Origin of the sequence: Pseudomonas sp. dw_358, assembly GCF_018449655.1 — a bacterium.
GTDB lineage: Bacteria > Pseudomonadota > Gammaproteobacteria > Pseudomonadales > Pseudomonadaceae > Aquipseudomonas.
Genome location: NZ_JAAVUX010000001.1, coordinates 567,338 through 625,008, shown reverse-complemented (window position 1 = coordinate 625,008; position 57,671 = coordinate 567,338). Strand labels below are relative to the sequence as shown.

44 protein-coding genes and 1 riboswitch (2 of these 45 running past the window's edge) are annotated in these 57,671 nt (G+C 62.9%); of the genes, 29 read left to right on the top strand and 15 right to left on the bottom strand.

Annotated elements, in window-relative coordinates; genetic code table 11:
* A protein-coding gene (gene aceF / locus HB675_RS02910; protein ID WP_213875577.1) for a dihydrolipoyllysine-residue acetyltransferase crosses the window boundary here: on the bottom strand, nucleotides 1-1,008 show its 5' portion. Its footprint begins 948 nt before the window's first position; 1,008 of the gene's 1,956 nt are visible here — the first part of the coding sequence; it begins with the start codon at nucleotides 1,006-1,008; the stop codon falls past the left edge of the window.
* An 11-nt stretch (nucleotides 1,009-1,019) separates the two neighbouring features.
* On the bottom strand, nucleotides 1,020-3,665 hold the full coding sequence (gene aceE, locus HB675_RS02905; RefSeq protein ID WP_213875576.1) for a pyruvate dehydrogenase (acetyl-transferring), homodimeric type: 2,646 nt from the start codon (nucleotides 3,663-3,665) through the stop codon (nucleotides 1,020-1,022).
* Nucleotides 3,666-4,061: 396 nt separating this feature from the next.
* On the opposite strand from aceE, the gene glnE reads away from it, so the two are divergent.
* The 7 genes from glnE (at nucleotide 4,062) to HB675_RS02870 (ending at nucleotide 13,407) form a co-directional block, all read left to right on the top strand.
* Nucleotides 4,062-6,983 carry a bifunctional [glutamate--ammonia ligase]-adenylyl-L-tyrosine phosphorylase/[glutamate--ammonia-ligase] adenylyltransferase gene (gene glnE / locus HB675_RS02900; protein WP_213875575.1) on the top strand — a complete coding sequence of 974 codons (2,922 nt, stop codon included), beginning with the start codon at nucleotides 4,062-4,064 and terminating at the stop codon, nucleotides 6,981-6,983.
* A gap of 148 nt (nucleotides 6,984-7,131) precedes the next feature.
* On the top strand, nucleotides 7,132-8,181 hold the full coding sequence (gene waaF / locus HB675_RS02895) for a lipopolysaccharide heptosyltransferase II (protein WP_213875574.1): 1,050 nt from the start codon (nucleotides 7,132-7,134) through the stop codon (nucleotides 8,179-8,181).
* Nucleotide 8,182: 1 nt separating this feature from the next.
* A complete protein-coding gene (gene waaC / locus HB675_RS02890; protein WP_213875573.1) occupies nucleotides 8,183-9,253 on the top strand; it encodes a lipopolysaccharide heptosyltransferase I in 1,071 nt (356 codons plus the stop codon).
* 16 nt (nucleotides 9,254-9,269) lie between these two features.
* Nucleotides 9,270-10,394: a glycosyltransferase family 4 protein gene (locus HB675_RS02885; RefSeq protein ID WP_213875572.1), complete on the top strand. Its 1,125-nt coding sequence runs from the start codon at nucleotides 9,270-9,272 to the stop codon at nucleotides 10,392-10,394.
* Nucleotides 10,391-11,197 carry a lipopolysaccharide core heptose(I) kinase RfaP gene (gene rfaP / locus HB675_RS02880; protein ID WP_213875571.1) on the top strand — a complete coding sequence of 269 codons (807 nt, stop codon included), beginning with the start codon at nucleotides 10,391-10,393 and terminating at the stop codon, nucleotides 11,195-11,197. The genes HB675_RS02885 and rfaP overlap by 4 nt, the downstream gene beginning before the upstream one ends.
* A gap of 21 nt (nucleotides 11,198-11,218) precedes the next feature.
* On the top strand, nucleotides 11,219-11,971 hold the full coding sequence (locus tag HB675_RS02875; RefSeq protein WP_213875570.1) for a lipopolysaccharide kinase InaA family protein: 753 nt from the start codon (nucleotides 11,219-11,221) through the stop codon (nucleotides 11,969-11,971).
* On the top strand, nucleotides 11,971-13,407 hold the full coding sequence (locus HB675_RS02870; RefSeq protein ID WP_213875569.1) for a lipopolysaccharide kinase InaA family protein: 1,437 nt from the start codon (nucleotides 11,971-11,973) through the stop codon (nucleotides 13,405-13,407). Before HB675_RS02875 ends, HB675_RS02870 begins: the two co-directional genes overlap by 1 nt.
* A gap of 166 nt (nucleotides 13,408-13,573) precedes the next feature.
* Here the strand turns inward: HB675_RS02870 and HB675_RS02865 are convergent, their stop codons facing one another.
* Nucleotides 13,574-16,600 carry a DUF6543 domain-containing protein gene (locus HB675_RS02865; RefSeq protein WP_213875568.1) on the bottom strand — a complete coding sequence of 1,009 codons (3,027 nt, stop codon included), beginning with the start codon at nucleotides 16,598-16,600 and terminating at the stop codon, nucleotides 13,574-13,576.
* A 200-nt stretch (nucleotides 16,601-16,800) separates the two neighbouring features.
* On the opposite strand from HB675_RS02865, the gene HB675_RS02860 reads away from it, so the two are divergent.
* The 5 genes from HB675_RS02860 to HB675_RS02840 are packed head-to-tail and all read left to right on the top strand — an operon-like array spanning nucleotide 16,801 to nucleotide 22,960.
* A complete protein-coding gene (locus HB675_RS02860; protein WP_213875567.1) occupies nucleotides 16,801-18,558 on the top strand; it encodes a carbamoyltransferase in 1,758 nt (585 codons plus the stop codon).
* Nucleotides 18,542-19,672 (top strand): glycosyltransferase, encoded by a 1,131-nt coding sequence (locus tag HB675_RS02855; protein ID WP_213875566.1) that lies wholly within the window; start codon nucleotides 18,542-18,544, stop codon nucleotides 19,670-19,672. The genes HB675_RS02860 and HB675_RS02855 overlap by 17 nt, the downstream gene beginning before the upstream one ends.
* Nucleotides 19,672-20,568 (top strand): GNAT family N-acetyltransferase, encoded by an 897-nt coding sequence (locus HB675_RS02850; RefSeq protein ID WP_213875565.1) that lies wholly within the window; start codon nucleotides 19,672-19,674, stop codon nucleotides 20,566-20,568. The genes HB675_RS02855 and HB675_RS02850 overlap by 1 nt, the downstream gene beginning before the upstream one ends.
* On the top strand, nucleotides 20,565-22,004 hold the full coding sequence (locus tag HB675_RS02845; RefSeq protein WP_213875564.1) for a PIG-L family deacetylase: 1,440 nt from the start codon (nucleotides 20,565-20,567) through the stop codon (nucleotides 22,002-22,004). The genes HB675_RS02850 and HB675_RS02845 overlap by 4 nt, the downstream gene beginning before the upstream one ends.
* Nucleotides 22,004-22,960: a glycosyltransferase gene (locus HB675_RS02840; protein ID WP_213875563.1), complete on the top strand. Its 957-nt coding sequence runs from the start codon at nucleotides 22,004-22,006 to the stop codon at nucleotides 22,958-22,960. Before HB675_RS02845 ends, HB675_RS02840 begins: the two co-directional genes overlap by 1 nt.
* 19 nt (nucleotides 22,961-22,979) lie before the next feature.
* On the opposite strand, the gene HB675_RS02835 is transcribed toward HB675_RS02840, so the two are convergent.
* Nucleotides 22,980-23,642, bottom strand: coding sequence for a toluene tolerance protein (locus HB675_RS02835; protein ID WP_213875562.1), 663 nt, complete (start codon nucleotides 23,640-23,642; stop codon nucleotides 22,980-22,982).
* Between the two features lie 96 nt (nucleotides 23,643-23,738).
* Here HB675_RS02835 and msbA point away from each other — a divergent pair, with 96 nt between their 5' ends.
* Both msbA and hldE read left to right on the top strand, forming a co-directional pair.
* Nucleotides 23,739-25,547, top strand: a complete 1,809-nt coding sequence (gene msbA, locus HB675_RS02830) for a lipid A export permease/ATP-binding protein MsbA (RefSeq protein ID WP_213875561.1) — start codon at nucleotides 23,739-23,741, stop codon at nucleotides 25,545-25,547.
* Nucleotides 25,548-25,604: 57 nt separating this feature from the next.
* The gene (gene hldE, locus HB675_RS02825) at nucleotides 25,605-27,026 is read left to right on the top strand and encodes a bifunctional D-glycero-beta-D-manno-heptose-7-phosphate kinase/D-glycero-beta-D-manno-heptose 1-phosphate adenylyltransferase HldE (RefSeq protein WP_213875560.1); all 1,422 of its coding nucleotides are present in this window, start codon (nucleotides 25,605-25,607) and stop codon (nucleotides 27,024-27,026) included.
* A gap of 119 nt (nucleotides 27,027-27,145) precedes the next feature.
* Here the strand turns inward: hldE and HB675_RS02820 are convergent, their stop codons facing one another.
* From HB675_RS02820 to HB675_RS02805, 4 genes are read right to left on the bottom strand one after another with little or no spacing between them, the layout of a single operon-like run.
* Nucleotides 27,146-28,102: a metal ABC transporter ATPase gene (locus HB675_RS02820; RefSeq protein ID WP_213875559.1), complete on the bottom strand. Its 957-nt coding sequence runs from the start codon at nucleotides 28,100-28,102 to the stop codon at nucleotides 27,146-27,148.
* 26 nt (nucleotides 28,103-28,128) lie between these two features.
* Nucleotides 28,129-28,941, bottom strand: coding sequence for an aldo/keto reductase (locus HB675_RS02815; protein ID WP_213875558.1), 813 nt, complete (start codon nucleotides 28,939-28,941; stop codon nucleotides 28,129-28,131).
* Complete coding sequence (locus tag HB675_RS02810) at nucleotides 28,938-30,116, bottom strand: FAD-dependent oxidoreductase (RefSeq protein WP_213875557.1); 1,179 nt, start codon at nucleotides 30,114-30,116, stop codon at nucleotides 28,938-28,940. Before HB675_RS02810 ends, HB675_RS02815 begins: the two co-directional genes overlap by 4 nt.
* A gap of 42 nt (nucleotides 30,117-30,158) precedes the next feature.
* Nucleotides 30,159-30,491 carry an SMR family transporter gene (locus HB675_RS02805; protein WP_213875556.1) on the bottom strand — a complete coding sequence of 111 codons (333 nt, stop codon included), beginning with the start codon at nucleotides 30,489-30,491 and terminating at the stop codon, nucleotides 30,159-30,161.
* A 103-nt stretch (nucleotides 30,492-30,594) separates the two neighbouring features.
* Here HB675_RS02805 and HB675_RS02800 point away from each other — a divergent pair, with 103 nt between their 5' ends.
* Entirely contained in the window at nucleotides 30,595-31,485 is an 891-nt protein-coding gene (locus HB675_RS02800) for a LysR family transcriptional regulator (RefSeq protein ID WP_213875555.1), read from the top strand.
* Nucleotides 31,486-31,503: 18 nt separating this feature from the next.
* Nucleotides 31,504-32,778, top strand: a complete 1,275-nt coding sequence (waaA, locus tag HB675_RS02795) for a lipid IV(A) 3-deoxy-D-manno-octulosonic acid transferase (protein ID WP_213875554.1) — start codon at nucleotides 31,504-31,506, stop codon at nucleotides 32,776-32,778.
* Between the two features lie 36 nt (nucleotides 32,779-32,814).
* Here the strand turns inward: waaA and HB675_RS02790 are convergent, their stop codons facing one another.
* Nucleotides 32,815-34,269: a TolC family outer membrane protein gene (locus HB675_RS02790; protein ID WP_213875553.1), complete on the bottom strand. Its 1,455-nt coding sequence runs from the start codon at nucleotides 34,267-34,269 to the stop codon at nucleotides 32,815-32,817.
* A gap of 165 nt (nucleotides 34,270-34,434) precedes the next feature.
* A riboswitch (TPP riboswitch) is annotated at nucleotides 34,435-34,539 on the top strand.
* Between the two features lie 151 nt (nucleotides 34,540-34,690).
* Between HB675_RS02790 and thiC the strand changes: the two genes are divergently transcribed.
* Together thiC and cytX are read left to right on the top strand one after the other, a co-directional pair.
* Nucleotides 34,691-36,580, top strand: a complete 1,890-nt coding sequence (gene thiC / locus HB675_RS02785; protein WP_213875552.1) for a phosphomethylpyrimidine synthase ThiC — start codon at nucleotides 34,691-34,693, stop codon at nucleotides 36,578-36,580.
* Between the two features lie 105 nt (nucleotides 36,581-36,685).
* A complete protein-coding gene (gene cytX, locus HB675_RS02780) occupies nucleotides 36,686-37,975 on the top strand; it encodes a putative hydroxymethylpyrimidine transporter CytX (protein WP_213875551.1) in 1,290 nt (429 codons plus the stop codon).
* On the opposite strand, the gene HB675_RS02775 is transcribed toward cytX, so the two are convergent.
* Nucleotides 37,944-38,690 (bottom strand): RsiV family protein, encoded by a 747-nt coding sequence (locus HB675_RS02775; RefSeq protein ID WP_213875550.1) that lies wholly within the window; start codon nucleotides 38,688-38,690, stop codon nucleotides 37,944-37,946. The two genes, cytX and HB675_RS02775, sit on opposite strands and share 32 nt — an antisense overlap.
* Nucleotides 38,691-38,902: 212 nt before the next feature.
* On the opposite strand from HB675_RS02775, the gene HB675_RS02770 reads away from it, so the two are divergent.
* The 8 genes from HB675_RS02770 to HB675_RS02735 all read left to right on the top strand — a co-directional run bounded on the left by HB675_RS02770 (nucleotide 38,903) and on the right by HB675_RS02735 (nucleotide 47,685).
* Nucleotides 38,903-39,520 carry an NUDIX domain-containing protein gene (locus HB675_RS02770; protein ID WP_213875549.1) on the top strand — a complete coding sequence of 206 codons (618 nt, stop codon included), beginning with the start codon at nucleotides 38,903-38,905 and terminating at the stop codon, nucleotides 39,518-39,520.
* A complete protein-coding gene (locus tag HB675_RS02765; protein WP_213875548.1) occupies nucleotides 39,511-39,963 on the top strand; it encodes a DUF1249 domain-containing protein in 453 nt (150 codons plus the stop codon). The genes HB675_RS02770 and HB675_RS02765 overlap by 10 nt, the downstream gene beginning before the upstream one ends.
* Before the next feature lie 89 nt (nucleotides 39,964-40,052).
* On the top strand, nucleotides 40,053-40,868 hold the full coding sequence (cpdA, locus tag HB675_RS02760; protein WP_256737446.1) for a 3',5'-cyclic-AMP phosphodiesterase: 816 nt from the start codon (nucleotides 40,053-40,055) through the stop codon (nucleotides 40,866-40,868).
* Nucleotides 40,869-40,962: 94 nt separating this feature from the next.
* Nucleotides 40,963-41,571 (top strand): YqiA/YcfP family alpha/beta fold hydrolase, encoded by a 609-nt coding sequence (locus HB675_RS02755; protein WP_213875546.1) that lies wholly within the window; start codon nucleotides 40,963-40,965, stop codon nucleotides 41,569-41,571.
* Nucleotides 41,572-41,611: 40 nt separating this feature from the next.
* Complete coding sequence (gene parE, locus HB675_RS02750) at nucleotides 41,612-43,516, top strand: DNA topoisomerase IV subunit B (protein WP_213875545.1); 1,905 nt, start codon at nucleotides 41,612-41,614, stop codon at nucleotides 43,514-43,516.
* Complete coding sequence (locus tag HB675_RS02745) at nucleotides 43,516-44,517, top strand: esterase-like activity of phytase family protein (RefSeq protein WP_213875544.1); 1,002 nt, start codon at nucleotides 43,516-43,518, stop codon at nucleotides 44,515-44,517. Before parE ends, HB675_RS02745 begins: the two co-directional genes overlap by 1 nt.
* 43 nt (nucleotides 44,518-44,560) lie before the next feature.
* Nucleotides 44,561-46,828, top strand: coding sequence for a DNA topoisomerase IV subunit A (gene parC / locus HB675_RS02740; protein ID WP_213875543.1), 2,268 nt, complete (start codon nucleotides 44,561-44,563; stop codon nucleotides 46,826-46,828).
* Between the two features lie 158 nt (nucleotides 46,829-46,986).
* The gene (locus tag HB675_RS02735) at nucleotides 46,987-47,685 is read left to right on the top strand and encodes an ABC-type transport auxiliary lipoprotein family protein (RefSeq protein WP_213875542.1); all 699 of its coding nucleotides are present in this window, start codon (nucleotides 46,987-46,989) and stop codon (nucleotides 47,683-47,685) included.
* Nucleotides 47,686-47,784: 99 nt separating this feature from the next.
* On the opposite strand, the gene HB675_RS02730 is transcribed toward HB675_RS02735, so the two are convergent.
* The gene (locus tag HB675_RS02730; RefSeq protein ID WP_213875541.1) at nucleotides 47,785-49,317 is read right to left on the bottom strand and encodes an AhpA/YtjB family protein; all 1,533 of its coding nucleotides are present in this window, start codon (nucleotides 49,315-49,317) and stop codon (nucleotides 47,785-47,787) included.
* Nucleotides 49,318-49,465: 148 nt separating this feature from the next.
* Between HB675_RS02730 and serB the strand changes: the two genes are divergently transcribed.
* Nucleotides 49,466-50,665: a phosphoserine phosphatase SerB gene (gene serB / locus HB675_RS02725; protein ID WP_213875540.1), complete on the top strand. Its 1,200-nt coding sequence runs from the start codon at nucleotides 49,466-49,468 to the stop codon at nucleotides 50,663-50,665.
* Nucleotides 50,666-50,716: 51 nt separating this feature from the next.
* Here serB and HB675_RS02720 read toward each other — a convergent pair whose 3' ends face one another.
* The 4 genes from HB675_RS02720 to HB675_RS02705 form a co-directional block, all read right to left on the bottom strand.
* The gene (locus HB675_RS02720) at nucleotides 50,717-52,501 is read right to left on the bottom strand and encodes a molecular chaperone (protein WP_213875539.1); all 1,785 of its coding nucleotides are present in this window, start codon (nucleotides 52,499-52,501) and stop codon (nucleotides 50,717-50,719) included.
* A 162-nt stretch (nucleotides 52,502-52,663) separates the two neighbouring features.
* On the bottom strand, nucleotides 52,664-53,527 hold the full coding sequence (gene asd, locus HB675_RS02715; RefSeq protein WP_213875538.1) for an archaetidylserine decarboxylase: 864 nt from the start codon (nucleotides 53,525-53,527) through the stop codon (nucleotides 52,664-52,666).
* Nucleotides 53,528-53,536: 9 nt separating this feature from the next.
* Entirely contained in the window at nucleotides 53,537-54,370 is an 834-nt protein-coding gene (gene rhdA / locus HB675_RS02710) for a rhodanese-like domain-containing protein (protein ID WP_213875537.1), read from the bottom strand.
* A gap of 50 nt (nucleotides 54,371-54,420) precedes the next feature.
* The gene (locus HB675_RS02705) at nucleotides 54,421-55,941 is read right to left on the bottom strand and encodes an HDOD domain-containing protein (protein WP_345945743.1); all 1,521 of its coding nucleotides are present in this window, start codon (nucleotides 55,939-55,941) and stop codon (nucleotides 54,421-54,423) included.
* Nucleotides 55,942-56,089: 148 nt separating this feature from the next.
* Between HB675_RS02705 and motA the strand changes: the two genes are divergently transcribed.
* Both motA and motB read left to right on the top strand, forming a co-directional pair.
* Nucleotides 56,090-56,941 carry a flagellar motor stator protein MotA gene (gene motA / locus HB675_RS02700; RefSeq protein ID WP_213875536.1) on the top strand — a complete coding sequence of 284 codons (852 nt, stop codon included), beginning with the start codon at nucleotides 56,090-56,092 and terminating at the stop codon, nucleotides 56,939-56,941.
* A 3-nt stretch (nucleotides 56,942-56,944) separates the two neighbouring features.
* Nucleotides 56,945-57,671, top strand: the 5' portion of a protein-coding gene (gene motB, locus HB675_RS02695; protein ID WP_213875535.1) for a flagellar motor protein MotB. The gene runs 377 nt beyond the window's last position; only the first 727 of its 1,104 coding nucleotides appear in the window; the start codon lies at nucleotides 56,945-56,947; the stop codon falls past the right edge of the window.

The window sequence follows — 57,671 nt, the reverse complement described above, 5'->3', positions numbered from 1 at the left end:
AGGTGCCGCTGCTTCAGCCTTGGCCGGAGCAGGCGCGGCCGCCGCCTGGGCCGGTGCAGCCGCAGCCGAGACTGGCGCCGCAGCCGGTGCCGGTGCCGCGCCCTTGACCTTCAACTTGAGGATCAGGTCGCCGGTGCCGACTTCATCGTCCAGCTTGATGCTGACGCTTTCCACCACGCCGGCCGCAGGAGACGGAATCTCCATGCTGGCCTTGTCCGATTCCAGGGTAATCAGCGACTGGTCAGCGGCCACGGTGTCGCCGGCCTTGACCAGTACCTCGATGATCTTGGCCTTGCCGGCCGAACCGATGTCCGGGACATGAATGTCCTGAACACTGTCGGCGGCTGGCGCTGCAGGCGCAGCAGCCGGTGCCGGAGCCGCAGCAGCCTGAGCCTGAGCCGGTGCAGTGGCAGGTGCTGCCGCCGGGGCTGCGCCTTGCACCTTGAGCTTGAGGATCAGGTCGCCGGTACCGACTTCGTCGTTGAGCTTGACGCTGATGCTCTCGACCACGCCGGCCGCTGGCGATGGAATCTCCATGCTGGCCTTGTCCGATTCCAGGGTGATCAGCGACTGGTCAGCTTCGACGGTATCGCCGACCTTGACCGAAATCTCGATGATCTGTGCCTTGCCCGACGAGCCGATGTCCGGAACATGGATATCCTGGCTCGACGCCGCGGCGGCTGGAGCAGGAGCTGCCGGTGCCGCCGGAGCGACTGGGGCTGCTTCGGCTTTCGGCGCAGCAGCAGGGGCGGCCGCCTTGGGCGCCTCGGCGGCGCCCTCGACTTCCAGCTCCAGCAGTTCGTCGCCTTCTTTCAGGCGGTCGCCCAGCTTGACCTTGATGCTCTTGATCACGCCAGCCTTGGGGGCCGGCACTTCCATGCTGGCCTTGTCCGACTCGAGGGTGAGCAGGCTCTGCTCGGCCTCGATGCGGTCGCCGACCTTGACCAGCAATTCAATGACTTCACCTTCACCGCTGCCGATGTCAGGTACGCGAATGAGTTCGCTCACGAAAGTTCTCCTCAGCAGTCCAGTGGGTTGCGTTTCTCGGGGTCGATACCGAACTTGGCAATGGCTTCAGCCACGACCTTGGGTTCGATGTCGCCACGATCAGCAAGGGCTTCCAGGGCTGCCAGCACAACGAAGTGGCGATCGACTTCAAAGAAGTGACGCAGCTTCTTGCGGCTGTCGCTACGGCCGAAACCGTCGGTGCCCAGCACCTTGAATTCCTTGGAAGGAACCCACTGGCGGATCTGCTCGGCGAAGATCTTCATGTAGTCGGTGGACGCAATGACCGGACCTTTACGGCCAGTCAGTGCCTGCTCGACATAGGTGGTCTGAGGCTTCTGGCCCGGGTGCAGGCGGTTGAAGCGCTCGACGGCCAGGCCATCGCGGCGCAATTCGTTGAAGCTGGTCACGCTCCACACGTCAGCGCCGATGTTGAACTGTTCACGCAGGATGATCGCCGCTTCGCGGACTTCACGCAGGATGGTGCCCGAGCCCAGCAACTGGACGTGGTGCGCCGCTTCCTTCTTGTCTTCCTCGAGCAGGTACATGCCCTTGATGATGCCTTCCTCGGCGCCGGCCGGCAGGGCAGGCTGCGTGTAGGCTTCGTTCATCACGGTGATGTAGTAGAAAATGTCCTGTTGCTCTTCGGTCATTTTCTTCATGCCGTCCTGGATGATCACCGCCAGCTCGTAGCCGTAGGTCGGATCATAGGTGCGGCAGTTCGGGATGGTTCCGGCCAGGATGTGGCTGTGACCGTCTTCGTGTTGCAGGCCTTCACCGTTAAGGGTAGTCCGGCCGGCGGTGCCGCCGATCAGGAAGCCACGGGTGCGGCTGTCGCCAGCGGCCCAGGCCAGGTCGCCGATGCGCTGGAAGCCGAACATCGAGTAAAAGATGTAGAACGGCAGCATCGGCTGGTTGTGGTTGCTGTACGAGGTACCGGCCGCGATGAACGACGACATGGCGCCGGCTTCGTTGATGCCTTCTTCGAGGATCTGGCCCTTCTTGTCCTCGCGATAGAACATCACCTGGTCTTTATCGACAGGCTCGTAGAGCTGGCCGACGGACGAGTAGATGCCCAACTGGCGGAACATTCCTTCCATGCCGAAGGTACGGGCTTCGTCGGGAATGATCGGAACGATGCGGTGGCCGATTTCCTTGTCCTTGACCAGCTGCGACAGGATGCGCACGAAGGCCATGGTGGTGGAAATTTCGCGGTCGCCCGAGCCATCGAGGATGGCCTTGAGGGTGTCCAGCGGTGGCGTCGGCACACTGAAGCTCTTGGTCCGGCGCTGGGGCACGAAGCCGCCCAGTGCGGCACGACGTTCGGCCAGATAGCGAGCCTCGGCGCTGCCTTCCTCGGGTTTGAAGAATGGCAGGTTCTCGAGGTCCGCATCCTTGACCGGGATGTCGAAGCGATCGCGGAATTTGCGCAGGCTGTCGACGTCGACCTTCTTGGTGTTGTGCGCCGTGTTCTTCGCTTCGCCGGCACCGGTCCCGTAGCCCTTGATGGTCTTGGCCAGGATGACGGTGGGCTGGTTCTTGTGGTTCACGGCCTGGTGGTAAGCCGCGTAGACCTTGTACGGGTCGTGGCCGCCACGGTTGAGCTTCCAGATCTCGTCGTCGGTCAGGTCGGCGACCATGGCCTTGAGTTCCGGCGAGTTGAAGAAGTGCTCACGGACGAACGCGCCGTCCTTGGCCTTGTAGTTCTGGTATTCGCCGTCGATGACTTCGTCCATGCGGCGTTGCAGGATGCCGTCGACGTCCTTGGCCAGCAGTGGGTCCCAGAAACGGCCCCAGACCACCTTGTTGACGTTCCAGCCACCGCCACGGAACACGCCTTCGAGTTCCTGGATGATTTTCGCGTTGCCGCGAACCGGGCCGTCGAGGCGCTGCAGGTTGCAGTTGATGACGAAGATCAGGTTGTCCAGCTTCTCGCGGCCTGCCAGCGAGATTGCGCCCAGGGATTCCGGCTCGTCGCACTCACCGTCGCCCATGAAGCACCAGATCTTCTGCTTGCCAGCCGGGATGTAGCCACGGGCTTCCAGGTACTTCATGAAGCGTGCCTGGTAGATCGCCTGGATCGGCCCCAGACCCATGGAAACGGTCGGGAACTGCCAGAAATCAGGCATCAGCCAAGGGTGCGGGTAGGACGAAAGGCCCTTGCCATCGACTTCCTGGCGGAAGTTGTTCATCTGGTCTTCGCTGATGCGGCCTTCCATGAAGGCGCGGGCGTAGACGCCAGGCGAAGCGTGGCCCTGGAAGTAGATCAGGTCGCCGCCATGCTCGTCGGTTGGCGCCTGGAAAAAGTAGTTGAAGCCGATGTCATACAGCGTCGCACTGGAGGCGAAGCTGGAGATGTGACCGCCCAGATCCGAATCTTTCAGATTGGTACGCATCACCATGGCCAAGGCGTTCCAGCGCACCAGCGAGCGGATGCGGCGTTCCATGAACAGGTCGCCGGGCATGCGTGCTTCGTGGGTGACGGGGATCGTGTTGCGGTATGGCGTGGTGATGGCATATGGCAGCTGGGAACCGCTGCGGGTTGCCAGTTCGCCCATACGGGTCATCAGATAATGAGCGCGGTCTTCGCCTTCTTTGTCGAGAACCGACTCCAGGGCGTCCAGCCATTCCTGGGTTTCGACGGGATCGAGGTCTTGCATGGCTTGCTCCAGGGCGGAAAGGCTTCCAGAATCGAAGCCTGAGTTTGCGACTGGCCTTGTGGGCAGACGATATTGAATTCTTGGATTGCCGGGTGTGGCTCGGGTCGAGCCGTTCTGACGGCGTGTAGTTTTACTACAAATCGAGGATCAATTCATATTCCTGCTGAATGGCCTCAGTAGCAAAACTACAGGGTAGCGATACCCGGAACCCTGTCAGCTTGTGAGAAAAACCGATACTGCGGGTTAAAAATAAATCTTTGCGGGCTGACTTGCGATGCTTTCTGCCAAATTTCATAAAACTACAGCTATTTATTACCTTTGTACGACAGTCTGGCCATTATGCCCTCTGCCTGTCGGCTCGGTGACTACCTTTAACACGCCGATCAAGGATAGACCATGAACCTGCCTGAGCTGGTCGATCTGCCCCCGTTGGTGCAAGCACTGACCCAACCTCGTCGCGAAGGCTTCATGGCCGCCGCGCAGACTGACATTCCCTGGCCTGAAGACTTCTGGTCCCAGTTCGACCGGGTCTGCACAGCCAGTGATTTCGTCTATCAGCAGGTTCAACAAGACCCGGCGCTGCTGCTTGAGCTGCACGCCAGTGGCCAGTTGCAGCGGGCTTTCCAGGCTGGCGAGTTGTGCGCCCAGATCACCGCTGCAGTGAGCGTTGCCGAGTCCGAGGACCAGTTGGGACGCCTGTTGCGTCGTCAGCGCACGCGCCAGCAGGTGCGCATCATCTGGCGTGACTTGACCCGCCAGGCGGACCTGGTGCACACCTGTCGCGACCTGTCCGACCTTGCCGATGCCTGCATCGATCAGGCCTACCACTGGCTGTACCCGCGACATTGCCAGCAGTTCGGCACGCCGAAGGGGCGGCGCACCGGTGAAGCGCAGCACTTGGTGGTTCTGGGCATGGGCAAGCTGGGCGCCGTGGAGCTCAATCTGTCATCGGACATCGATCTGATCTTCGGCTACCCGGAAGGCGGCGAAACCGAAGGCACCAAACGCCCGCTGGATAATCAGGAATTCTTCATTCGCCTGGGCCAGCGGTTGATCAAGGCGCTGGACCCAGTGACGGTCGACGGGTTCGTCTTTCGTGTCGACATGCGCCTGCGTCCTTATGGCTCGTCAGGCGCGCTGGTGCTGAGTTTCAATGCGCTGGAGCAGTATTACCAGGATCAAGGGCGCGACTGGGAGCGTTACGCCATGATCAAGGCCCGTGTAGTGGCCGGAGACAAAGTGGCTGGCGCACGTTTGCTGGAGATGCTGCGGCCCTTCGTGTACCGGCGCTACCTGGACTTTTCCGCCATCGAGGCACTGCGCACCATGAAGCAGCTGATCCAGCAGGAGGTCCGACGCAAGGGCATGGTCGACAACATCAAGCTGGGGGCTGGCGGCATTCGTGAAGTGGAATTCATTGCCCAGGCGTTCCAGCTGATCCATGGTGGCCGCGATCTGAGCCTGCAACAGCGCCCCTTGCTCAGGGTGCTGGCGACACTGGAAGGCCAGGGTTATCTGCCAGCGGCCGTGGTCAATGAACTGCGTGACGGCTACGCGTTCATGCGCTACACCGAGCACGCGATTCAGGCCATTGCTGACCGCCAGACCCAGATGCTGCCCGACGGCGCGCTGGATCAGGCGCGCATCGCCCTGATGATGGGCTTTGCGAACTGGGCGTCATTTCATCAACAGCTGATGCACTGGCGTGGCCGTATCGACTGGCACTTCCGGCAGGTGATCGCGGATCCAGATGAGGAAGAAGGCGCCACGGGCGACCTCTCTGTGGGTGGCGAATGGCTGCCGTTGTGGGAGGAAGATCAGCACGAGGAGGCGGCACGTCGGCAACTGGAAGAGGCCGGCTTCCATGACGCCGCCCGGGCGCTCAAGCGCCTCGCCGACTTGCGCGTCAGCCCGCAACTGCGCGCCATGCAGCGGGTCGGTCGCGAGCGCCTCGATGCGTTCATCCCGCGCTTGCTGGCTCAGGCGGTGGAGCACGCCGACCCGGACCTGGTCCTCGAACGGGTGCTGCCGTTAGTGGAGGCTGTGGCGCGGCGCTCCGCCTATCTGGTCCTGCTCACCGAAAACCCGGATGCTCTGCGCCGCTTGCTCACACTGTGTGCCGCCAGCCCGTGGATCGCCGAGCAGATCACCCGCTTTCCATTGTTGCTCGACGAGTTGCTCAATGAGGACCGGCTGTTCAGCCCGCCCTTCGCGCCGGAGCTTGCCGCCGAACTGCGCGAGCGCCTCACGCGCATTCCCGAGGACGACCTTGAGCAACAGATGGAGGCGCTGCGGCACTTCAAGCTGGCCCACAACCTGCGGGTGGCTGCATCGGAAATCGCCGGCAACCTGCCGTTGATGAAGGTCAGCGACTACCTGACCTGGCTGGCAGAGGCGATCCTGGAGCAGGTGCTGGCCCTGGCCTGGCGGCAGACCGTCGCGCGCCACGGTTCGCCGCTGCGCACGGATGGCAGCCCTTGTGATCCGGGCTTCGTGATTGTCGGCTATGGCAAGGTCGGCGGGATCGAGCTGGGCCATGGCTCGGACCTCGACCTGGTGTTCATCCATGACGCCGACGCCAATGCCGAAACCGACGGGGCCAAGCCGATCGACAGCGCCCAGTTTTTTACCCGCCTGGGGCAGCGGATCATTCACATGCTGACCGCGCACACCAACTCCGGGCAACTGTATGAGGTCGACATGCGCCTGCGGCCTTCCGGTGCGGCGGGGCTGCTGGTCAGCTCCATCAGTGCGTTCGAGCGCTATCAGGAGAAAGAGGCATGGACCTGGGAGCATCAGGCGCTGGTGCGTGCTCGGGTGCTGGTGGGGTGCCCGCGGGTGGCCAGTGCATTCGAGCAGGTGCGGGCCAGGGTCTTGAGCCAGTCTCGGGACTTGCCGGCCCTGCGCGTGGAGGTCAGCGAGATGCGCGCGAAGATGCGCGACAACCTCGGCAGCCGGGTCACTGCTGCGGGCACCGGCACCAACGCTTTCGACGCCAACGCTCCGCTGGACCTCAAGCAGGACGCCGGTGGTATCGTCGATATTGAATTTATGGTGCAATACGCGGCCTTGGCGTGGTCGGGCCAGCATCCGGGCCTGTTGCAGTACACCGATAACATCCGCATCCTCGAAGGCCTTGAGCAGGCGGGCTTGCTGCCTGGCGCCGATGCCAGCCTGTTGCGCGAGGCCTACAAGGCCTATCGTTCGGCGGCACACCGGCAGGCCTTGCAGAAGCAGGCGGGCGTGGTCAGCGGCAATCAGTTCATCAATGAACGGCGCGAGGTTCGGCGTATCTGGGGTGAGTTGGGGTTGACCTGAGGGCCCCCGTATCCGCAGGGGTCGGAGCCGGGCGCTGTGGGAGCAGGGCTTGTCCGCGATGCAGGCGCTGCGGACCATCAGCGCTATCGCGTTGAGCCCATCGCGGGCAAGCCCTGCTCCCGCAAGCCTTCGTTTAATCTGGAAAACTATGAGAATTCTGATCATTGGACCCAGCTGGGTCGGTGACATGGTGATGGCGCAGACCCTGTTCCAGAGCCTTGAACAGCAGCATCCGGGCTGCCAGATCGACGTGCTGGCACCCGAATGGAGCCGCCCGTTGCTCGAGCGCATGCCCGAAGTGCGCGCGGCCTTGAGCTTTCCGCTCGGTCACGGCGCCCTCGCGCTGGCGACTCGCCGGCGTATCGGCAAGGCGCTCAAGGGGCAGTACGACCAGGCCATCCTGTTGCCCAACTCGCTGAAGTCGGCGCTGGTGCCTTTCTTTGCCGGCATCCCCAAGCGCACCGGCTGGCGCGGCGAGTTCCGCTATGGCCTGCTCAACGACGTGCGCACCCTCGACAAGGCCCGTTATCCGCTGATGATCGAACGCTTCATGGCCTTGGCCCATGAGCCGGGCGCGTTGCTGCAGCAGCCGTACCCACGGCCGCGCCTGCAGATCGAGGCGGCCAGTCGCGATCAGGCGCTGGCCAAGTTCGGTCTGATGCTGGATCGCCCGGTGCTGGCCCTGTGTCCCGGCGCCGAGTTCGGTGAGTCCAAGCGTTGGCCCTCGGAGCATTACGCGAAGGTCGCCGAAGCACGCATTCGCGAAGGCTGGCAAGTCTGGCTGTTCGGCTCGAAAAAGGATCATCCGGTGGGCGAGGACATTCGCCAGCGGCTGATCCCCGGCCTGCGCGAGGAGGCCGTCAACCTCAGTGGCGAGACGTCCCTGGCCGAAGCCATCGACCTGATGTCGTGCAGCGACGCAGTGGTGTCCAATGATTCGGGCTTGATGCACGTCGCGGCGGCGCTGGATCGGCCGTTGGTGGCGGTGTACGGCTCGACCTCCCCAGGTTTTACGCCGCCCTTGGCCGATCAGGTCGAAGTGGTGCGCCTGGGCCTGGAATGCAGCCCGTGCTTCGACCGCACCTGCCGTTTCGGTCACTATAATTGCTTGCGCCTGCTGGAGCCTCGGCAGGTCAACGAAGCCTTGCTGCGACTGGACGGGCCGCCGCCGGTCGATGTAATGAGCGAGGTCAACTGAATTGCGTGTGCTGGTCATCAAGACATCGTCCCTGGGCGACATCATCCATACTCTGCCAGCTCTGACCGATGCGGCCCGAGCCATTCCCGGCATCCGTTTCGACTGGGTCGTGGAAGAGGGCTTTGCCGAAATCCCTTCCTGGCACCCGGCAGTGGACAAGGTCATCAAGGTGGCCATGAGGCGTTGGCGCGGCGCCCCATGGCAAGCGGTCAAAAGCGGCGAGTGGGGCGGGTTCAAGAAGCAGCTGCGCGAGCAGAAATATGACCTGGTGATCGAAGCTCAGGGGCTGTTCAAGAGCGCCTGGCTGACCCGCTATGTCAAGAACACCCCGGTGGCCGGGATGGACCGTCGCTCCGTGCGCGAACCCCTGGCCAGCCATTTCTATGATCGGCGCCTGGCAGTGGGGCATCGCAGCATCCAGCACGCGGTCGAGCGTCTGCGTCGGCTGTTCGCGCTGGCACTGGGTTACGATTTGCCGGACGTCATGGGCGATTACGGCCTGAATCCCCTGCGGCCCGTCGGTGGCCGGCGGCTGGCGCCTTACGTGGTGTTTCTGCACGGCACCACCTGGGACACCAAGTTCTGGCCGGAGGCCTACTGGCGCGACCTGGCCGTGCGCCTGGCCAGTGCCAGGATCGAAGTGCGCCTGCCGTGGGGCAACGACGCCGAGTTTGCCCGGGCCCAGCGCCTGGCGGCGGGGCTCGACAGCGTCAAGGTACTGCCACGGCTGAACCTGGCCGGGGTTGCCGCAGTGCTGGCCGAGGCCAGTGCCTGCGTGGCGGTGGACACCGGCCTGGGTCACCTGGCAGCGGCGCTGGACGTGCCGACGCTGTCGCTGTTCGGCCCTACCAACCCGGTCCTGACCGGCGCCTATGGGCGCAGCCAGGTCCACATCGCCAGCGATTGGCCCTGCGCACCTTGCCTGAAGAAAAAATGCACCTACCAGCCGACGCCCGAGGATCAGGCCCGGTTCGACCTTAAACGCGAGTGGCCGCTGTGCTTCACTCGCCTGAACTCCGAGCGAGTGGCGGCCCGCCTCAGTGCCCTGCTGCTGGCCGAGGAGTTACGTTGATGCAGGATCCAAGCTGATGCAACTGGCCTTTGTGCTCTATAAATACTTTCCGTTCGGCGGCCTGCAGCGCGATTTCATGCGCATTGCCCTTGAGTGCCAGCAGCGCGGTCACGAAATTCGTGTCTATACCCTGATCTGGGAAGGCGATGTGCCCCCTGGCTTCGAGGTGTTGGTGGTGCCGGTCAAGGCGCTGTCCAACCATAGTCGCAATGAAAAGATGCTCAAGTGGATGAACGCCGACCTGGCCAAGCGTCCGGTGGACCGTCTGATCGGCTTCAACAAGATGGCCGGGTTGGACGTGTATTACGCCGCCGACGGTTGCTACGAAGACAAGGCGCAGAACCTGCGCCACGCGTTCTATCGCTATTGGAGCCGCTACAAGCACTTCGCCGAGTACGAGCGCGCGGTGTTCGCCGCCGACGCCACGACGCAGATCCTGATGATTTCCGAAGTGCAGCAGCCGCTGTTCATCAAGCATTACCACACCCCGCTCGAACGCTTCCACCTGTTGCCGCCAGGGATCTCCCTGGACCGTCGCGCCCCGGCCAATGCCGCCGAGATTCGTGCCGAGTTCCGCGGTGAGTTCATGCTTGAAGATGATGAACTGCTGCTGGTGCAGATCGGCTCCGGTTTCAAGACCAAGGGCGTCGACCGCACCCTCAGGGCCATCGCCGCGTTGCCGGGCGAGCTGAAAAAACGTGTGCGGCTGATGGTTATTGGCCAGGACGACCCCAAGGTGTTCCAGGTGCAAAGTGCGGCTCTGGGGCTGGGGGATCGGGTGCAGTTTCTCAAGGGGCGCAGCGATATCCCGCGTTTCCTGCTGGGGGCTGACGTGCTGATTCATCCCGCCTACAACGAAAACACGGGTACCGTGCTGCTGGAAGCACTGGTAGCCGGTCTGCCAGTGCTGGTCTCGGCGGTCTGCGGCTATGCCCATTATATCGCTGAAGCGGATGGCGGCCTGGTGCTGGATGAGCCGTTTGATCAGATTCAGCTCAATCAGCATCTGGTACGTATGCTTGAGGACGACGAGGCCCGTGCGCGCTGGGGCGCAAACGGCCTGGTGTTTGCCGATACCGCCGACATCTACAGCATGCCGCAGCATGCCGCCGATGTGATTCTTGCCCGGGGGGCCGCATGAAGCTGCTGTTGCTCGAGCCCTTCGAGAGTCTGTGGGCCGGCGGTGATCCGTTCGTCGAGGTCGAGCAGCTGCAAGGCGAGGTCTACCGCGAACTGGAAAACCGCCGCACGCTGCGTACGGAAGTAGCCGGGCGCGGCTACTTCGTCAAGATCCACCGAGGTATCGGCTGGGGCGAGATCGCCAAGAACCTGTTGAGCGCCAAGCTGCCGGTACTGGGTGCCGGGCAAGAGCTGCGGGCCATCGAGCGGCTGACCGAAGCGGGTGTGCCGACCATGACGGCCGTTGCCTATGGCGAGCGCGGCAATGATCCGTCGGCGCAGCATTCCTTCATCATTACCGAAGAGCTGGCGCCGACCATCAGCCTGGAAGATTTCTGCATGCCCTGGCCCACTCAGCCCCCGCAGCCACGGCTCAAGCGGGCGCTGGTCACCGAGGTGGCGCGGATGACCGGTACCATGCACCGCGCCGGGGTCAATCACCGGGATTGCTACCTGGCGCACTTTTTATTGCACACCGACCAGGCCATCACCCCCGACCATTTCAGGTTGTCGTTGATCGACCTGCACCGCGCCCAGGTGCGCGGGCAGATCACCCGTCGCTGGCGCGACAAGGACCTGGCCGCGTTGTACTTTTCTGCGTTGGACATCGGCCTGACTCGCCGTGACAAACTGCGCTTTCTGCGCGGTTACTTTCAGCGGCCGTTGCGCGACATTCTGCGCGAGGAGGCTCGCCTGCTGGCCTGGCTCGAACCCAAGGCGCAGAAACTGTACGACCGCAAACTTCGTTACGGAGACGCGCTTTGAGGTTTTTTTCGAGAGTTGCCCATGAGTGATTTCATTGCCGAGGCTGACCGCGCCTTGCTGCACCCAAAAGGGCTGGATCAGTTCGACACGCTGTGGGCCTTGCCCCTGGAGGCAGTCGATGAGCCCAACACCGGGCGTGGGGGCTGGAGCAGTGTCTTTCGCCTGGATGTCGATGGCCAGGGTTATTACCTCAAGCGGCAGAGCAACTACCTGACCCGCAGCCTGGCCCGCCCCCTGGGCGAGCCGACCTTCGCCCGTGAGTTTCGCAACATCGATCGCTATCGCAAGCTGGCCATCCCTGCGTTGCAGGCCGCCTATTATGGCCAGCGTCAGGTGGATGGCGAACTGCGTGCCATGCTGATGACCCGCGCTCTGGATGGTTGGACCGATCTGGACACTTTGCTGGGGCAGTGGTCATTGCTTGGCGAAGTGCGCCGGCATGCGGTATTGCGCGCTTGCGGCGAGCTGGCGCGTACCCTGCACGATGCCGGGCAGGTGCATGGCTGCTTCTATCCCAAGCATATTTTCCTGCGGGCCAGCGGCGAGCAGTATCTGGCTCAACTGATCGATCTGGAAAAGACTCGAGCCTTGCTGTTCGGCCAACAGGACCGGGTGCGCGATCTCGAGCCCTTGCTGCGCCGTGCGACGGCCTGGAGCGTCGCCGACACGAGGGTGTTCCTCGCGACCTACTTGCACTGCGCTTTGGACAGCCCGCAGCTGGACGCCTGGGGCAGCCGATTGGGTCGTCGTCGCAGCCGAAAAGAGGCCCGTTGATGCGTTTGTCCGAACTTCAGCAGGCCGGTCGCACGCCGGCCCTGCCCCTGAATGTGTCACTGGCCGATGCTGCCGGCAGCGCCGAACTGCAATTGTTGAGCCTGCTGCGCTCCCTGCCGGGTCAGCGCTATGTCGGTGCTGGTGTCTGGCGCGGCCGGCCGGTGTTGGCCAAATTGCTGGTGGGGCAGAAAGCCCCGCGGCACTTTCAGCGTGAACTGGCCGGTGTGCGGCTGCTGGCCGAACAGGGGCTGGTCACGCCGCAGTTGTTGGCGGACGGCTTGCAGGAAGGTGAGGGCGGCTGGTTGCTGTTCGAGTTGCTGGAGGGCGCACCAAGCCTGGCCCAGGCCTGGGCCGAAGTGGAGTCGTTGCCCGTGCTGGCTGACGAACAACAACTTGTCCTGGCGCAAGCGCTGACGGCCATCGCACAGATGCACGCACGGGGCTTGTGGCAAGAGGACCTGCATCTGGACAACCTGATGCGCCATGACGGCCGGTTGTACCTGATCGATGGCGCCGGCGTGCGCGCCCAACAGGCGGGTACGCCGTTGTCCCGCCAGCAGGTTTTGCAGAACCTTGGGGTGTTCTTCGCTCAGTTGCCCAAAGCCTTCGAGCCCTTCACCGAAGAGCTGCTGGTGCACTATCTGCTGGCCAACGGCGAGCACGCACTGCCCCTCGAGGCGCTGCAGAAGCAGATCGACAAGGTGCGTGCCTGGCGTCTGAAGGACTTTCTCGGCAAGGTCGGCCGCGAGTGCAGTCTGTTCGCCGTGCGCAGCGGCGCTTTTGTCTTGCGGGCGATTCGCCGTGAAGAAGAACCTGCCATGTTGCCGGTGCTGGAGCAGGCCGATCAGTTGCTGGACCAAGGCCATTTGTACAAGACCGGCGGCGCCGCCAGCGTCGGCCGTGTGCAGAGCCAGGGCCGCGAGCTGGTGATCAAACGCTACAACATCAAGAGCTTCGCCCATTGGCTCAAGCGCTTTTGGCGGCCGAGCCGCGCCTGGCATTCGTGGGAGTACGGCAATCGCCTGGCCTTCCTTGGCATGGCTACGCCCAAACCCTTGGCGCTGCTGGAAAAGCGCTTCCTGTGGTTGCGCCGTCGCGCCTACCTGGTGACCGAATACCTTCCCGGCGAAGACCTGATCCAGCGCTTCGCTCCCCACGTCGATAGCGGTGAGGTCCCCGAGCCCGAGTTGCTGGCGCTGGCCCAGCTGTTCGCCGAACTGATCCGCGAGCGCATCAGCCATGGGGATCTCAAAGGCCATAACCTGATCTGGGACAAGGGCAGATGGTCGATGATCGATCTGGATGCCATGTGTCAGCACGGCAGTGATTCGAGTTTCGCCCCGGCGTTTGCCCGGGATCGGGCGCGGTTGTTGCGTAATTGGCCGGTGCAGAGTGGGTTGTATCAGGTGCTGGATGGGCGATTGCCGAGGTTATAGCCCTTCGAAGTCTATCCCGAGAACAACGTTGTGGCCGATAGGGTTTTACACAAGCGGGGCAAGAGCCGAATCTGGTCGCGATGCAGGCGCCGCGATGCATCCGTCCCGCCGTAACGGCCTTCGCGAGCAAGCTCGGCTCTTTGCGCGCGCGGTGATGCTATCGCGCTCAAGCAAGCGCCGCGAACTCAAGCCATTCGCTCGCCAGCCCGGTCTGCCTGACCTTGATCTCCCAGCCATCGTCGCTCAGGTTGCGTCTGACCAGGATTGTGGCGTCCTTCGATTTTTCGCCGGCGGGCATCAGGCGATAGCGGTTGTCTCGCAAGCTGCGTTGAATCCTGAAGGTGTGAGCACCCCAACGCAGGTACAGGAGACCATTCTGGCGAATAATACCGTGCCCGTCGGGGCTGGCGCCGGGCGTTTGTTCGGAGTCCATTCGTACCTGTGCCACCAGCTCGGCCAAGTCAGGAACGGCCCCGTCCCACCGTACATCCTGGGGGAGAACCCATTCGCCCGCAGCGTTTCTGCGCACCAGCGACTTGAAGTAGGCGTTTGGGTTACGGGCGTCTACCACCAGCCATGCCTGTCCGTCGAAGTCCACCTCGTAGCGGCGTCCTGCTTTATCTTCAATGAAGTATCGAGATTGGCCCCCCTCGGCCGGTACATGCTCATAGACGCCTTCCTTGTAGATGCTGTCGATGCGATAGCGCAGGTTACGCGATGGCGACGTGGCGGCCAGGTTGGGATTGAGTGGGGCCGGTTGCTTGATGGGCAGGTGGCGGAAAGTTCGGCTGAAAAACGAGCAAGCCGCGATCCCCGCTCCCGCATCGCCCAGATAGGTCAGCATCAGCAACAAGTGGCGTAGGCCTTCGATGCGATCGGCAGCTTGCAGGCTTTCCTTGGCGTCCCACAGCGAGATCATGGCGCGGCCCAATGCCAGTGGCACCAAGAGCCGTCCTGGCAGGATCAGCGTGATCATGTCCAGCACACTGAGCGCGGTGTGCCAGAGGGTTTCCAGGTTGATCTCGGAGGTGGTGGTGGACAGTGCGTCGCTGTCCGTCATGACCCGGTCGACTTCGGCGAGGTAGCACTGCTCGATAAAATCACCCTCGATCACGCCAAGCTTGACCGACGTGGCAGCGTGCCCGCTCTCCAGCAACCTGCGCGCGGCATCGCGGGAGGCGATATTGATGCGTTCCAGGGCATAGGCGCTCAGGGCAGCCTGCCCCGTGAACGCCGCCAATAGTGCTGCCCGGTCCCTGAAATAGCGCCACGGCCGCCGATCCGGCGCATCCGGCGTATAGAGCACCAGGCTCGCCACACTGTCGGGGGACCTCACAGAGAGCACCAGCACGCCCGTTATCCGCGCGCCGGCCAGTTCCAGGGTCTGGACTTCCAGGCTGTGCCCATACACGGTCGGCCGGCTGGTGCGGGACGGATGACGGAGCAACGTGTCGATCCAGAAATAGGCTCGCTCTTCACGATCACTGCCCAGATGGCCGGCGTGACGCGCCTTCAAGGCCTCTGCGCGCAGTCTGGTCAGGGTGAGCCGATAGTGACTGTCACGCCGCCACTGCGCTTCGGGAGCGTCGATCAGGCGATGCTTGATATGGCTTGCGTAGCGGCTGCCGATATTCAAACGCCGCATCAGTTGTTTGACCGCTGTCGGTGTCACGCCTGGCACAGGCTGATTCTGTTGATCGAATACTCTGGCGGTGAGCCAATAGTCGAAGTCCAGGGCGCCGATGTTTTCCAAAGCCAGCTCGGTGAGCGAGCGCTTGCGACTCTGCAAGTTGACGATCTCGCCGGTATGGGCGCGCAACCAGCCGGGAATGATGTGACCCGGGTTGGTCGCCGGGGTCAGCGGCCCCGTCTGATAAGCGGTGGTGGTCACGATGAAGAGGTGGTCCGGGTTCAATTCCTGGCCCGACAGTGCATGCAAAGGGCGCCGTAACTGCGCCTTGGCGTAAGCCAGCAAGCTGCTGCGCGCACCAAAGGTGCGAACGCTCGGCAACCCGGGTGTCGCGGCCTTGGCGGTCGCCAAGGCGAGTGCCTGCATGGCCTGGACGATCTCCACTTTGGCCTCTTGCGAGGCGCTTTTCAGCCAGGCAGGCATGTAGTTCTCCAGCAGCGCGCCATAGCGGGTGCGCAACCGTCCGTGACGGTCGATCAATGGCAGTAGCGCGGCCGCCCGAGTGAGGGCGCGCTCGTAACGCGATAGGGTGCGCTGGGCAGCCGGATGCTGAACACCGCGCCAAGCCTCGAAGACGGCCTGGCGCTGGCCGCGTAACAGCTGTTCCACGCCCAAGGTGAAGGCGTCTTGATGCATTTCGGTAATCAGCAATTCATCTGGGTTTTGCACGGCGCGACGCTCTTGCCCGGTCAAGCCGCTCAACAGTAGGGCGCCTTGACGCTGGTCATCCAGCCGCTCTGCCAATTCCTGATGCAGGGCGCCGAGTGAGTCGAACGCTTCCAGTCCGACGCCCCGGCTGTACAGCAACACCACGCCGCTATCGCTGGCTGGCGCGACCGTTTGAGGCGGGCCGATGAGCGGTACGGCAAAGGCCCCGTGCGGGTCGTGGTAGCCCCGGGCATTGCGTTGGGTCAGCACGAAACTGCCATTCAAGATGATTTCGTCAGCGTCGGTTCGTAGAGACAGTCGGTAGACACCTGGGCGGCGCAGAGGGGGCAGGGCTTCTCGGCTGAGGGCGTCGGGGTGCTTGAACAGTAGGGTCAGTAGTTGCCCAGCATTCGCCGGCAAGGTGCCGTCCTGCAAGCGCAGCGCCACTTCAGCACGCAGTTGCTGAATTTGAATGGAGCGCAACTCAGCTTTTCGGGACAGCCAGAAGCGTTTCAGGGCATCTGTGTAGAGGGTCAAGGTTTCGCTGCCCAGTAAACGGATCCAGCGGATCAGCAGCGGCGTGTACGTACGCGGCAGTGGGTGGCGTTCATGGTTGGCCAGGTAATAGCAGTCAGCTTGGGGGTCGGGAAGCCCTTGGTCCTGCCAGAACCGTTCCAGGCTATGGGCCAATGTGTGCTCGCCGACCCATAGTTGCTCAGGTCCGAGATCGTGTGGCAGGCGTGGCAACTGGGCGTGCAAACGTTCCCGGGCAATGCCGGTCAAGGTCGGGGTCGGCTCCAGCAATGATTGCAGGCGGATGTCCAGGGTTTCTAACTGTTCGATGGCGGCGGGCATCAGGGCGCTCCAGGCAAAGGGAGCGAGGGTAGGACGGGGGCAGGGGCAGGGGGCGGTATAAAAATCTCATCTGGCTGGATCGGCCAGGGCGCGCTGCCGCCGTTACTGCCTTGGGCTGTATTACGTTATAATCCCGCGCTTTAGCTGCCCGCCGCCCGTCGGCCGCCAGCCTGACTATCCAGTTTAAAGAGGCTAGACCCTTGGCATTGACGATTCTCGGCCTGTCCGGCGCCCTGAGCCATGATCCCTCCGCGGCCCTTTATATCGACGGCAAATTGATCGCCGCCGCCGAAGAAGAACGGTTCGTTCGTGACAAGCACGCAAAGAACCGCATGCCCTACGAGTCGGCGAAGTTCTGCCTGGAGCAGGCGGGCATCAAGCCTTCCGACGTCGACGTCGTGGCCATTCCGTTTGCGCCTATCAGCCTGTTCGGCGAGGCGCGCTGGAAGTTTGCCAAGCGCTACTGGTATGCCCCGGACCGCGCGTTCGATGCGATCCTGATGGGCAACCGTCGCTACAAGCGCTATCGCAACAAGATCGTCTGGTGCCTGCAGCAGTTGGGCTTCGACCCGAAGAAGATCAAGATCGAGCCGGTCGAGCATCACTTGGCCCACGCCTCCAGCGCTTACCATTGCTCGGGCTTCCAGGAGAAGACCGCAATCCTCGGCATTGACGGCAAGGGCGAGTACGCCACCACTTTCTTCGGCTATGGCGAGAACGGCAAGATCCACAAGATCAAGGAGTTCTACGATCCGGACTCCCTCGGCGGCCTGTACGGCGCGATCACCGAGTTCCTTGGCTTCGAGATGCTCGACGGCGAGTTCAAGGTCATGGGCATGGCGCCGTACGGCGACGCCAGCAAGTATGACTTCTCGCGCCTGGCCACTTTTGAAAACGGCGAGCTGGTGATCAACACCGACTACGCCAACGTGGTCGGCATCCGCCGCTACAAGGAGAAGGGCAAGGGCTTCTACTTCTCGCCCAAGCTCATCGAATGGCTGGGGCCCAAGCGTGAAGGCGACATCGCCGACGAGCCGTACATTCACTATGCGGCCAGCATGCAGGCGCTGTTCGAGAAGCTGTCTTTGCAGATGATCGACCACTACCTGGGCGACATCCTCAAGGAAACCGGCAAGCTGGCGTTCGCCGGCGGCTGCGCCCTGAACGTCAAGCTGAACCAGAAGATCATCGCGCGCAACGATGTCAAGGAGCTGTTCGTGCAGCCGGCTTCCGGCGATGCAGGGACGGCAGTCGGCGCGGCGGCCTATGTGTCCCATGCCCGTGGCGTGCCGGTGGAGAAGATGGAACACGTCTACCTCGGCCCGTCCTACAGCAACGAAGATGTGATCGCTGCGTGCGCCCGGCACCCGAGCGCGCCCACTTGGCGCAAGCTGGACGACATGCCTCGGCAGATTGCCAGGATCATGGTCGATGGCAACCCGGTGGCCTGGTTCCAGGGCCGCATGGAGTTCGGCCCGCGCGCCCTGGGCGGCCGGTCGATCATTGGTTGCCCGAGCGTTGCCGGCGTGGCCGATCGCATCAACCACCAGATCAAGTTCCGCGAACGCTGGAGGCCTTTCTGCCCGTCGATGCTCGACACCGTGGCGCCGCAGATGATCAAGGTCGACCACCCGGCCCCCTTCATGACTTTCACCTTTGAAGTGGCAGAAGAGTGGAAGACCCGCGTGCCGGAAGTCGTGCACGAGGACGGGACGTCCCGCGCCCAGGTGCTCAAGCGCGAATATAACCCGCGCTATTACGACATGATGAAGGCCCTCGAAGACCTGACCGGCAACGGCGTGTCGCTCAACACCTCGCTCAACCGTCGTGGCGAGCCCATGATCTGCTCGCCCACCGACGCCTTGAACATGTTCTTCGGCTCCGACCTGCAGTACCTGATCATGGAAGACATCCTCGTGGTCAAAGAGGGCGCTGACGCTTATGACACGCTCGGCTGAGCGTCATGTGCTGCAGTTCTGCCACGGCTATGACGGGCCTTTCCTCGATTGCGCCCGTCAGTACGCGAGCCTGTTTGCCGGTAGCGGCTATCGGGTGACCACGGTGTTTCTCACCGGGGTGGCAGACCCTGAGGTGGCGGCGGGTTGCGCCAGCGACGAAGTCCTGTTCATGGAGTACAGCTCCAAGGCTATCCGTGGCCTCAAGCTGGCCGCTATCCGGGATCTGCGCCGAATTGCCGCGTCCCGGGATTTCAGCTTCTGCATCGCCCATCGCTTCAAGCCCATTTACATCGCGCTGCTGGGGACGCGCTTGCCGGTCATGGGCGTGCATCACGCCTTCGGTGACTACCAGCGGCCGGGGCGGCGTCTGTTTGCCAACCTGTTTCGTCGTCGCCTGAGCCTGATCGGTGTATCCGACGCTGTGCGCGACGACATGCGTCAGTGCCTGCCGAAATGGCCCACCGGGCGTATTCGCACGCTATACAACCGTATTGATATCGAGGGGCTGCAGGCGCAGCAACTGTCCGAAGGGCCGGCCCGGGATGCCTTGGGGCTGCCCCAGGACGCCTGGATTGTCGGCAACGTCGGCCGTCTGCATCCGGACAAGGACCAGGCCACGCTGCTGCGCGGCTTCGCTCAGGCTCTGCCGTCCCTGCCGCAACACGCCCAATTGGTGATCATGGGCAAGGGCCGGCTGGAGCAGGACCTGATTGAGCTGGCCCGTGAGCTGGGTATCGAGAGCCAGGTGCGCTTTCTCGGTCAGGTGGCTGACGCGCGTCGCTATTTCGCAGCCTTCGATGTGTTTGCCCTGAGCTCTGATCACGAGCCGTTCGGCATGGTACTGCTCGAAGCCATGGCCGCCGGAGTGCCGGTGATAGCCACTGCTGCAGGGGGCGCCCGGGAAGTGGTAGATGGCGTTGGCCTGCTGTTCCCGCTGGGCGATGCGACGCGACTGGCCGAAGGGCTGGTGCACTTGCAGGGGCTGGATGCCGGGCAGCGCCAGGCCTGTGCCGAGTCGATGCGGGTGCGGCTGCACGAACGCTTTTCCGATGAAGCCGTGCGCGAAAGTTTCTGGCGCTTGCCCGCCGTTGCCGCGCTGACAGCGGAGGCCTGATGCTCAATCGACTGCAAAGCTGGCGCGAGCGCGGCTGGGCGACCATCGACGCCGACGCTTACGCGGTCACCTGGCAGCGCTTCGGTGGCAGCGTGGCGACCCATCCGCGGGTGATCGAGCAGCTGGCGGACCTGGCTGGCATTCCGGTGCGCTATCTGGGCTGGGAGCAGGACGGCGAGCTCAAGGCCGCCATTGCTACCTGGGGCCGTGATCTGGCCCTGTCCAAGGACGTGCTCAAGCGTCGGGGCAAGAAAGGCTTGTTCGACCTGGGTAACGCCGAGCTGATTCTGCCCGCTGCCGACAACGCCCAAGTGCCCTTGCGCCACCGCGCCCGCTACCTCTCCGAGCTCAATACCGGGCGCGTCGGGGGCCTGCAGGTACAGGCCGAGGCCTTGGCCATGGCCCGTGCCCCGGAGGACTTGTCGAAGAAGTTTCGCTACAACCAGCGCCGCGAGTTGCGTTTGCTGGAAGAGGCGGGCGGTATCGTCCAGCCGGTAGCAGAAATTTCCAGCGGCGACCTGGCGGCGATCTACTGCGATCTGTTCCAGCGCCGCTGGGGTTTTCCCGCCACCGGTGCCGCGCTCATGACCGAGGTGCTTGAGCGTCTGCGGGACTTGTTGATGGGGTCGGTGATCTTCCTCAATGGCGCGCCGATCGCCGTACAGCTGATCTATCGGGTGCAGGCGCCGCAGTGGGTCAGTGTCGAATACGTCAATGGCGGAGTCGATCCCGAAATGCGCGACTTCAGTCCAGGCAGCGTGCTGAGCTTTCTCAACACCCAGGCGGCCTGGGAGCAGGCCCGGGCCGATGGCAAGGCGCTGCGCTTTTCCTTCGGCCGTGCCGACCGCGAGTACAAGGAGCGCTGGTGCAGCCCGGTGCCGGTGTTCCAGTCATGAGTGCCGGTAGCCGTAAGCAGCAGTTGCTCAAGCGCCATCGTCGCCACAAGCGGGTGGCGCTGCTGATCGCTTTCTGGGTGCTGATCGTGGCGGGCGTGCTGGTCGCTTGGTGGTTGCCCTTGGTGCTGGCTGTGGTCGGGTGGGTTGCCCATGAAGCCTGGTTCGCTGACCATCTGTTCTATTCGCCAAAAGACGATTACCACTATCGGCTGCCCGAAGCCAATGAACTGCCAGTCGGCTTCGACGGCGGCCGCTTGAGCCTGGCACAGGGGGCGTGCGTGGCGGTGGATGCAACGCTGATCGTTGAAGTGCGTCTGAAAAGCCGATGGCTTGGCCGTTTTCTCGACCCCGTGATCCGTGTCGTAGGAGGCGCGCTGGACGATGCCCAGGCCTTCGAGCGCGGTGTCCAGGGCCTGCGTTATCTGAATATCACCGGCGAAAGCCAGGCCCTGCAGGCCGGGCGACTGGCGCTGCTTGGCCAGCATTGCCGCGTCGTCGGAGCGCCGCGACTCTGGGCATTCAATCATTCCGATCTGCGCCCCAAGCGTGTGATGGTCATCGCGCCCCATGCCGATGACGCCGAGCTGGCGGCCTTCGGGCTGTACAGTCAGGCGGCTGAAGCCTGGATCGTCACCCTCACCGCCGGCGAGATCGAGGCTGAGTTCTACCAGGACATGGGCATGTCTGGCGCCGAAGCGGCGCAAACCAAAGGCCGCCTGCGGGCCTGGGACAGTATTGCCGTGCCGCTGTGGGGTGGCGTCCCGGCGGAGCATTGTGTGCAGTTGGGGTATTTTTGTCTGCAGTTGCCGGCGATGCAGGCTGCTCCGGATCAGCCGATTGCCTCCCGTGAAGCGCAGCTCTCGGATACCCGGTTGTTCCGCCAATACAACCGGCTGGCGTTGCCGGGTGATGATGGTGTGCCCAGCTGGAACAACCTGCTGGCCGATCTGCGCGCGCTGCTATTGCTGGCCCGTCCCGAAGTCATCGTAATGCCCCATGCCAGCATCGATCCGCACCCGGACCACATCTGCGCCCAGGCCGCGGTGCACGAAGCGTTGCTGGGCCTGGCCTGGCAGCCCGAAACCCTGCTGGGTTACGCCAACCACCTGCACGACAACGACCGCTGGCCCATGGGTGATGCGCACATGGGCGTTAGCCTGCCACCCGTGTTCGCGGCCGATCCGAGCCTGATCCCCTGCAGCCTGTCACTGCCGGCGCCGCTGCGTCGGGACAAGGCCATGGCGCTGGGCATGATGCACGACCTGCAGCCTCCGATGCCGTTCAAGCGCCGTCTGCGCCGCTGGTTGCAGCAGCGCCTGGCCGCTCGGCGCTGGCCGGCTGAAGGTGAAAACGAATTTTTCCGCAAGGCCGTGCGCCGCCATGAGTTGTTCTGGCGCCGTGACGTGGGCCGCGATGACGATCAGCCGGGTTCCTGATGAAAGTCCTACTTCTGGTGCAGAAAGAGCAGCGTGTCATTCTCGACCGTCTGTATGAAGGCATAGCCGCCCACTGCGAATGCGACCTGCGTTGGCTCACCTCGGCCGACCAGCGTGACCTGCGCGGCTACTTTCGCCGTGAGGTGGACGTTTCACGCTACGACCGCATCGTCTTCTTCCTGCGATTCAAGCAGGAGATTCGTCAAGCCGGCTTTATCCGCACCGTGCCCAACCTGGTGATCCTCGAACACGACGCCTACCAGAACTATATCGCCTGCAAATACACCGGCAAGTTCAGCGCCCACTACCGCAAGATGCCTTGGGTGCGGGTGTTGATCTCGGGCTTTGTGGTCAGCGAACGGCTGCGCAGCGAAGGCTTCGATGCGCTGTTCGTGCCCAAGGGCTACGACCAGCGTCTATTGAGCGATCTGGGGCTGGCGCGGGACATCGAACTGGGCTTCGTCGGCAGCGTCAACAGTGTGGCCTACAGTGGGCGCAAGGCCTTGCTCGATGAACTCGGGCAGGTCGAGGATCTACTGGTCACCCGTACCAAGTCGGGGGATGAATACCTGCAGACGCTGAACCGGATTCGCTTCTTTGCCAGTGCCGACGTGGGCATGGGTGAATACATGATCAAGAATTTCGAGGCCATGGCCTGCGGTTGCGTGCTGCTGGCTTACGATCAAGGCGAAGCCGAAAACCGCGCCCTGGGTCTGCGGGACATGCACAACGTGGTGTTCTACACCAGCATCAGCCAGTTGCAGGAAAAGCTGGCTATCTTGCGAGCCGATCCGTCATTGGCGCAGAGCATTGCGCAAAATGGGCGGGATCTGGCCGTGGCGCAGTTTTCCTTTGCGGCGATTGGTCAGCGCATCGTTGAAGACTTGCGAGCGCCACTGCGCCCGCAAGCGCCGATCAATGCCTGGCAGCGGTTGCGCCGGGCGCTGGGGGTTTAAGCCCACCCCCTGGGGTCAATCATCCCTGCGCGGCGCTGCGCAACCCCTCGGCCAGATTCGCCCCGTTCCACTCATGCCCGCTGTGCTTTACATAACTCTCGAAAAACACCCGGCCATCCTGCTGTAACAACCACGCCACATCCCGCTTGTAACGACGCATGTGCTGGAAATTGCGCAGGCACATGTTCTTCGGCAGGGTATGGCGGAAGGTGCGCAGGTCGGCGATGTCGATCAGGCCGATCTGGTTGTCCGGGGTGATGACCACATTGCCCAGGTGCACCGAGCGGAAGTAGATGCCCTTGCTGTGCAGCAGGGCGACGAACTCGCCAAAGCGCTCCAGCAGGGTCAGGTCGTTGAAGTGCTCGGGCTGGCCGATCAGCTGGCGCAGGGTCTTGCCGGGCAGGGGCTCGTAATGCACCAGATCACGCTTGATCTCCGGCACGCGCCAGGTATGCAGCACGTGGGGCGCCGGTATGCCGCGCCGACGCAGCTGGCTGGCGTTCTCGGCAAAGCGTTTGGCGTAGGGAAACAGCACGGCCGAGGAAATCAGGCGCTTGCGCCTGAACAGCTTGATGAAATTTCCATCAGGCAGCAGCAGGACCTTGTCCCCGGAGGCATCCGCCTCGATCACCTCGGCGCCGCTGCGCAAAGCTTCGTAGTCTGTATAAGCGAGTGCGCGCATGCGGGCCTCCCAAATCGGCACATGATACCGCAGCCGGGGCGCTTGGGGTCATTGGGCTGGTGCTGTGCTAGAATTCGGCCTCATTTTTTCATACCGATGACCATGAGCCAGCCAGAAACTTCCAGCATGAAAATCTACATGCGCCTGCTCACCTATGTTGTGCCGTACGTGAGTGTGTTCGCATTGAGCATCTTGGGCTTTGTGATCTTTGCCTCGACCCAACCCATGCTGGCCGGGATCCTCAAGTACTTCGTCGACGGGCTGACCAATCCGCAAGCGGCGCTGTTCCCGAAGATTCCCTACCTGCGCGACCTGCAATTGCTGCAGGCGGTGCCGCTGCTGCTGGTGTTGATCGCTGCCTGGCAAGGCCTGGGGTCGTTTCTGGGTAACTTTTATTTGGCCAAGGTCACCCTGGGTCTGGTCCACGACCTGCGGGTCGAGTTGTTCAACAAGCTGCTGGTGCTCCCCAATCGTTATTTCGACACCCATAACTCTGGCCACCTGATTTCCCGCATCACCTTCAACGTGACCATGGTCACCGGTGCCGCCACCGATGCGATCAAGACCGTGATCCGTGAAGGCCTGACCGTGGTGTTCCTGTTTGGCTATCTACTGTGGATGAACTGGAAACTGACCTTGGTCATGTTGGCGATCCTGCCGATCATTGCCCTGATGGTCGGCAGTGCCAGCCGCAAATTCCGCAAGCAGAGCAAGAAAATCCAGGTGGCGATGGGCGACGTCACCCACGTCGCCTCGGAAACCATCCAGGGCTATCGCGTGGTGCGCAGCTTCGGTGGCGAGCCCTACGAGCGCGAGCGGTTTGCCAAGGCCAGCCAGAGCAACACCGACAAGCAGCTGACCATGAACAAGACCAGCGCGGTGTACACGCCGATGTTGCAGGTAGTGATCTACACCGCCATGGCCGCATTGATGTTCCTCGTCCTGCTGCTGCGCGGCGATGCCAGCCCGGGTGATCTGATTGCCTATATCACGGCGGCGGGCCTGTTGCCTAAACCGATCCGCCAGTTGTCGGAGGTCAGTTCGACGATCCAGAAGGGCGTGGCCGGTGCCGAGAGCATCTTCGAGCAATTGGATGAAGTGTCCGAAGTGGATGCGGGCACCGTCGAGCGCGACCGAGTGGCTGGCGAGCTGCAGGTGCGCAACCTGAGCTTCACCTACCCCGGCACCGATCGTCAGGTGCTGCGGGATATCAATTTCACCGCGTCCCCAGGGCAGATGATCGCGCTGGTGGGCCGTTCGGGCAGCGGCAAGTCGACCTTGGCCAATCTGATACCGCGGTTCTATCAGCACAGCGAAGGGCAAGTACTGCTGGATGGCGTGGAGATCGACCAGTACCGGCTCGGCAACCTGCGTCGGCACATTGCCCAGGTCAACCAGAACGTCACCCTGTTCAACGACACGGTGCACGCCAATATCGCCTACGGTGACCTGGCCGCCGCGCCGCGCGAGGCGGTGGAAACGGCAGCGGCCGATGCTTACGCCAAGGACTTCATCGATCAGTTGCCCCATGGCTTCGACACCGAGGTCGGGGAAAATGGCGTGATGCTGTCCGGTGGCCAGCGCCAGCGCCTGGCGATTGCCCGTGCGCTGCTCAAGAACGCTCCGGTGCTGATCCTCGACGAAGCCACCTCGGCCCTCGACACCGAGTCGGAACGGCACATCCAGGCAGCGCTGGATCAGGTCATGAAGGGCCGAACCACGCTGGTGATCGCTCACCGGCTGACCACCATCGAGAAGGCCGACCTGATTCTGGTCATGGACCAGGGCCAGATCGTCGAGCGTGGCACTCACGCCCAGTTGCTGGCCCAGAACGGCTACTACGCGCGCCTGCATGCCATGGGCCTGGACGAGCCGGAAATGGCCAAGGCTGTGGACATCACCTGACGCTGGGCAGGGCTGTGTTAATATCGCCGCCCTGTTCATTTTGTATGTGGGTTGCCCATGAAGTTGTCCATGCCGCGATTCGATCTGGCGCCTGTATTGGTAGTCGGCGATGTCATGCTCGACCGCTACTGGCACGGCGGTACCTCGCGAATTTCACCTGAAGCGCCGGTGCCGGTGGTCAAGGTCGAGCAGATCGAGGACCGTCCCGGTGGTGCGGCCAACGTTGCCCTGAACATCGCTGCACTGGGTGCCCCGGCCTCTCTGGTCGGCGTGACCGGCGAGGACGAAGCAGCTGACAGCCTTGGCAACAGTCTCCAGGCGGCAGGCGTGCGCGCGGTGTTCCAACGCATCGCCCATCAGCCCACCATCGTCAAGTTGCGGGTGATGAGCCGTCATCAACAGTTGTTGCGCATCGACTTCGAAGAGCCCTTCGCCACCGACGCAGCGGCGTTGGCCGTGGATGTCGAAACCCTGCTCGAAGGCGTCAAGGTGCTGGTGCTCTCCGACTACGGCAAGGGTGCGTTGCAAAACCATCAAAGCCTGATTCAGGCCGCGCGCCAGCGGGGCATTCCCGTGCTGGCCGACCCCAAAGGCAAGGATTTCAGCATTTACCGGGGCGCCACCGTGCTGACCCCGAATCTCAGCGAGTTCGAGGCCATCGTCGGCCGCTGCCTCGACGAGGCCGAGTTGGTGGCCAAAGGCGCCGACTTGATGAGTGATCTGGACCTGGGCGCCCTGTTGGTCACGCGTGGTGAACACGGCATGACCCTGTTGCGTGCCGATCACCCAGCCCTGCATTTGCCCGCTCGGGCGAGGGAAGTGTTCGACGTGACCGGCGCTGGCGACACCGTGATTTCCACCTTGGCAGCCGCCCTGGCCGCGGGCGAGGAACTGCCTCATGCGGTGGCGCTGGCCAACCTTGCCGCCGGTATCGTGGTGGGCAAACTCGGCACGGCAGCCATCAGCGCGCCGGAGCTGCGCCGCGCGATTCAGCGGGAGGAAGGTTCCGAGCGTGGTGTGCTCACCCTTGATCAGCTATTGCTGGCCATCGATGACGCGCGCGCGCACAACGAGCGTATTGTCTTCACCAATGGCTGCTTCGACATTCTACATGCCGGCCACGTGACCTACCTGGAACAGGCGCGGGCCCAGGGCGACCGTCTGATCGTGGCGGTCAACGACGACGCTTCCGTCGGCCGCCTCAAGGGGCCAGGCCGTCCGATCAACGCGGTCGACCGACGCATGGCGGTGCTGGCCGGTCTCGGCGCGGTGGATTGGGTCATCAGCTTCGCGGAAGGCACGCCGGAAAACCTGCTGAGCCATGTGCGCCCGGATGTGCTGGTCAAGGGCGGTGATTACTCGGTGGACCAGGTGGTGGGCGCCGATATCGTCAAGGGCTACGGTGGCACGGTGAAAGTGCTGGGGCTGGTGGAAAACAGCTCGACCACGGCGATTGTGGAGAAGATCAGGAGTCGGTGATCTGCAACAGATTGCCCGGGCCGCTGCGTGACCCATCGCGACCCAGTTCGGCGCCTACGCCATCGGAGTGATCCGCAGGTGCCGACCTTGCTCGCGATGCGGGCGATGCATTTTCTCGGTCACTTATGCAACACCAGCTTCACCAGCCTGCGCGCTTTCACGGTCAAGCGTTTGAGCCCCGACCTGGGCTTGGCCTTGGGCGCCAGCCCTTGCTGCTTGAGCCAATCCTTCCAGCGAATGCGCTCGTCGTGCACCAGCCAACCTTGCTGCGGCGCGAAGCTTTCTGCGAGGTACAAACCCCGGGTGCTGGCCGGGTGCAACTCATCGCTCTTCAGGGTGAACAACTCCGCCGTCGGCTGGCCGTCTGTCAAGGGTATCAGGTAAAGATCCGGCCGTTTACGATCCAGCCTGGCCACCAGTTGTTCCTTTTCCAGGCGCTCGTCGACGTGAAACAGGCTCAGCCCGTGGGTGTCCTTGGGCAGTTCCAGGCGCAGGTCATAGACCAACTGCAACGACGCTGTGGGCGTATGCACATAGGCCCGCGGCCGCTCGATCAGATTCAAGCTGGCGCAGCGTACGGGCCGTGCGGCACCGGATCGCGGGGTCAGGCGAAACACGGCTGACTCTCGGTACATCAGGGTCTGGGCGTACGGGGTGGGCAGCCAGGTATCGTTGAAGCGTCCGCCCAGCCAGCCTTCACTGGTCTCCAGCAGGCACTCCTCGGCGACTTCTTGCAGTGCGGTGAGCAGCGGCAGATTGAGTTCGTGGGCCGGGACATAGCCCGAGATCAGCTTGAGCACCACGTCGCCGCGATCGGCGCGGCGCTGGCGCACCAGCACCCAGTAATCACGCCCCTCCCAGCTCAAGGTCAGGCGGACTGACACGCCGAGGTTGGCCAGTTCCAGCGTAAAACGTTCGTGGTCGTCCACCGAGACGGGTTGGCGGCGCTTGAGGGTCTGCGCGAAGTTCATCGGCATGCCCACACTTTGATAACTCAGCGAATCAGGGGTGGCGCTGACGGAGAGTGGAAGGGTTTTGAAATTGCTCGGGTTTTTTCTTATGAGCGTCCGCGGCATGGCGTTTCCTTTGGTCGGTGGGCTCCCTACCTGGCGCGCAACACGGCCGCGGCGATGGCTACGTTGTGGGCAAGGTGCAGCGGATTGATCGTTCCGACAATAGCACTGACCACACCCGGGTGGTCAAACAGCAGGTCGAAACTGGCCCGCACCGGGTCCACGCCGGGAGTCAGGCAAGCATGACCGCTGGCCAGGGCTTTCTTGACCAGGATGGCTTTGCCGTGGGCGGCGGCGTAATCCAGCACGGGTTTCTCGCCCTGGTCGCGCAGGTTGTAGGTCACCATGGCGCAGTCGCCGGTTTCGAGGGCCTTGATGCCGCCCTCGACGGTCTTGCCGGACAAGCCAAAGGCGCGGATCTTGCCTTCCTGTTTGAGCGCCGCCAGGGTCTGGTAGACCTCCGTCTGCTGCAGGATATGCAAGTCGTTGCCGTCGGAATGCACCAGCACCAGATCAATGAAGTCGGTTTCCAGACGCTGCAGGCTGCGTTCCACCGAGAGGCGGGTATGGGCTGCGCTGAAGTCGAAGCGTGACTGGCCGTTGTCGAACTCTTCACCGACCTTGCTGACGATTACCCAGTCCTGTCGTTGCCCGCGCAGCAGTGGCCCGAGGCGCGCTTCGCTGGTGCCGTAGGCGGGCGCGGTGTCGATCAGATTGATGCCCAGGCCCTTGGCCTGATTCAGCAACATGGCGGCTTCCTGGTCATCGGGAATGCGAAAGCCGCTGGGGTATTTGACGCCCTGGTCGCGCCCCAGCTTGACCGTGCCCAGGCCCAGGGGCGAGACATTCAGGCCAGTGCTGCACAGTGGGCGATGCAGGTGATGCAGGGTGGGCAGGCTCATGGCAGCAGTTGGTCCCAGACGGGCACGCCAAGGGCCGGGCGCGGCAAGGTCGGCAGCGGGCTGTGCACGCCGGGTTTGACCGCATCCCGCTCAAGGCAGGCCAGCACGCGGTCGGCGAAATCCGGTGCCAGCGCCAGTTTGGTCGGCCAGCCGACCAGCAAACCTTGCTGGTCGGCTAGGAAGGAATTGTCTGGGCGCGCCAGGCCCGATTGCGCCGGCTCGGCGCGGTCCACTCGCAGGGTTGCCCATTGGACCTGGCTCAGGTCGACCCATGGTAATAACTGGCCCAGTTCCTTTTGCGCCACGGCGATCTGCTCGGCCGGTTGACGCGCCACGCCCTCGCTTTCGGCGATGTCGCCGCCGATGTACCAGACCCATTGGCCATCCGCCGCCGGGTGGGTAGTCACGGTCAGGCGCGGTTTCGGCCCACCGCCCAGGCAATGTGCATAGAGCGGCTTGAGGCTGGCACCCTTGGCGACAATCATGTGCAGCGGTCGACGCTGCATGGCCGGTTGCTGCAAGCCCAGGTCCGCCAGCAGCGTCTCGGTGCCAGCACCCGCGCTGAGCACCACGCGTTGAGCACGAATGGCACGGCCGTCTACGCGCAGGCCGAGCAGGTGGCCTTCATCATCGCGCCAGGGCTCGATCTGTTCGCCCGCCAGCAGGCCTTCGCCGGCCTGTTCAGCCAGTTGCTGGATCAGGCTGGGCACATCCACCACCAGCTCGGCCAGGCGATACACCTTGCCCTTGAAGCCGCGGTCTTGCAGGGCAGGGGGCAGCTGATCGCCCTTGACCTGGTCGACCCGGCCGCGCACGGCCTTGCTGGCGAAGAAACTGGTGAGGTTGCCCGCCAGAGTGCCGGGGGACCACAGATAATGGGCCTCGGACAACAGGCGCACGCCACGCAGGTCCAGCTCGCCGCTGCCTTGCAGGGCTTCGCGCCAGCGCCGGGGCATGTCGGCGATCGCCTCCGAGGCACCGGTCAGGGCGCCATGCAGGGCGTATTTGGCGCCGCCATGAATGATCCCCTGGGACTTGATGCTTTGCCCGCCGCCCAAGGTGGCGCGCTCCACCAATACGGTGGCGTAGCCAAGGCGGCGCAGCCGTGCGTTGAGCCAGAGGCCGGCGACACCGGCGCCGACGATCAGCACGTCAGTGGACAATTCGGATGACATGCAGCGACCTCATCGACAGGGACAGCGGGCAAGTATACAGGGTCAGTGGCCAGCGGTTTTCGAGAACAGCTGGATCACCACCACGCCCAGCAGGATCAGCGCCATGCCGATCAGTGCCGGAGTGTCGAGCTTCTGTCCGTAGACGAAGTACGCCGCCACGCTCACCAGCACGATGCCCATTCCCGACCAGATGGCGTAGGTCACGCCAATCGGGATGACCCGCACCACGAGGATCAGCATCCAGAAAGCCATGGCATAGCCGGCGATGACCAGCACCAGAGGCAGCGGGGTGCTCAACCCCTTGACGGCCTTCATCGAGGCGGTGGCGATCACTTCACAGCAGATGGCCAGGGCCAGGTAGTAGTAGGCGGGCATGGGATGTTCCTCTGATAAGGGGTGTTTCTGTTTTCATGGTCGCCATACTAACCGCTAGGCAGATGGGGTAAAGTCATTACCTATCTCCTCTGAAGATAGGTTGATGAGCCCACTCTGGAATCTCGAGCAAATTCGCCTGTTTGTGCAGGTCGCCGAGCAGCGTTCCTTTTCGGCCGTGGCGCGGATGCAGCACAAGGCCCAGTCGGCGGTGAGTCAAGCCATTGCCCTGCTGGAAACCGACCTGGGCGTCGAACTGTTCGAGCGCAGCAGCGGTCGCCAGCCGCGCTTGACCGAAGCCGGCGGTGCCCTGCTGGAAGAGGCGCGGGAGCTGTTGCGTCAGTGCGAGCGCCTGGACGGTCGCGCGTTGGCACTGGTGCGCGGCCAGGAGGCGCGCTTGCGGGTAGCCCAGGATGAAGCCATGCCCTACCAGCCGGTGCTGGATAGCCTGGAGGCGCTGTCCGAGCGTTATCCGGCGCTGGAGGTGCAGTTGGCGACGGGCGCCCAAGGCGAAGTGGCGCGCAAGCTGCTGGATCGCCGAGCGGACCTGGGCTTGATGCTGCACCAGACGCAGATGCCGGCGGCGCTGGAGCGTCAGGCACTGGGCAGCGTCGAGATGGTGACCGTGTGCGCGACCGGCCACCCCTTGGTGACGGGGGCGCGGGTCACGCGTCAGCAGCTCGCCCGCCACCGCCAACTGCTGGTGGCTTCGGACGACAGTGGCTACCCCGGTGACGGCCCGGTCAGCCCGCAGGTCTGGCGCGTCGACAGCGTCTACATGCTGGCCGAGCTGCTGACCCGGGGGATCGGCTGGGCTTGGTTGCCCCGGCATGTGGTGCAGTACCCCACCTATCACGGCCTGATCGTGGAACTGGACAGCGACTGGAAGCCGCCCGCCCTGGTAGTCGAGCTTGTCTGGCGGCGCGATGAGCCGCTGGGGCCTGCGGCGCGCTGGCTGGGCGAGCGCTTTGCCCGGCATTTGCGTGCCCATGGTTAAACGGTAGACTCTCGCGCCATGAATCGAAATCTCTATACCCTCCTGTTCCATCTCGGCCTGCCGTTGGTTGCGCTGCGCCTGTGGTTGCGTTCGCGCAAGGCGCCTGCCTACGCGCAACGCATCGGCGAGCGGTTTGCCATCGGCCTGCCACCCTTGCAGCCCGGCGGCATCTGGGTGCATGCGGTGTCGGTCGGAGAAAGCATTGCCGCCGCGCCCATGGTTCGCGCGCTGCTTGAGCGGTATCCGCAGTTGCCGGTGACCATCACCTGCATGACCCCGACCGGCAGCGAGCGGATTCGCGCATTGTTTGCCCATGAGCCGCGCGTCCAGCACTGCTACCTGCCTTACGATCTGCCCTGGGCTGCTGCACGTTTTCTTGATCGCGCACGGCCCCGGCTAGCGGTGATCATGGAAACCGAGCTGTGGCCCAACCATATCCACCAGTGTTTCAAGCGCAAGATTCCGGTGGCACTCGCCAACGCCCGGTTGTCCCAGCGCTCGGCCCGTGGTTATGGGCGCTTCGCCCGCCTGACCCGGCCAATGCTCGAAGAAATGAGTTTCATTGCCGTGCAGACCGAGGCCGAAGCCGAGCGCTTTCGCAGCCTGGGGGCAAGGCCTGAGACGGTGCAGGTGACCGGCTCCATCAAATTCGACCTGAGCGTCGATGCGCAGTTGCTGACTCACGCCGCCGAGCTGCGTCATCAGTGGCAGCTTGACGCTCGGCCGGTATGGATCGCGGCCAGTACCCATGAAGGGGAAGACGAGATGATTCTGGCGGCACACCGGCAGTTGCTGGCCGCCCATGCCGATGCCTTGCTGATCCTCGTGCCACGCCATCCAGAGCGTTTCGACGGTGTGTTTGCGTTGTGTCGGCAGCAAGGCTTCACCCCTGTGCGCCGCTCGGCCGGCGCCGGGGTGGAAGTCGAAACCCAGGTGCTGCTGGGCGACACCATGGGTGAGCTGCTGTTTCTCTACTCGCTGGCGGACATCGCCTTCGTCGGCGGCAGCTTGGTGCCCAATGGCGGCCACAATCTGCTGGAACCGGCAGCCCTCAGCAAGCCGGTCTTGAGCGGGCCGCACCTGTTCAACTTTCTCGATATCGCCGGGATGCTGCGAACCTCGGGCGCCTTGCTCGAAGTAGACGATGCACAGACCCTGGCAGTGGCGGTGCAGCGCTTGATCGAGTTGCCCCGGGATGCGGCGCGGATGGGGGCGGCGGGGTTGGCGGTGATGCGGGGCAATCAGGGGGCTCTGGAGCGGTTGCTGGATGGGTTGGGGCGGTTCTTGGGGTAGGTTTCACAAGGTTGCCATGACCGGCCAATAGCAGCCTCACCGCTTGCCCGGCGGCTGCAACAACGCCTGCGCCGCCTTGGCCAGATCCGGCGGCAGAAAATCCTTGTCCGGGTTGTAGTCGGGCTTCAAATATCCCTCCAGCGCCTGCAGATCATCCGGGCTGAGGGTGCCGGCCGCCTGCTTCAGTCGCAGGTTATCGAGGATGTAGTCATAGCGAGTGTTGTTGTAGTCGCGCACCGAGGCGTAGAGCTGGCGCTGGGCGTCGAGCACATCGAGGATATTGCGGGTGCCGACTTTGTAGCCGATCTGTGTGGCCTCCACCGCGCTCTGGTTGGAGATGATCGCCTGTTTGCGCGCTTGGATCTGTTCCACGTCGGTGTTGACCGCGCGGTGCAGGTTGCGGGTATTTTCCACGACCTGACGGCGCAGGCTTTCGCGCTGTTGCTCGCTCTGATTCAAGCGCTGGTAGGCTTCGCGCACCTGCGAGCTGGTCATGCCGCCGCTGTACAGCGGGATGTTCAGTTGCAGGCCTAGCGAGCGTTGTTCCACCGGGCCGCCATAGGGCACACCCGTGTAGTTGGGGTTGGTCAACCCCAGGCTGTCGTTGTCACCTTTCTCGATCTGCGCCACGGCGTCCACCGTGGGGGCATGCCCGGCCTTGCGCTGGCTCAGGGTCTCTTCGGCGGAGGCCACGGCAAAATTGCTGGCTTGCAGGTTGAGGTTCTGCTGCGAAGCCGTGTCCACCCAGGCCTTGGCATCATTAGGTATGGGCGGCAGTACCGGCAGGCTGTGGCTGATGCCTTCCACCGAATTGTATTCGCGGTTGGTCAGGGTGATCAGCGCCTGAAAGGCATCTTCCACCTGGCGCTGGGCCACCAGCCGATTGGCCCGAGCGGTGTCGTAGCTGGCTTGGGATTGCAGCATGTCGGTGCGGTCGGTCAGGCCGACCTTGAAGCGTTCGTTGGACTGGTCCAGCTGGTGCTGGAAAGCCTGCTCTTCGGCGCGGGCAGTGGCCAGGCTGTCCTGCGCACGCAAGATGCTGAAGTAGGCGTTGGCGCTTTGCAGAATGAGGTTCTGCTCGGTGGCCGACAGCTGCAGGGCAGCTTGCTGATCGGTGGCCTTGGCCGCCTTGAGCTGGAACCAGCGGTCGGCATGGAAAATAGGCTGGCTCAGCGTGGCCTGGTAGAGCAGGCCGCTGCGGGTGGCGGTGTAGTCCGGCTGATGGATGGACGTGCGCGTACTGGTGTTGTCGGCGCCGGCCGACAGGTTGGGCAGCAACCCAGCGCGGGCCTGAGGCACGATCTCGCTCTGGGCGGCATAGTCGGCGCGGGCGGCGGCCAGGTCGGCGTTGTTGTTCACGGCCTCCTGGTAAACGCTCATCAGATCAGTCTTGTTGGCCAGCGGTGCCTGCTCGGCCCAGGCCAGGGTGTTGACTGCGCAAGCGCCGGCCAGGGCCAGTGAAAGCTTGCACAGCGTCAGTGCGCGCGGCATTGAGCAATCCTTTGATCTATCGGTATGTTTTATTGGCATCTTCCAGCGGCCGAGTGTAGAGGGGCGGGCTCGGCGCAACAATCGGCCATTTACGCCATTTGTCCTGACGCTGGCCGCGTCTGTTCACAGGGATGGTGTTCCCGCGCAAGCCCGTCTATGCTGTGAGCGTTCTTGTCGGGGTGCCTTGCTATGAGGCTGAGATCGGTTAAGCCGGATCCCGTTGAACCTGATCAGGTTAAAGCCTGCGTAGGGAACAAGATTGCTCGTCACTCGGCGAGCCCTCTTGTGTTTCGTCCAAGGGGGTGTTCGTTCAACGAACTCGTCGCCGAGGACGAGGCACAGTGCCGCTTCACGCGGTACCTCCGTGCCTTCAGGTTCACTCCGACATCCCAACCGCTGGATGCTGTCTGGAGAGCCTGTGATGACCATAAAACCAAAGAATGCACTGCACCTCAGCGAGTCGGCCAAGGTCGACGAGCAATCGGTGAAGCCTTTTACCCGGTCCCAGAAAATCTACGTACAAGGCTCGCGCCCGGACATTCGCGTGCCCATGCGCGAAATCAGCCTGGACGTGACCCCCACCGACTTCGGCGGCGAGATCAACGCCCCGGTGACCGTATATGACACCTCGGGCCCCTACACCGACCCTGACGTCATCATCGACGTACGAAAAGGCCTGGCCGACGTGCGTTCGGCGTGGATCGACGACCGGGGCGACACCGAGCGCCTGCCGGGGCTGAGCTCCCATTTTGGTCAGCAGCGCCTGAGCGATGCCGAGTTGACCCAGCTGCGCTTTGCCCATGTGCGCAACCCGCGTCGGGCCAAGGCCGGGGCCAACGTCAGCCAGATGCATTACGCGCGCCAGGGCATCATCACCGCCGAGATGGAATACGTGGCCATCCGCGAAAACATGAAGCTGGCCGAGGCCCGCGCTGCGGGGTTGCTGACCCAGCAACATGGCGGCCACAGTTTCGGTGCCAGTATCCCCAAGGAAATCACTGCCGAGTTCGTGCGCGAGGAAATCGCCCGCGGCCGCGCGATCATCCCGGCCAACATCAACCACACCGAGTTGGAACCGATGATCATCGGCCGCAACTTCCTGGTGAAGATCAACGGCAACATCGGCAACAGCGCGCTGGGCTCTTCGATCGAGGAAGAAGTGGCCAAACTCACCTGGGGCATCCGCTGGGGATCGGACACGGTCATGGACCTGTCCACCGGCAAGCACATTCACGAAACCCGCGAGTGGATCATCCGCAACTCGCCGGTGCCGATCGGGACCGTGCCGATCTACCAGGCCCTGGAAAAAGTCGGCGGTGCCGCCGAAGACCTGACCTGGGAGCTGTTTCGCGACACCCTGATCGAGCAGGCGGAGCAGGGCGTGGACTATTTCACCATCCATGCGGGTGTGCTGCTGCGTTATGTGCCGCTGACCGCCAAGCGGGTCACTGGAATCGTCAGTCGCGGCGGTTCGATCATGGCCAAGTGGTGCCTGGCGCACCACAAGGAAAACTTCCTGTACACGCACTTCGACGAGATCTGCGAGATCATGAAGGCCTATGACGTCAGCTTCTCTCTCGGCGATGGCCTGCGTCCGGGTTCCATTGCCGACGCCAACGATGCTGCCCAGTTCGGTGAGCTGGAAACCCTCGGGGAGCTGACCAAGATCGCCTGGAAGCACGACGTGCAATGCATGATCGAAGGGCCCGGCCATGTGCCGATGCAGTTGATCAAGGAGAATATGGACAAGCAGCTGGAGTGCTGTGACGAGGCGCCGTTCTACACCCTCGGTCCGCTGACCACCGACATTGCCCCGGGCTATGACCACATCACTTCGGGCATTGGCGCGGCAATGATCGGCTGGTTCGGCTGCGCCATGCTCTGCTACGTCACGCCCAAGGAACACCTGGGCCTGCCCAACAAGGATGACGTCAAGACCGGTATCATCACCTACAAGATCGCCGCCCACGCGGCCGACCTGGCCAAGGGGCACCCCGGTGCGCAGATCCGCGACAATGCCTTGAGCAAAGCACGTTTCGAGTTCCGTTGGGAGGACCAGTTCAACCTCGGTCTGGACCCGGACACCGCGCGCTCCTATCACGATGAAACCTTGCCCAAGGACTCTGCCAAGGTGGCGCACTTCTGTTCCATGTGCGGGCCGAAATTCTGCTCGATGAAGATCACTCAGGAAGTGCGCGAATACGCCGCCAACCAGAAAATCGAAGCGGTCGATCTGACCGTGGCCGAGGGGCTCCGTGAGCAGGCCGAGCGGTTCAAGCAGGAAGGGTCGCAGTTGTACAAGAAGGTCTAGGCATCGCGTCGTCCGGTTCCCGAGCACGCTCGGTCCTGCGCTGATTTTTACGTAGGGCCGAATGTGCTCCGGAAGGCCACCCTCAATTTCCCATGAGCAACACACGTGAACACACCCAGTACCTACTCACCCGACATCGCCGTTCCCGCCAGCCAGCGGGTTTTCGGCGCGCGCGATCTGTTTTCCCTGTGGTTTTCCCTGGGCATCGGCCTGATGGTGTTGCAGACCGGGGCTTTGCTGGCGCCAGGCCTGGGGCTGGCCGGTTCGGTCATGGCAATTTTCTGCGGCACGCTGGTGGGGGTTTTGCTGTTGGCAGCCGTCGGCGTGATCGGCAGCGACACCGGCCTGTCGGCCATGGCGGCGTTACGCTTGAGCCTGGGCCGTCACGGCGCCGCCTTGCCCGCCTTGCTCAATCTGCTGCAACTGATTGGCTGGGGTGCCTTTGAAATCATCGTCATGCGTGATGCGGCCAGTCTGCTGAGCGCGGGCGCTTTTGGTGCCGACAGCCTGTGGACCAAGCCACTGGTCTGGACATTGCTGTTCGGCGCGCTGGCGACAGTTCTGGCCGTGAGCGGCCCGCTGACTTTCGTGCGCCAGGTACTGAGGAAGTGGGGCGTGTGGATTCTGCTGGCCGCTTGCCTGTGGCTGACCTGGAACCTGTTTGCCAAGGCCGACCTTGCCGGCCTCTGGGCCAAGGTGGGCGATGGCAGCATGACCTTCGCCGTGGGCTTCGACATTGCGATCGCCATGCCGCTGTCATGGCTGCCGTTGATTGCCGACTATTCGCGCTTCGGTCGTCGGGCCAAAGGCGTGTTCGGCGGCACCGCGCTGGGCTTCTTCATCGGCAATCTGTGGCTGATGAGTCTAGGCGTGGCCTACACCCTGGCGTTCGCGCCCAGTGGTGAAACCAACGCCCTGCTCATGGCGCTGGCCGGCGCCGGGCTGGGTATCCCGCTGTTGCTGATTCTGCTGGACGAGTCGGAAAACGCTTTCGCCGACATTCACTCGGCGGCGGTGTCCAGCGGCTTGCTGGTCAAGGCCAAGGTCGAGCATATCGCCCTGGCCATTGGTGTGATCTGCACCCTGATCGCTTGTTTTGCGCCCTTGGCGCAATACCAGAACTTCCTGTTGCTGATCGGCTCGGTGTTTGCGCCGTTGTTCGGCGTGGTGCTGGTGGATCACTTTGTGCTGCGCCGCCGTCAAGGCGCCGAAGCGCACGTCGGTCTGCGCTGGGCAGCCTTGATTGCCTGGCTGGGTGGTATTGTCACCTATCAAGTCCTGGCCAACCTGTACCCCAACGTGGGCGCGACCTTGCCGTCGCTGATCCTCGCCGGGGTGCTGCATTACGGGTTCAACCGTGTGTTCAGCCGCGACCCGGGAACAGTTCCGGCCTGAGCACGCCGTTGAGCCGCGGGTAGTCGATCTTGATTTCCGGGTGGCCCATGGCGTATGGCGTAATGGTCAGCACGTCATATTTGAGAATGACCCCGCCGTAAGTCAGGGCGATATGCGGGGTCTTCTTGAACGGCCAGTCGGTGGCAAAGCTGGCCGGCCGGTCGGCCAGCATGTTCACCCAGCCGCGGTGAGCCTCTTCGGCGGCCTGCCAGAACGCGGCCTCCTGGCCCGGCAGCAGCATGTCCTGCAAGGTCAATTCCTTGTGCAGCGGGCGTGACCAGTTGATGAAACCACGCCCCGGAACCCCGTGGGCGCCGCCTTCGTCCAGGTAGCTGGACAACTCGATGATCACCAGTCCGTCATGCTGCTCGCGTACCTTGGCTTGCAGGTAGCTGCTGAAGCGCGGTGCCGCTCTGTTCAGAAACTGCTGCTCATAGGCTTGCAGGGTCGGGGCGACCGAGGAGTCGGGGCTGTTGCGGGTCATTTGCAGCAGACGCTGCTGGACCAAGGTGTCGAGCTGGGGTTCGTCAGCGAAATGCACCGTGTCCACATTCACAAGCGGGCAGTCGGCGCCACTGCTGCAACCGGGCTTGATGTGCTCCCAGGCTTCACGCTTGGCCTGCAGCGGTTTGTGGTAGTCAGGCTGGAACAGACTCGAGCAGGCGCCCAGGGTCAAGGCCGCACAGGCGAGGGCAGTGAGCTTCAAAAACGACATGGTGTTCCTTGGTTCAGGGGGCGCAGAAGTGAGGCTTGGACTCGCTGTCCGGGCTTCGGTTCGCTGCCCCTGCATGTAAAAAAATCCATCGGCAGCCGCCTATCCTGACACTCCGGAGCTAATCTTCAAAGGGGCTGCAATGCGCTGGCATCGCGGTTAGGATGTGGCCAGAACGACTTTTCCCGCAGCACTATTTCCAGGCAGGAGCAACGATGACCGACAGCAACAGCTCGACCCCGCGCCAGATCGAGATCGTCAAGCGAGAGAACTGCTTCAAGGGGTTCTATCAGCTTGACCGCCTGCACCTGCGCCACGAGCAGTTCGCCGGCGGCCTGGGCAAGGAAATCAGCCGCGAGCTGTTTGTGCGCCACGATGCGGTGTGCGCATTGCCTTACGACCCGATCCGTGACGAAGTGGTGCTGATCGAGCAGTTTCGCATCGGGCCGGTGGGCAAGATCGACAATCCGTGGCTGATCGAGGTGGTCGCCGGTCTTATCGACAAACAGGAGCAGCCCGAAGAAGTTGCGCGGCGCGAGGCCGAGGAGGAAGCTGGGCTGGTCTTCACCGATTTGTTGCCGATCACTCGCTATTTCCCGTCGCCGGGCGGCAGCAATGAATATGTATATCTGTATCTGGGCCGCTGTGACACTCAGGGGGTGGGCGGTCTGCACGGTCTGGAAGAAGAAGGTGAAGACATTCGCGTGAAGGTCTGGGCGTTCGAGGATGCGCTGCAGGCCTTGCGTGACGGCAGGATCATCAACGGTTCGGCAATTATCGCCCTGCAGTGGCTGGCCTTGAACCGTGACGAAATAAGGGGGAAGTGGACTTGAATCTATTACGCGAACGCTACCGGGTCGACCTGATCGGGCTCCAGGCCGCTTGCGAGGCCAATTACGCGCGCCTGCTGCGCCTGTTGCCGGATATGCGCGGCCAGCAGCGTTCGCGGCGCATCGGCATGACCCAGGGCGACCAGATGCTCGGCGTGCTGAGCCTGGAGGTGGCGCAGGCCTGCCCCTACACGACTACCCTGCGGGTGCGTCAGGAGCACAGCCTGCCTTGGCTGCCAGTGCCGCAACTGGAGGTGCAGGTCTACCATGATGCGCGGATGGCCGAAGTGGTCAGCGCCGAGCACGCACGGCGGTTTCGCAGCGTATACCCGTACCCCAACGATGCCATGCACCAGCCCGACGAAAAGGCGCAGTTGAACCTGTTTCTCGGCGAATGGCTGAACCACTGTCTGGAATGTGGCCACGAAATGCATCCGGTTGTCTGAGAGCTCTGTCCCACGCTGCCGTTGCCGTATTTGCCGATCCCTCTTACAAGCACCATACTCCGATGGCGAACAAGCCCGAGGAGCTTCCCTTGCCCAACGTCCCACTTCTTCCTGCCGGCTCAGCGGCCTTGTTGGTGCAGCTGACGGACAGCCACCTGTTTGCCGAGGCGCAGGGTAAATTGCTGGGCATGACCACCCGCGACAGCCTGCAGCGGGTGATCGAACTGGTGGCCGCGGAGCAACCGCAGATCGACCTGATTCTGGCCACGGGTGACCTGTCACAGGACGGCACGGCAGAGTCCTATCAGGCGTTCGATGCCATGACGCAGGCATTCGACGTGCCCAAGCGTTGGTTCGCCGGCAACCATGACGAAACCCAGGTCATGCAGGCAGTGACCCGGGGCAAGGATTTGATGAGTCCAGTGGTGGACATCGGTAGTTGGCGGGTCACACTGCTGGACTCGTCGGTGTCCGGATCTGTGCCCGGTTTCCTGGCCGACGATCAGCTGCAACTGCTGGCCCAGGCCCTGAGCGAGGCGCCTGACCGCCATCATCTGGTGTGTCTGCATCATCATCCGGTCTCGATCGACTGCCAGTGGATGGAGCCGATCGGACTGCGCAATCCCAATGCGCTGTTCGATCTGCTGGAACGCTTCCCGCAAGCCAAAGCCGTGCTCTGGGGGCATATCCACCAGGATTTCGACCAGACCCACAAGGGGCTGCGCATGCTGGCGTCGCCATCGACCTGCATTCAGTTCAAACCGCGCAGCGAGGGGTTTGCGCTGGATGAGCTGGCGCCGGGGTATCGCTGGTTGCGGTTGTTGCCCGATGGTGGGCTGGAGACCGGGGTGTCGCGGGTCAAGGATTTTGAATTCACGCCGGATTTTACAGCTGAAGGGTACTGAGGGCTGTTACACGATTTCGAGACACATCGAAAACCCGATTTTCACATAACCCCTGTAAACTGCCGAGTCCCCAATCTTCACAGGAGGCGGTCGCGTGTCGGGTTCCATTCTTTATATCCACGGTTTGAACAGCGCTCCGGCCTCGACCAAGGCCACCCAATTGAGCACCGCCATGCAGCACATGGGCCTGGCTGAGCAATTGCGCGTGCCGGCGCTGCATCACCATCCGCGCCAGGCCATCGCGCAACTGAGCGCGGCCATCCGTGAACTGGGGCAACCGTTGCTGGTCGGCAGCTCGCTCGGCGGCTACTATGCCACTCACCTTGCCGAGCGCCACGGCCTCAAGGCCCTGTTGATCAACCCTGCGGTCAACCCGCACCGGCTGTTCGACGGCTTTCTGGGCACGCAGCAGAACCTCTACACCGGTGAGTCCTGGGAGTTGACCCTCGATCACGTGGCGGCACTGGCCGAGCTTGAAGTCGAGCCTCCCAGCGACCCGCTGCGCTATCAAGTGTGGTTGCAGACAGGCGACGAAACCCTGGATTACCGCCATGCCGAACGCTTCTACGCCCGTTGCGACCTGCGTATCGAGGCCGGCGGCGATCACGGCTTCCAGGGTTTCGTCGCTCGACTGCCGAGCTTGTTCAGCTTTGCCGGCATCGCTCCCGAGCTCTACCGCCCTGTCGATCTGCACCTCGGCTGACACTTTTTTATCTTCAATGAACGACTGACGACGAGACCCCATGGCCAATCCCAGCGCTAGCTCCTATAACGCAGACGCCATCGAAGTCCTCTCGGGCCTCGACCCCGTGCGCAAGCGCCCGGGCATGTACACCGACACCAGTCGGCCGAACCACCTTGCCCAAGAAGTGATCGACAACAGCGTCGACGAAGCACTGGCCGGGCATGCCAGATCCATTCAAGTCATCCTTCATGCCGACCATTCGCTGGAGGTCGCCGACGATGGCCGCGGGATGCCGGTGGATATCCACCCCGAAGAGGGGGTTTCCGGCGTCGAGCTGATCCTCACCAAACTGCACGCCGGCGGCAAGTTTTCCAACAAGAACTATCAGTTCTCAGGTGGCCTGCATGGCGTGGGCATCTCGGTGGTCAATGCCCTGTCCAATCAGGTGCGGGTGCGCGTCAAGCGCGACGGCAACGAATACCAGATGACCTTCGCCGACGGCTTCAAGGCCACCGACCTGGAAGTGGTGGGCATCGTCGGCAAGCGCAACACCGGCACCAGCGTGTACTTCGCGCCAGACCCCAAATATTTCGATTCGCCGAAGTTCTCCGTCAGCCGCCTCAAGCATGTGCTCAAGGCCAAGGCGGTGCTATGCCCGGGGCTCCTGGTCAGCTTCGAAGACAAGGGCACAGGCGAGAAGGTCGAGTGGCATTACGAAGACGGCCTGCGCTCCTACCTGATGGATGCGGTCACCGAATATGCGCGCCTGCCCGACGAGCCGTTCTGCGGCAGCCTGGCCGGTAACAAGGAAGCGGTCGACTGGGCCCTGCTGTGGTTGCCGGAAGGCGGCGATAGCGTGCAGGAAAGCTACGTCAACCTTATTCCCACGGCCCAAGGTGGTACCCACGTCAACGGCCTGCGTCAGGGCCTGCTGGATGCCATGCGCGAATTCTGCGAGTTCCGCAGCCTGTTGCCGCGCGGCTTGAAGCTGGCCCCGGAAGACATCTGGGAGCGCATTGCCTTCGTCCTGTCGATGAAAATGCAGGACGCGCAGTTCTCCGGCCAGACCAAGGAGCGCCTCTCCTCCCGTGAAGCGGCGGCCTTCGTCTCCGGCGTGGTCAAGGACGCCTTCAGCTTATGGCTCAACGCGCACCCGGAGCTGGGGCTGCAACTGGCAGAACTGGCCATCAGCAACGCCGGGCGCAGGCTCAAGGCCAGCAAGAAGGTCGAGCGCAAGCGCATCACCCAAGGGCCGGCCCTGCCGGGCAAGCTGGCTGATTGCGCCGGCCAGGACCCGATGCGCTCCGAGCTGTTCCTGGTGGAAGGTGACTCCGCCGGTGGCTCGGCCAAGCAGGCGCGGGACAAGGAGTTCCAGGCGATCCTGCCGTTGCGCGGCAAGATCCTCAACACCTGGGAAGTGGACGGCAGCGAAGTTCTGGCCAGCCAGGAGGTACACAACATCGCCGTGGCCATCGGTGTCGACCCCGGTGCGGCAGACATGAGCCAGCTACGGTACGGCAAGATCTGCATCCTCGCCGATGCCGACTCCGACGGCCTGCACATCGCCACCTTGCTCTGTGCGCTGTTCGTCCAGCATTTCCGCCCTTTGGTGGATGCTGGGCACGTGTACGTGGCGATGCCGCCCCTGTACCGCATTGACCTTGGCAAGGAGATTTTCTACGCGTTGGATGAAGCCGAGCGCGACGGCATCCTCGACCGCCTGGTGGCCGAGAAGAAGCGCGGCAAGCCGCAGGTTACCCGCTTTAAAGGCCTGGGCGAGATGAACCCGCCGCAGTTGCGTGAAACCACCATGGACCCCAACACCCGCCGTCTGGTGCAGTTGACCCTGGAAGACTTCGCCGGCACCAGCGAGATGATGGACATGCTGCTGGCCAAGAAGCGCGCCGGCGACCGCAAGAGCTGGCTGGAGTCCAAGGGCAACCTGGCTGAGGTGCTGACCTGATGGCCAAGGCGCCGGCAGCCTGGCTGTCGATCGCCCTGATGTGCATCGCTGCACCTTGTCTCGCGGCCCCGGTGGAGCAGCTCAAGCTGTTGTCCGAGCACGTGGTGGACGGCATGCGCGGTGGCAACCTGTCGGGCCTGGCCGCGTGCGGGGATGGCCTGTGGACGGTTTCCGACCGCGACGACGATGTTATTTATCGCTTTGACCCTTCGTCCAGCCCGGTGTGGCAGGCCCATGCACTGGCGATCAAGGTGCCTGCTCCACCGCCCAGCGGCCTCTCGGAAGGCGTTCGCCTGATGGTCAAGGCCAGCACCTACGTGCGTGGCGGCAGTCTGGACTTCGAGGGCATCAGTTGCGATGCCCAAGGCAACCGTTATGTGGTCAGCGAGGCTTATGCCTCGGTGCTCAAGGTGCCGCGCGGCGGAGCGCCGCAGTGGCTGCCGATCGACCCGGCGGTGGTTGGCGAAGCGCGCGAGCGCGGCCTGCTGGCTCACTTCAACGCCATTTTCGAAGGCATTGCCGTGGACCCTGGTGGCAAGCGCATGTGGCTGGCGGCCGAGCGTGAGCAGCGTGGCCTGCTGGTCATCAAGCGCCGCGACGGCGATCAGGGTTGGGGTTGCGAAGGCCATTGTGTGCTGCTCAGCGAAGCCGGCTACGTCGCTTTGCCGACGCAGATCACCTCCCGGCAGCCTCGGGTCAAGGATTTTTCCGATCTGTCCTTGTACAAAGGCAAGCTATACACCCTTGAGCGCAACGCCTACCAGATCTGCCGGCGTGACCCGGTCACCGCCACGGTCGAGCATTGCTGGTCGTTCGCCAATGAAGTACTGGCTCCGGGGCGCCGCTACGATCAGCCCTACGGCCTGCTGGAAGCGCTGGTCATCGACGAACAAGGCGCCTGGCTGGGCGTTGACAACAACGACAAGCCTCGCGAAGACGGTGAGGTGCGTCCGATTGTCTGGCGCTTCGCCGCGCCCCAGTCCGGCTGGGAGGCACCGTGAGCGCTACCGAATCTATTGAAAGCATTCTCTTCTTGAGGTCCCCATGAGCGACTCCCTTGATCTGAGTCTGGATGGCGTGGAGCGTCGGTCACTGGCCGACTTCACCGAACAGGCTTACCTGAATTACTCCATGTACGTGATCATGGACCGCGCCTTGCCGCACATCGGCGACGGTCTGAAGCCGGTTCAGCGGCGGATTGTCTACGCCATGAGCGAACTGGGCCTGGACGCCGATTCCAAGCACAAGAAGTCGGCGCGTACGGTCGGTGACGTGCTCGGCAAGTTCCACCCCCACGGCGACTCGGCCTGCTACGAGGCCATGGTGCTGATGGCACAGCCGTTCAGCTACCGCTACACCCTGGTGGACGGCCAGGGCAACTGGGGCGCGCCGGATGATCCCAAGTCATTCGCCGCCATGCGTTACACCGAGGCCCGGCTGTCGCGCTATTCCGAAGTATTGCTGACCGAGCTGGGGCAGGGCACAGCCGACTGGGTGCCGAATTTCGACGGCACCCTCGACGAGCCGGCGGTATTGCCGGCACGTTTGCCGAATATCCTGCTCAACGGCACCACCGGTATTGCCGTAGGCATGGCCACTGACGTGCCGCCCCATAATCTGCGGGAAGTAGCGTCTGCCTGTGTGCGTCTGCTGGACGAGCCCAAGGCCACGGTCGAGCAGCTGTGCGAGCACATCAAGGGCCCGGACTACCCGACCGAAGCGGAAATCATCACGCCACGGTCCGACCTGCTGAAGATGTACGAAACCGGCAAGGGCTCGGTGCGCATGCGTGCGGTGTACCGGATCGAAGACGGCGACATCGTGGTTACGGCGCTGCCTCACCAGGTCTCCGGGGCCAAGGTGCTGGAGCAGATCGCCGCGCAGATGCAGGCCAAGAAACTGCCGATGGTCGCCGACCTGCGCGACGAATCCGACCACGAACACCCGTGCCGCATCGTCATCATCCCGCGCTCCAATCGGGTCGATCACGACGAGCTGATGCAGCACTTGTTCGCCACCACAGAGCTGGAATCCAGCTACCGGGTCAACATCAATATCATCGGCCTGGACGGCCGGCCGCAGTTGAAAAACCTGCGAGCTCTGCTGCTGGAATGGCTGGAGTTCCGTATTCACACGGTCAAGCGCCGCTTGCAGTTCCGCCTCGACAAGGTCGAGCGTCGCCTGCATCTGTTGGACGGTTTGCTGATCGCCTTCCTCAACCTCGATGAAGTGATTCATATCATCCGCACCGAGGAGCACCCCAAGGCGCGTCTGATCGAGCGCTTTGCACTGAGCGATATCCAGGCCGATTACATCCTCGACACTCGCCTGCGCCAACTGGCCCGTCTGGAAGAAATGAAGATTCGCGGCGAGCAGGAAGAGCTGGCCAAGGAACTGGCCAAGCTGCAAGCCTTGCTGGGCAGCGAAAGCAAATTGCGCAAGCTGGTGCGCAGCGAGCTGATCAAAGATGCCGAAACCTATGGCGACGACCGTCGTTCGCCGATCGTACAGCGCAGCGAAGCGCGCGCGCTGTCGGAAAACGAGTTGATGCCGACCGAGCCGGTCACCGTGGTTCTCTCGGAAAAAGGCTGGGTGCGTTGCGCCAAGGGCCACGACATCGACGCTACCGGGCTTTCCTACAAGGCCGGCGACGGCTTCAAGACCTCGGCGCCGGGCCGCTCCAATCAGTTTGCGGTGTTCATCGACACCACCGGCCGCAGCTATTCGCTGGCCGCCCACACCCTGCCGTCGGCGCGGGGGCAGGGCGAACCCCTGACCGGTCGTCTGACCCCGCCACCGGGTGCCAGCTTTGAATGCGTGTTGCTGCCAGACGATGACGCGCTGTTTGTCATCGCCTCCGATGCCGGTTACGGCTTTGTGGTCAAGGGCGAAGACCTGCAAGCCAAGAACAAGGCGGGCAAGGCTTTGCTGAGCCTTCCCAACGGCGCCAAGGTGCTGGCGCCTCGGCCAGTGGCCAGTCTGGACAGCAGCTGGTTGGCTGCGGTGACCACTGAAGGGCGTCTGCTGATCTTCAAAGTGGCGGACTTGCCGCAGCTGAGCAAAGGCAAGGGCAACAAGATCATCGGTGTGCCCGGTGAGCGGGTACTCAGCCGTGAGGAATACGTCACGGATCTGGCGGTAATTTCCGAGGGGGCAACCCTTGTATTGCAAGCGGGCAAGCGTACATTGTCGCTGAAGGCCGATGATCTCGAACATTACAAGGGTGAGCGCGGGCGGCGCGGCAACAAGTTGCCCCGTGGCTTCCAGCGTGTCGATGCCTTGCTGGTGGAAACTATCGGTCAGGGTGTGTAAAAAAGTCGCAGAACATTGACCCGGCGCGGTTTAAGCGCTGGAGTCAGGGCGCATATTCTCGGATGATAGGCGCCTTGCGACATCAGCGATCCTGATGTGCAGACGAATTCGTTGAGTATCACTGCGGCACGCGTCGAAGCGGCCGCCTGGATGGGATCATGACTTTTTTACGCCTACGCGCTTTATGGTTGACCGGCGTTCTGGCCATGGCTGGCTGTGCCGGGCACCCGCCGGTCGCCCTGTATCAACTGGACGCGGGCAGCCCCAGGCTGCCCAAGGCGTCCACCGGCATGTCGGTGGTACTGGGGCCTGTGGCCGTTGCCGACTACCTGCAGCACGACACTTTGTTGCAGCGCCAACCTGACGGCAGCTTGCGTGCCGCCACCGACGGACGCTGGGCGGGCAGCCTGTCCGCCGACATCGATCAATTACTGGTACGCCAGCTCGCTTGGCGCCTGGACAGCTCCCGTGTCGCCCTGGCGCCCGCGCCGTCGGTGACGGCCCCGGATGTGCAGGTGCAACTGTCGATCACGCGTCTGGATTCGGGTGACACTCAGCCGGCGGTGCTGGATGCGCAATGGCGGGTGCTGGATCGTCGCGGGGTGGTCCGTGACAGCCGAATCGTTCACCTCGAACAGAAACATGAGGGCAATACGCCGGCGCAGGTGCAGGCTCAGGGCATTCTGCTGCAGCGCCTGGCCGAGCAGTTGACGGTTGCGGTCAGGCCTTTGGCCAATCAGCCGCCTCTGGCGGACGAGAAGAAAGTGCTGAAGGCCGTGCCGAAAGAGGCCTCGGACAAACCGAAGATGCCGCTGGCGGCACCGATTCGGACGGAAATGGAGATTTTCCGGTTCTAGACCCAGCAACGGCCATCGCGGGCAAGCCCTGCTTCCACAGGCATGTTGTGATCCTGTGGGAGCAGGGCTTGCCCGCGGTGCAGCCGGTGCGATATTCAGTCAAGCCCTGGTTTCATGCATCCGTGCCAACTGCCGCTCCAGCAGTGATGGATAAGGCTCCAGCAATCGCTCCACACAGCAGGCCCCCTCTGGGCTGGCGATCGGCCGAATACGTGCCCGTTGCCGGATCAGCCCGTCATCACCAATACGCCGTTCCACCAACAACAGATTGCGGCTGTGCTGGGACAGTGCCAAGGCATCCTGAGCACTCTCCGTCAGCAGCAGGTCGAGCTGTCCCAGGCCGAAGACTTCCTCGCTCAATACCAGCCCCAGTTGCAATTGCAGGGTGATGCCGCTGTCGGCTACTTCAACCTGCAATGCATGGCCCAAGGCCCGCAACAGTTCGCCGCAGCAGATGGCGTTGGTCAGGTAGTCGTCGCCGATGTCCTCGCTGTGGAACAGCATCAGCGTGCTGCCATCGTTGAGCGTGTGCAGCTCGCTCTGGTACAGGGATGCGGCTTGATCCAGGCAGTCGCGATAGCGTTGCAGCAGCTCCGTGAGACGCTGGCGAGGCAGGCGCCGTAGCTGTTCCTGGGCACCCAGCTGCACCGCCAGGACGGCGCTGGTGCTGGAACGCTTCGCTGCCGGCGCGGGCACAACCGCCACCGGTGTGGCAGCGGCCACGACGGCAGGGGAGTGATCACGCAGGTCGGCGAAAGGGTCGTCGCCGTCTTCGTCGTCGAGGTCTTCTTCGGCCTGGATGCGGCGCAGAGGCATCTTGACCGGCAGCGGCGGCAACTTGTCGAAGCCGGGCTCGCGTGCGGCGCGGACCTGCACGGCCGGCTCGGGTACTTCGAAGATTTCTTCCTCTTCTTCCGGCTCGGGTTCTGGCTCCGGCTCCGGCGGTGCGAGGTTGGCGTGAAGCTGGCGGGCCAGATCGCCGATTTCATCCTGGCGCTGCACGCCGGGGGTGTAAGGGTCCGGCGCCCGCAGCCAGACGCGCAGTTGCATCAGAGGGGTGGATATCTTGCGACCCAGGCGCAGGCTCAGGGCCAGCGCGAGGGCCAGCAGAATCGCGCCGAGGATAGCCATGCTTTGCAGGCTGAGCATCAGTGGTTGCTGGAACTGGTTCATGTCCAGGCTGATACGCAGGGTGCCGGCCGTCACGTCCTGAAAACTGATCTTGGTTTCGTACAGGCCATCGGCCGGACCGAGCAAGCCGTTTTTCGGGCGCTGGCCGGCTTCGGCGATGATTCGGTTATCGGCACTGTAGATCGCCGCGTGCGCCACCAACGGGTTCTTCACGAGGTTGTTAAGCAGGACGTTAAGACTGAGCATGTCATTGGCCACCAGCAATTCGGTGGCGGACGATGCCGTCTGCGTGGTCAGGCTCTGGCCCAGGGCATCGGCCTGCTCGTGCATGGCTTGCTTGAACTGCAAGCCCATCACGGCGGCGTAGATGATCAGCGCCAAGGCGACCAGAACGATGTTGTGGGTGGCGATGCGTAATGCGATCGGTGCGCGGCGATGGCGCAACGCCCGAAAGATCAGCAGGAAGAAATTGTCGTTTTTGACTGGCGTAGGCCGGTTCACAGAGCTCGGCTCTTCTGTCCGTGGAGTTGGGGCGCAGTATAACGATGGCTCGTCGATTCTGTCTCGGTTAACCCATGGCTTTTTCAGCGTGCCGATACACGCTGCAAAGCAGGTAGAATGCGCTCTTTTTCCAACCTGGGGGTGCGCCTTGCGCGAAATCGTCCTGATCAATATCACCGGCGCGCAGCGTCCGGGACTGACGGCATTGATGACCGGCGTCATGGCCAATGTCGATGCCACCCTGCTGGACATCGAGCAGCGGCTGGTCCATGACACTCAGACGCTGACCCTGGTGGCCCAGGTCGAAGCCGCCAACCATGCGGCCTTCATGGAGGAAATCCAGTCGGCGGCGCGTCATCAGTCACTGGAGGCGCGGTTCACCCGATTGTCCCCGGCCGACTATCAGGCCTGGGCTGCGGGCCAGCGGACGCCTCGGCACATCGTCACCTTGCTCAGCCGCGAGGTCAGCGCCGAGCAAGTGCGCCGAGTGACCTCGATCACTGACAGCCACGGTTTGCAGATCGAAGCCATTAACCGTCTGTCGGCTCCCCAGCTGCAGGGTGGCGCGCTGATCGGTGCCAAGGCCTGTTTGGAGTTCACGGTGCGCGGCGACGCCACCGAGCCGCGGGTGATGCGCAGTGAGTTTCTCGAGGCGGCCCGGCAACTGGATATCGACATTGCCTGGCAGGAAGACACGCTGTACCGCCGTCATCGCCGGCTGGCGGTGTTCGACATGGACTCCACGCTGATCCAGGCGGAAGTCATCGACGAGCTGGCCAAGGCTCACGGCATCGGCGAATTGGTCTCGGCCATCACCGAGCGGGCCATGCGCGGTGAGCTGGATTTTCGTGCCAGCTTCAAGGAGCGCCTTGCTCTGCTCAAGGGCCTGGACGTCAACGTACTCGATGCGATTGGTGAGTCGCTCCAACTGACGGAAGGGGCCGAGACGCTGTTTGCCGAGCTCAAGCGCCTGGGCTACAAGACAGCGATTCTGTCCGGTGGCTTCACTTATTTCGCCCGTCAGGTGCAGGCGAAGCTGGGTATCGACTACGTATTCGCCAACGAGTTGGAAGTGGTCGATGGCCAATGCACCGGCGTGGCGGTGGAGCCGATTGTCGATGCCCAGCGCAAGGCTGACCTGTTGCGCGAACTGGCCGCGAAGGAGGGCCTGACGCTGGAGCAGACCATTGCCGTGGGTGACGGTGCGAATGACCTGCCGATGCTGGCGATTGCCGGTTTGGGTGTCGCTTTCCGTGCCAAGCCGTTGGTCAAGGCCTCGGCTGGTCAGGCGATCTCGACGCTGGGGCTGGACGGAGTGTTGTACCTGCTGGGCCAGCGGAGCCTCTGATTCAAGGAGGGGGCTGCTCCCACGGTTCAGCCGGCCTGCAGCCTCTGCGAATCAAAGATCCTTCCACAGCGAATCGAAGTCCTCTTCGCCATCCGCTGTGGTGCCTGGCGCCTTCTCTTCCAGCACTACCTGTTCCAGATGGCGATACTCGAACTGGTTGAAGCTGCCGGTACTGGCCAGGCGCTTGCTCAGACTGGCCGGGCGTTCGTCGCCATTGGTGTTGATGATGATCTTGTTGCCCTCCTGGAAGGGCAGGCGGGGCGCCAGCAAGGTGGCCGGGATGTCGATGGCGCGGATTTCCGGGAGCAGCAACCCGCGCATGAACTGGCTGTTGTCCTCGCTGCTGCGCACCAGTTGCAGGCCGCAGGGCTGCGCATGGGGCGCAACCAGCTCGATGCCCATCTGGGTGCCACCATCGCGCACCTGGCGAATCCAGCGCACCACCGCAACACTCCAGCCGTGGGAGGGTGCATCCTGGATGCCGACCATTTCCCCGGCCTGCAACTGCGGCGGCACTTCCTTGGGCCAGGCCAGGCAGTAACCGCCCGGGCTGTGGTTGACGATGCGCAGCGCAAACTTGGGAAAGCTGCTTTCGCTGTTCATCGGGCCGCCAGTACCGTCGCCTGCTGGCAGTCCATATTGAATTTCCTCGTACGGCTGGCCGGCGTCCATGTTGATTTCGGCCTCGACATCGAAGGCCTGGCTCCAGCCCGGATCGCGATTCTGCTCGCCGAACTGCGGCGTGGGCGCCAGGGTCGGGCGGCGCAGGATCTCGCCGAACGAGCGCTCGCCGCCCAGGTAGTAATGCAATGCGCTCATGCCGATGCACACGGTAAGGTCCCCGTGGCCCGGCGTGCGCTGGAAAGTGCGCTCGGCCACGTCGCCCCAGGCCGCGCTCAGGTGTTGCAACAGGTCGAGACTGAAACCGCTGGGCACCAGACGTGACTGGGCGCGTTGTTCGCGGGTCATTTCCAGGAACTGTTTGAGCGCATTGACCAGCGGCATCGGGTCGATGCCCAACAGGCCGGAGATCTGTGCCTCAGGGAACAGTGTCTTGTAGCGCGGCGGTCCATCGATGCCCGGAGCAATTGCGAACAGGCTGCTGGCATCGCTGGCTGGCAGTATCCGTGCAAGGGCGCTCCAGCTTTCGATGACTTCGGTCAGGCGAGCGATTGCGTTCTGACGCATCTGGTTGCTGCGCGATGTGCCCAGCAGTAGCCCGGTCAGGTAGGTCTGCTGGATGGTCATGCTGCGCGGTGTGGACAGGTTGTCGCTGATGGATACATTTTCCAGCTTGCTCTCCTGAGCAATCAGGAACAGTTGGTGCAGCTCCAGCCATACGCTTTCGGGTACCGGACAATATAGCAGGCAGGCGCGGATCAGCGGGCCGTTGAGGCAGTGCAAGGCGCGCTGGATGCTCGCCGTCAACAGCTGGGCGCGCTCCTTGCTGGCCGGCTTGGGCGCTTGCCGCGCGACAATCTGTTTGTAGCCGATGGCCAGGTAGTTTTGCAGCGCCTGGCACAGATTGGCGACCTTGCGCGCACGCTCGTCCAGCACGATAGACTGATTGAGGAAGTGCCGTTCGAGGTTCTTGCAGACGTAGTAGACCTCGGGGCGCAACAATTCCAGCATCTGCAGACGATTGTCGCTCGGTGTGAGCAACTGGTTGAGCTCGCCCATACCTTGATACAACAGCCGCGCGGTTTCGCCCAGGTTGGCCTTGGGAAGCGTGGAAATCCAGCGTTTGAGGTCGCGCGGGTTCGCTTCGCAGAACGTGAGGCTCAGCTGCGTGGGCGTGGGTGCGCGCAACAACAGATGGGGGCTAGGGCGAGACATCAATCATTTTTCCTGGTTCTTCTACCGAAGCCCGTGGCTTCGAGTCCATTGGGGCGAAGCGACCGAGCGGGACGAACTTGATCGGACTCTACCAGCATTGGATAACGCCCGCAGCTATAGCGTTCCCAAGCCGACCGTGAAGTCATCCCGCGGCCTCCGCAATCAGGCTGACGCCGGTGCGCCGATGGCCTGACCCATTTGCACAGGGCTGCCGGCAGTCCATTGGCTGGCCCATTTCATCTGATCCGGACCGAACAGCACGATCACCGTGGACCCCAGCTTGAAGCGCCCCATTTCTGCGCCCTTTTCCAGATGGATCGGTGCGCGCGCAGCCTCATCGTAGCTGAAGGTTTTCAGCTCGCGTTTGGGTGGCGTCACCAGACCGGCCCAGACGGTTTCAACCGAAGCAACAATCATCGCGCCCACCAGCACCATGGCCATGGGGCCGCGCTCGGTGTCGAAGATGCACACCACGCGTTCGTTGCGAGCGAACAGTTCCGGCACGTTTTCGGCGGTGGTCTGGTTGACCGAGAAAATCCGTCCGGGCACGTAGATCATTTCACGCAAGGTCCCGGCCAAGGGCATGTGTACCCGGTGATAATCCTTGGGCGACAGGTAAACAGTCGCGAATTCGCCGCCCATGAAGGGCGCGGCGTTGACCGGATCGCCGCCCAGCAGTTCGAGCACGCTGAAGCTGTGGCCCTTGGCCTGAAAAATCCGCCCGTGTTCGATCGGACCCAGTTGGCTGAAGGCGCCGTCGGCAGGGCTCAGGATGGCATCAGGCGTCGGGTCCAGCGGGCGCGCGCCGGGCTTGAGGGCGCGGGTGAAGAAAGCGTTGAAATGTTCGTAGGCGGTGAGGTCTTCAACCAAAGCCTGCGACATGTCCACCTGGTAGCGCTTGGCAAACCAGGCGGTGAAGGCATTCTTGAACCAGCGGGCCCGGCATTCGGCAACACAGCCGGCCAGGCGGGACAACAGGTGATGTGGCAGCAGGTACTGAGTAATGATGAACAAACGCGATTTCATGAAATTTCCTTAGGCTTTACGACTTGCGGGCATTACTACAGGCGTGTCGGGGTGATTGCCCCATTCACCCCAGGAGCCGGCGTAGCCCTTGACGCGAGGATAGCCCAAAGCCTTGGCCACCAGATAGGTGAAGCCCGAGCGATGGTGGGTCTGACAGTGTGTGACGATTTCCTTGTCCGGGGTGATGCCCAGGTTTGCCAGAATTTGCGGCATGTCGCGGCGGATCCGTAGATTGCGCTTGGGGTCCATGCCCGCCGTCCATTCGAAGTTGACCGCGCCGGGAATGTGTCCGCCCTTGGCGGCCAGCACTTTCTCTCCCGAATACTCCAGCGGATTGCGCGCATCCCAGATCGCCAGGTCGGCAGCGCCGAGACGGCTTTGCAGGTATTCGCGGGTGGCGGTGGGCTCGTCGTGCAACGTCAGCGGTACCGGGCCGCCGGTTGGGGTGGGCACGTCGGTGGAAAGGGCCATGCCCTCGGCTTCCCAGGCCAGCAGTCCGCCGTCCAGATAGTGGTAGCGGTGGTGGCCGATCACGTCGAGCAGCCAGATAAAGCGCCCGGCCCAGCCGCCTCCTTCGTCGTCATACACCACATAAGTGGCGTTGGAGCGATGGCCCAGCTCGCCGAACAGCGCTTGCAGTTGCGGCATCGATGGCAGCAGGCCCGGGGCGGGTGGCTGGCCCAGTTGGGTGCGCTTGGGGTCGACAAAGCACGCGCCGGGAATATGCCCGGCGCTGTAACGCCCCTGGCTGGTCAGGTCGACCAGGATCAGTTCCGGTGCTTCAAGCCGGCCCAGCAGGTCGGCCGGTTCGATCACCAGCGGCAGGCCGGAAAAATCAGGCATGGGACATCTCCAGTGAGCAAAGGAGCAAAAGGCGAATTGTAGCGCAAGCGTCAGCCACTGCGGTTGGTAAAGCTGGCCAGGGCGCGTTCGATGCATTGCCCGGTCTTGGCAAACGCTTGCACCGAGACCTCGGAAAATGGTCCGCCACCCTGATCGGCTACCACCAGCATGACCACCCGGCCGTTATTGCTCAGTGAGCGCAGCAGCAGGTTGTCGCCGCGAAACAGGCCACGCAGGCTCGGGGGCAGCAATGCCGAGAACTGCGCATTATTGCCGGGATTGAGACGGATCTGGGCCGGTGCGCTCATCAGTCGCGTCAGCACGGTGCTGTTGGCAATGGTGAAGGTCAGGCTCGCCGCGGTGCCTGGCAGACCCCCCAATTGCTGCACACGCAACTGGGTCTGGGTCTTGTCGGCCATCAACAGCATGACCCGCTGCATGCCGCAGGCCACCAGCGCGTCTCGCGCTTCAGTGGTCAGGTGCATGGCATTGTTGAAACGACTGGGTTCGAGCAGCAGCTCGGCACAGCGTTTGCGCCACAGGACCAGGGCTTCGGGCGTCGGCGGCGGCGCCGGAAGCATGGCGCGGTGCACGCGGCGCTCGTCCCACGGCCAGATCAGGGCGAGTGCCGGGTGCCACAGGCCGGGCTGAGCATGGTGCCGAGCGCTTTGTGCGGCATGCTGGTGGACCTGCTGCTGCAAGCTTTCCAGCGGCGCCTGTAGATACAGACTGGCCAGGTATTGCCAGCGCACCATGTGCGCAGTGGTCCAGCCTTGCTGACTGGCGATGGCCAGCCCGTTGGCCAGCAACACGGTGTTGGCCGGTTGGCCCAGCCAGCGGCGCAGCGGCGGCTCATCATCCAGTGCCAGCTGCTGGCGCAGGCGGTCTTCGTTATCGCGGGCGATGTGCAGGACCTGAACCAGCCAGCGGCGGTCTTCAAGCAAGGTCCGGTAGGCATGCAGCACCCAGCCGGGCAGCCGCCAGCGCTCGGCCAGTTCGCGGCACAGTAACAGCAGTGGCACGCCGAACAGTTGACGCTCGACCTTGGCCGCCGACTCGCCTTTGTTGACCACGCGCAGCTCCCACTCTTCCAGCAGCTCCGGGTGGGTAAAGGCCAGGGCCCAGGTCGGCGACATGAACAACAGGCTGCCCCAGTGGATTTCCTGCCAGAGGCGGGCCATGCGCCCGGCGAACAGACCGTTGGCCTGTTGGGCGGCATGTTGGCTGATCAATTGCATCTGTCGCAGTACTGGCGGCACTTCCTTGGCGTCGACGCAGGGCAGTTTGGCCAACAGGTCTTCGGTGCGCTTGAGGCCCAGGCGGTTGAGCGCCACTTCCAGGGTTTCGGTAGGTTCCACCAGGCTGTTGCTGCTCTGTTGATTGGCCTCGCGCATGACGCTGAGTACCAGGGCGGGACTCTCCTGCATGAAGTCGGCGATTTCGCGCAGCGAGCGACGGCTGTCGCCCAAGGCCGTACGCACCTTTTCATAATGGGGGCGCGGTATGGGCAAGCGGACGCTATCGAGTAGCTTGATCCAGGCTTCGAGGCTTTGCGGGGTAGGGCTCGACACGATACGTCACCAGGCTGGTGAATGGGGCTGAACTGGCTTTTCACAAAGCTCAACTATAGTCTGGCGCACTTCTGCCGATAAGTAGAAGCAGAGAATGAACAACATGCGAACCACCCCCTTTCAACGACCGTAAAAGTGCTTCTAACTTATGGCTAAAATTATTGGCATTATCGTCGTCATCGCCTGTGTACTCGGCGGCTACGTACTTTCCCATGGCAAGATCGGTGCGCTGATCCAGCCCTTTGAGGTCATGATCATCGGCGGCGCGGCGCTGGGTGCATTCCTGCAATCCAACCCCGGCTACATGACCATGCTGGTGCTGAAGAAGTCGCTGAAGATGTTCAGCTCGCGCTTCACCCATGCCTTCTATATAGACGTTTTGAGCCTGGTCTACGAGATTCTCAACAAAAGCCGTCGTGAAGGCATGATGGCCATCGAAAGCGATATCGAAGACGCCGCCGCCAGCCCGATCTTTGCCAAGTACCCGGCCTTGCTCAAGGATGAAAAGATGATCGCGTTCATCTGCGACTATCTGCGCATCATGTCGTCGGGCAACATGGCCCCTCATGAACTCGAAGGCCTGTTCGACATGGAACTGCTGAGCATGAAAGAAGAGCTCGAGCACCCTTCCCATGCCGTGACCGGTGTGTCCGACGGCCTGCCCGGCTTCGGTATCGTGGCGGCAGTACTGGGTATCGTGGTGACCATGGCGTCCCTGGGTGATGGCGACAAGGCGGCGATCGGTGGTCACGTAGGTGCAGCACTGGTCGGTACCTTCCTCGGTATTCTCGCGGCTTACGGCTTCTTCGGCCCGCTGGCCCAGTGCCTGGCTCACGATGCCAAGGAAGAAATGAACGTGTACGAAGCGATCAAGGCGTCCTTGGTGGCCTCGGCCTCGGGCATGCCGCCTTCCCTGGCCGTGGAATTCGGTCGCAAAGTGCTGTACCCAGCCCATCGGCCAAGTTTCGCCGAGCTGGAACAAGCGGTTCGCGGTCGCTAAGCCATGGAAAATAACCAGCCCATCATCATCAAGCGCGTCAAGCGCTTCGGCGGAGGCCATCACGGCGGCGCCTGGAAAATCGCCTTTGCCGACTTTGCCACGGCGATGATGGCGTTCTTTCTGGTGCTGTGGCTGTTGTCCAACGCCACGCCGGAACAGAAAATTGCCATCGCCGGCTATTTCAAGGACCCCATCGGTTTCACCGAGAGCGGCACTCCTTACGTGATCGACCTTGGCGGCTCCCCCAAGCTCGCGCCGGACCAGACCTTGAACCCCGAGATCAAGGATGAACCTAGCAAGCCCGAGAGCCAGCCCAGCCAGAGCGACACCGAGAGCAAAACCGCAGTCAATGATCAACAGGCGGAGAACATCGCCGAAAAACTGGAAAAAGACCGGCTCGAGCTGCTGTTGCAAGAGTTGCAGAACAAGGTCAACGAAAACCCCGAACTGCAGAAGTTCAAGGATCAGATCCTGTTCGAGATCACTCAGGACGGCCTGCGCATTCAGATCATGGATGCCGAGAACCGGCCGATGTTCGACCTCGGCAGCGCGCGCCTGAAACCGTACTTCGAGGACATCCTGCTGGCCATGGCCGACACCATCAAGGACGTGCCGAACAAGATCAGCGTCAGCGGTCACACCGACGCCACGCCGTTCGCCAGCGCCAACGGCATGGGCAACTGGGAGCTGTCGGCCAACCGCGCCAACGCCGCGCGCCGTGCGCTGGTTG

What these genes read in the sequence shown, in the direction of transcription:
- aceE (WP_213875576.1), bottom strand. Translation starts at nt 3,665, where the DNA reads ATGCAAGACCTCGATCCCGTCGAAACCCAGGAATGGCTGGACGCCCTG.
- glnE (WP_213875575.1), top strand. Translation starts at nt 4,062, where the DNA reads ATGAACCTGCCTGAGCTGGTCGATCTGCCCCCGTTGGTGCAAGCACTG.
- waaF (WP_213875574.1), top strand. Translation starts at nt 7,132, where the DNA reads ATGAGAATTCTGATCATTGGACCCAGCTGGGTCGGTGACATGGTGATG.
- HB675_RS02885 (WP_213875572.1), top strand. Translation starts at nt 9,270, where the DNA reads ATGCAACTGGCCTTTGTGCTCTATAAATACTTTCCGTTCGGCGGCCTG.
- rfaP (WP_213875571.1), top strand. Translation starts at nt 10,391, where the DNA reads ATGAAGCTGCTGTTGCTCGAGCCCTTCGAGAGTCTGTGGGCCGGCGGT.
- HB675_RS02875 (WP_213875570.1), top strand. Translation starts at nt 11,219, where the DNA reads ATGAGTGATTTCATTGCCGAGGCTGACCGCGCCTTGCTGCACCCAAAA.
- HB675_RS02870 (WP_213875569.1), top strand. Translation starts at nt 11,971, where the DNA reads ATGCGTTTGTCCGAACTTCAGCAGGCCGGTCGCACGCCGGCCCTGCCC.
- HB675_RS02865 (WP_213875568.1), bottom strand. Translation starts at nt 16,600, where the DNA reads ATGCCCGCCGCCATCGAACAGTTAGAAACCCTGGACATCCGCCTGCAA.
- HB675_RS02855 (WP_213875566.1), top strand. Translation starts at nt 18,542, where the DNA reads ATGACACGCTCGGCTGAGCGTCATGTGCTGCAGTTCTGCCACGGCTAT.
- HB675_RS02850 (WP_213875565.1), top strand. Translation starts at nt 19,672, where the DNA reads ATGCTCAATCGACTGCAAAGCTGGCGCGAGCGCGGCTGGGCGACCATC.
- HB675_RS02845 (WP_213875564.1), top strand. Translation starts at nt 20,565, where the DNA reads ATGAGTGCCGGTAGCCGTAAGCAGCAGTTGCTCAAGCGCCATCGTCGC.
- HB675_RS02840 (WP_213875563.1), top strand. Translation starts at nt 22,004, where the DNA reads ATGAAAGTCCTACTTCTGGTGCAGAAAGAGCAGCGTGTCATTCTCGAC.
- HB675_RS02835 (WP_213875562.1), bottom strand. Translation starts at nt 23,642, where the DNA reads ATGCGCGCACTCGCTTATACAGACTACGAAGCTTTGCGCAGCGGCGCC.
- msbA (WP_213875561.1), top strand. Translation starts at nt 23,739, where the DNA reads ATGACCATGAGCCAGCCAGAAACTTCCAGCATGAAAATCTACATGCGC.
- hldE (WP_213875560.1), top strand. Translation starts at nt 25,605, where the DNA reads ATGAAGTTGTCCATGCCGCGATTCGATCTGGCGCCTGTATTGGTAGTC.
- HB675_RS02820 (WP_213875559.1), bottom strand. Translation starts at nt 28,102, where the DNA reads ATGCCGCGGACGCTCATAAGAAAAAACCCGAGCAATTTCAAAACCCTT.
- HB675_RS02815 (WP_213875558.1), bottom strand. Translation starts at nt 28,941, where the DNA reads ATGAGCCTGCCCACCCTGCATCACCTGCATCGCCCACTGTGCAGCACT.
- HB675_RS02810 (WP_213875557.1), bottom strand. Translation starts at nt 30,116, where the DNA reads ATGTCATCCGAATTGTCCACTGACGTGCTGATCGTCGGCGCCGGTGTC.
- HB675_RS02805 (WP_213875556.1), bottom strand. Translation starts at nt 30,491, where the DNA reads ATGCCCGCCTACTACTACCTGGCCCTGGCCATCTGCTGTGAAGTGATC.
- HB675_RS02800 (WP_213875555.1), top strand. Translation starts at nt 30,595, where the DNA reads ATGAGCCCACTCTGGAATCTCGAGCAAATTCGCCTGTTTGTGCAGGTC.
- waaA (WP_213875554.1), top strand. Translation starts at nt 31,504, where the DNA reads ATGAATCGAAATCTCTATACCCTCCTGTTCCATCTCGGCCTGCCGTTG.
- HB675_RS02790 (WP_213875553.1), bottom strand. Translation starts at nt 34,269, where the DNA reads ATGCCGCGCGCACTGACGCTGTGCAAGCTTTCACTGGCCCTGGCCGGC.
- thiC (WP_213875552.1), top strand. Translation starts at nt 34,691, where the DNA reads ATGACCATAAAACCAAAGAATGCACTGCACCTCAGCGAGTCGGCCAAG.
- HB675_RS02775 (WP_213875550.1), bottom strand. Translation starts at nt 38,690, where the DNA reads ATGTCGTTTTTGAAGCTCACTGCCCTCGCCTGTGCGGCCTTGACCCTG.
- HB675_RS02770 (WP_213875549.1), top strand. Translation starts at nt 38,903, where the DNA reads ATGACCGACAGCAACAGCTCGACCCCGCGCCAGATCGAGATCGTCAAG.
- parE (WP_213875545.1), top strand. Translation starts at nt 41,612, where the DNA reads ATGGCCAATCCCAGCGCTAGCTCCTATAACGCAGACGCCATCGAAGTC.
- HB675_RS02745 (WP_213875544.1), top strand. Translation starts at nt 43,516, where the DNA reads ATGGCCAAGGCGCCGGCAGCCTGGCTGTCGATCGCCCTGATGTGCATC.
- parC (WP_213875543.1), top strand. Translation starts at nt 44,561, where the DNA reads ATGAGCGACTCCCTTGATCTGAGTCTGGATGGCGTGGAGCGTCGGTCA.
- HB675_RS02735 (WP_213875542.1), top strand. Translation starts at nt 46,987, where the DNA reads ATGACTTTTTTACGCCTACGCGCTTTATGGTTGACCGGCGTTCTGGCC.
- HB675_RS02720 (WP_213875539.1), bottom strand. Translation starts at nt 52,501, where the DNA reads ATGTCTCGCCCTAGCCCCCATCTGTTGTTGCGCGCACCCACGCCCACG.
- asd (WP_213875538.1), bottom strand. Translation starts at nt 53,527, where the DNA reads ATGAAATCGCGTTTGTTCATCATTACTCAGTACCTGCTGCCACATCAC.
- rhdA (WP_213875537.1), bottom strand. Translation starts at nt 54,370, where the DNA reads ATGCCTGATTTTTCCGGCCTGCCGCTGGTGATCGAACCGGCCGACCTG.
- motA (WP_213875536.1), top strand. Translation starts at nt 56,090, where the DNA reads ATGGCTAAAATTATTGGCATTATCGTCGTCATCGCCTGTGTACTCGGC.